We start from the raw sequence: 57,671 nt of genomic DNA, 5'->3' as shown, positions 1-57,671 counted from the left end.
GCGACCGCAGGGAGCGCCCTTTACTGCCGGCCCGGAGGCGCCACAATCCGCTAAAAACCGGGCGGCCCCGGCCACCATCCGGTGCGGGCAAGCCGAAGCCTCCCCGCCAGGCACTCAGCAGGGGTCCGTCGCCAGGCGCGCGTGCAGTTCCACGTCGTATCGGATGCCGTCGTACGTCAGCTTCTGGCGTTGCAGCCCTTCCACCGCGAAACCCGCCGCGCGGGCCACGCGGCACGATGCGAGGTTGTTCGTACGGTGGCCCAGTTCCAGGCGGAACAAGCCGAGTTCAGCGAACGCCCAGCCCGCCACAGCCCCGCACCCGTACGCCGCCACCCCCCTCCCCCGCGCGCCCGGAGTCGTCCAGTACGACACCCAGCCGATGCCGTGGACATGGTTCACCGCGCCCACCGAGGCATTGCCCAGCGCCGTGCCGTTCTCGTCCTCCACTGCGAAGGCGTACGCCGAACCGGCGTCGCGCTCGGCCGCCCGGCGCGCGACCCAACGGGCGGCCGCTCCAAGGGAGTCGACGGGCTCGTCCGCCTGCCACGCCATCTCCGGTTCGGAGAAGGCGGCCCGGACGGTGGCCGCGTCCTCTGCCTGCCAGGCGCGGAGGCGCAGGTCACCCACGGAGGGTGGGGGCGTCATCCGCCTTGAGGGTGCGGAGGAGTTCGTACAGGGCGCCAGGAGCCACCGTGGTGATCTCCGTGGGCCGATCACTCTCACGAAGGTGCACGTGGCCGGCGGCGCCGTTCGCCAACTCGACGCATTCGCCCTCGCCGCCGCCGCTGAACGAGGACTTCTGCCACTCAAGTTGGTTCATGGCGCTCCTTCTCAAAGGCTGTACATCACGTGCTGGATCAGACTCAACGAGTCACGTGCTTCGTGTGACTCCGGTGCCGCCTCCGGGTCGACCGGGTCCAGAGCCAGCACGGAGAGCCGTTCGAACATCTTGCCGTACTCATCGATGTGTTCTCCATCCCGCAAGAAGACGGAGTTCAGCGGGTGCTCCAGATAGACGGTGTCGAGTTCCGGGGCCGCGCCGCCGAAGATCGCGAATGAGCGGCTGTACGCGGAGTAGGCGCCCGCCTCGAACGGGAAGATCTGCAGCGTCACATGCGGCAGTCTGGCCACCTCCATCAGGCGCAGCAGTTGTTTCCGCATCGTCTGGGGACCACCGATCCGGGCGTGCAGTGCCGCTTCGTGGATGATCGCGCGATACGGCACCGGCCGGTCGGCGGCGAGGACACGCTGACGGGCCAGCCGGAACTCGCTGTACCGAGCGGCCCGCTCCTGATCGCTCTCCGTCTCGCTGAGGACCGCACGCGTGTACTCCTCGGTCTGGAGCAGTCCCGGGATGAAGAGCGGCTCATGCGTACGGAGATTCGCAGCTCGCCCTTCGAGCTCTGCGAGATTGCGTGCGGTCGGGCCGATGAGGCCCTGAAAGTCGTCCCACCAGCCTCGACCCGGCTCCTGTGCCATCTCCATGAGCCCGTCGAAGTATGGCCCCGGTGGGCAGCCGTACGCCCGCAGCACCTTGTACAACCGGTTGCGGGACACGTTGATACGGCCGGCCTCGATGTGACTGATCCGGGTGCGTTCACCATCGAGGAGCCGAGCAGCGTCGTCACTGGACATCCGCGCCCCTAGGCGCAACTTGCGCAGCTCCGCGCCAAGTCGTCGCTGCCGCTCGCTGGGCGTACTCCGTGGCGGCATCATCCCTCCCTCTGATCGTGCGCAGTGTGCCCCGATCTCACGAGCGGCGTCGCCGCGTTGACGCGTACGTCACCCACACGGGGCCAATCTGGCGTTCACGATTGAACTCACATCATGAATGAACCTACCTTCAGAGTCACCGCACAGTCCGCTGAAGCGAGGAAGTACCCCCGGCCACAACAGAGTTGGCGGGCATGGTCACCTCACTCCGCACGCCCATGGAGCCCCCCCATGAACGACCCACCCCCCACCACCGGCGTAACCCTCACCTTCCCGCCCGACCCCGTCTGGGTCCGCACCGCGCGGGAAACGGTGCGGACCCTCCTCGTCTCGACGGGACGTACGGAACTGGCCGACACCGCCGCCCTGCTGACCTCCGAAGCCGTCACGAACGCCATCAACGCCTGCGCCACCAAAGCCTGCACCGCTCCGGTGACCCTCTTCGCCGACTGGGCCGGCCAGGACCTCCGCGGCCGGCTCCGGGTTCTCATCCACGACGAAGCCCCCGGCCTGCCCGTCTGCCGGACCCCCGTCGAGGACGACGAAACCGGCCGCGGCATACAGCTCATCTCGTACGGCGCCGACGCCTGGGGCATCTGCAGAGACGGGCCGGGACCGGGCAAGGCCACCTGGTTCGAGCTCGACGGCTGAGGTCCATAAGGGGGGCCCACCGCCACGAACGCGACGGCGCCCGGGACTCTTCAGTCCCGGGCGCCGTCAGTCGCGCACTACGCGTCACTCATCGACGTCAGCCGACCAGTACCGCCTTCTCCTCCGCGAAGTGGCACGCCGACTCGTGGGCGGCCGGGGTGTCCGTTCCCACGAAACGCTCGGGGATCGCGAGCAGCGGAGTCTCCGTCGCGCACTTGTCCTCCGCCTTCCAGCAGCGGGTGCGGAAGCGGCAGCCCGAGGGCGGGTTCGCGGGGGACGGCACGTCACCGGTGAGGATGATGCGCTCGCGGCCCTCGCGGGCCTCCGGGTCCGGGACGGGGACCGCGGAGAGGAGTGCCTGCGTGTAGGGGTGCGTCGGGTGCTCGTAGATCTGCTCGTCCGAGCCGATCTCCGCCATCTTTCCGAGGTACATGACGCCCACGCGGTCCGAGATGTGCCGGACGATCGACAGGTCGTGCGCGATGAAGAGGTAGGACAGGTTGAACTCGTCCTGGAGCTTCTCCATCAGGTTGATGACCTGGGCCTGGACGGAGACGTCCAGGGCCGAGACCGGCTCGTCGCAGATGATGATCTCGGGGTTGAGGGCCAGACCGCGGGCGATGCCGATGCGCTGGCGCTGGCCGCCCGAGAACTGGTGCGGGTAGCGGTTGATGTACTCGGGGTTGAGGCCGACCACGTCCAGGAGCTCCTGGACCTTCTGGCGGCGCGAGCCCTTCGGGGCCACCTCGGGGTGGATCTCGAAGGGCTCCCCGATGATGTCGCCCACCGTCATACGGGGGTTCAGGGACGTGTAGGGGTCCTGGAACACCATCTGGATGTTGCGGCGGACCGCCTTCAGCGCACGCCCGGACAGCTTGGTGATGTCCTGGCCCTTGTAGAAGACCTCGCCGGCGGTGGCACGCTCCAGGGTCATCAGGAGCTTGGCGACCGTGGACTTGCCACAGCCGGACTCGCCCACGATGCCCAACGTCTCGCCCTGGTACAGGTCGAAGGAGATGCCGTCGACCGCCTTGACCGCGCCGACCTGCTTCTTGAGCAGGATTCCCTGGGTGAGAGGGAAGTGCTTGACGAGGTTGCGGACCTGGAGGATCGGCTCGCCGCGCTCCACCGGTGCCTCGATGGCCGCGACGGCCTCCTCGGGGGTGGCCGCGTCGACCGTTTCCACCTCGGAGACGTTCGGCGTCGCGACCTGCGGCTCGTCGGCCTTCGAAGCCTTCTTCGGCTCAGCCATGGATCGTCTCCTTCCAGAAGTGGCACGCGCTGCCGCGGCCCGGCAGCTCCGCGCCGTCCTGCTCGGTGACCGGCACGAGCGCCGGGATCTCCGTGCGGCAGATGTCCTGCGCCTTGGGGCAGCGCGGGTTGAACGCACAACCGCCGGGGATTTTGAGCAGGTTGGGCGGCAGGCCCTTGATCGCGTAGAGCTCCTGGCCCTTCTGGTCGAGCCGGGGGATCGAGTCCAGGAGGCCGCGGGTGTACGGGTGCGCCGGGCGCTTGTACAGCTCGTGCACCGGCGCCGTCTCGACGATCCGGCCCGCGTACATGACCGCGATCTTGTCCGCGACGTCGGCGACGACGCCGAGGTCGTGGGTGATCAGGATCAGGCCCATGTTGTACTCGCGCTGGAGCTCGGCCAGCAGGTCCATGACCTGCGCCTGGACCGTCACGTCGAGCGCCGTGGTGGGCTCGTCCGCGATGATCAGGTCCGGTTCCAGGGCGAGCGCCATCGCAATCATGATGCGCTGGCGCATACCGCCGGAGAACTGGTGCGGGTAGTCGTTCACCCGCTCCTTGGCGGCCGGGATCTTGACCTTGTCCATCAGTTCGATGGCCTTGGTCTTGGCCTCCTTGCGGCTCATGCCCTCGTGCACCCGGAACATCTCGCCGAGCTGGTAGCCCACCGAGAGGACGGGGTTGAGCGAGGACAGCGCGTCCTGGAAGATCATCGCGATCTTGCGGCCGCGGATCTTCCTGCGCTCCTCGTTGGACATCTTGAGCATGTCCTGGCCGCGGAAGAGGATCTCGCCCTGCGGGATCTTGCCGGGCGGCATGTCGAGGATGCCCATGATCGCCTGGGCGGTCACGGACTTGCCGGAGCCCGACTCGCCGAGGACGGCGAGCGTCTCGCCCGCGTCCACGCTGTAGTTGACGCCGTTGACGGCCTTGACCACCCCGTCGCGGGTGTGGAATTCGACGTGGAGGCCATTCACGTCCAGGAGCCGGCCACTCTTCTCCTCGCCCGAGCGGGGGGCGGGGATGGAATCGGCCTTGAGATCGATGCTGGTCATGTACGCCTCCCTCAGCGCAGCTTCGGGTCGAGGGCTTCGCGTACGGCGTCACCCATCATGATGAACGCCAACACCGTGATGCTCAGCATTCCTGCCGGGAAGAACAGCGTGTGCGGGTTGTTCCGGATGTCCTGCGTCGCAGTGGAGATGTCGCCGCCCCAGGAGATGGCGTCGTCGGCGAGGCCGAGACCCAGGTAGGAGAGCGTGGACTCCGCGACGATGTACGTGCCGAGCGAGATCGTCGCCACGACGATCACCGGGGCGATCGCGTTGGGCAGCACGTGCCGGAACAGGATTCGCTTGGTCCCCGCGCCGAGCGCGCGCGCCGCCACCACGTAGTCGGAGTGCTTGGTGGTGATGACCGCGCCACGCATCACACGGGCGATCTGCGTCCAGCCCAGGAAGGCCAGGGCGCCCATCACGACCCACACGCTGCGGTCGGTGAAGGAGTTCAGGACGACCATCGCGCCGAGCAGGAACGGGATGCCGAAGAACACGTCGATGAGACGCGAGATCACGCTGTCCCAGAAGCCGCCGAAGTAGCCGGCGAGCATTCCGCACAGGCCGCCGAACAGGGTGACCAGGAGGGTCACGCCCAGACCGACGATGATGGAGTTGCGCGCGCCGTGGACGACCCGGGCGTAGATGCTGCGGCCCGTCCTGTCGTATCCGAACCAGTCGGCCTGGAAGAAGTGGCCGAGCTCCGGCTTGCCCAGGAAGTGCTTCGCCTGGTCGCCCGTTCCCGGGTCCGTGCCGGTGAACATGCCGGGGAAGGCGGCCACCAGCAGCAGGAGCAGGATCAGGACCGCCGAGATCACGAAGAGCGGATTGCGCCGCAGTTCGCGCCAGGCGTCTCCCCAGAGGCTGCGGGGCTTGCCCGTCGAGACCGGGGCGGCGGAGACCGCGGAACCCGCCACGACTTCGTCCTGTGCCGCCGCGCTCTCGTCCGTGGTCGAGGTCTTGGTCAGGTCAGGCATAACGGATCCTCGGGTCCAGGACCGCGTAAAGCAGGTCGACGATCAGGCTGGCTGCGAGGTACACGAGCACCAGGACGGTGACGACACCGACGATGACCGCGCCCTCACGGCGGGCCAGCGCCTGGAAGAGCAGGTTGCCGACGCCCGTCACGTTGAAGATGCCCTCGGTGATGACCGCGCCGCCCATCAGGGCGCCGATGTCCGTACCGAGGTAGGTGACCACGGGGATCAGCGAGTTGCGCAGCAGGTGCCGGGTGACGATGCGCTGGCGCGGCAGGCCCTTGGCGACCGCGGTGCGCATGTAGTCCGCCTGGCGGTTCTCCGCGATCGAGGTGCGGGTCAGGCGGGCCACGTAGGCGAGGCCGACCATGCCGAGCACGAGGGCGGGCACGAGCAGCTGGCCCATGTTCTCGGAGTCCTGGACCGTCGGTGTGATCCAGCCCAGCTCGTTGCCGAAGAACAGCTGGCAGAGCAGGCCGACCACGAAGATCGGTACCGAGATCACCAGGAGGGTGAAGAGCGTGACCGCGTTGTCGACGAACCGTCCGCGCCGGATGCCCGCGAGGACACCGAGGGTGATGCCGACGATGAGCTCGAACGTCCAGGCCATCGAGGCCAGTCGCATCGAGACCGGGAACGCCTGGGTGATCTCGTCCAGGACCGGCCGGTTGCCGGCGATGGTCTTGCCGAAGTCCCCTTGCAGCAGCCCGCCCATGTAGTGCAGATACTGCTGCCACAGTGGCAGATCAAGACCACGGTCGTGCCGGATCTGCGCGACCTGCGCGGGGTCCGGCGGCTTGTCGCCCCACAGCGCCCGCACGGGGTCGCCGGGGAGGACATTGACCATGAGGAAGATCAGCAGGGTTGTCCCGATGAAGACCGGGATCATCTGGAGCAGTCGCCGTGCGACGTAGCGCCCCATTGGTGCCTCCGTCCAATCCGGAGCCGTCCGAAGCGACGCCCGGGATCACCGGGCGTCGCTTCGGGAACGGGCTTCCGTCAACTACTTCTCGAAGACCTGGACGTCCGTCAGGACCGGGTCACCGGCCTGGTCGAACTTCATGTTCTTCACGTTCGTCGAGTGGCCGGAGGTGATCTTGTTGTACCAGAGCGGGATGCCCGGGAAGCTGTTGACCAGCTCCTTCTCGGCCTTCTGGTACAGCGACGCGGACTCCTCGGTGGTCTTGGCCGCGTCGGCCTCCTTGGTCAGCTTGTCGAACTTCTTGTCCGAGAAGCCGCCCTTGTTGCCGTCGACGCCGGTGCCGTAGAGGTCGGCGAGGAAGTTGCCGTTGAACGGGTAGTCGAGCACCCAGCCCGACCGGTACATGGCCTTGACCTGCTTCTTGTCCCGCACCTCGGTGTCGGCCTGGAAGTCGGTCTTCGGGTCGCCGACGCACTTGACGCCGGTGTTCTTCTGGATGTCGTTGCAGACGGCCGTGACCCAGCCCTTGTGCGGCTGGTCGGCGTTGTACTGGATCGAGATCTTGTTGCCCGGAACGCCGCCGCCGTCCTTGACGAACTGCTTGGCTTTCTTCGGGTCGAACTTGCAGAACTCGCCACAGGCGTCCGCCTGGTAGCCCTTCACGCCCTTGGCGACCCAGCCGGTGGCCGGCTCACGGGTGCCCGAGAAGGTGGTCTTGACGATGGTGTCACGGTCGATCGCCATCGACAGGCCCTGGATGACCTTGACGTCGATGTCCTTGAACGTCTTGCTGTAGAACGCCGGGTTGACCGTGTTGATCGCCGAGTAGTCCGACGTGATGGCGCGGTCGCCGAAGTCCTGCTTGTAGTTGGCGAGCTCGCTGTCCGGGATCTGCGGCATCGTGTCGACGTTGTTCGACCGCAGGTCGTTGTAGGCGGCCTGCGGCGTCGTGTACGCCTTGAAGTTGATGCCGCCGTTCTTGGGCTTGTTGTCGCCCTTGTAGTCGCCCCAGGCGGTGACCTGGATCGACTTCTTGTGGTCCCAGCTCTTGAACTTGTAGGGACCGTTGCCGACCGGGGCCTCGCCGTACTTCTTCGGGTCCTTCAGCGCGGCCGAGGGCATCGGGTAGAAGGGCGTGTAGACGAGCTTGTACTCGTAGTACGGGATGCCGTGGTTCAGCGTGATGGTGAAGGTGTTGTCGTCGACGACCTTCAGGCCGGACATGGCCTTCTTCTTGGCCTTGCCCTTGGCCGGGTGCACGTCCTCGTAGCCGACGATGTCGCGGTACCAGGAGCTGTTCTGCTGTCCGTTGGCCGGGTCGGCCGCCCAGTTCCAGGCGTCCACGTACGACTTGGCCGTGACGGCCTCGCCGTTGTGGAACTTCCAGCCCTGCTTCAGCTTGACGGTCCACACCTTGTTCGCCTTGTCGGGGGTGACCGACTCGGCGTTCTCGTAGGTGATGTCGCCCTTGCTGTCGTAGTGGACCAGGCCCGTGAAGAGCGAGTCGATGACGACGCTGCCGTACGCCTCCATGGTGTTGGCCGGCTGCAGGGCGTTCTGCGGCTCACCGTTGGCGTAGCTGACGATCCCCTTGGGGTCGACCTTTCCGCTGCCACTGCTGTCACTGTCGCCGCCGCCACAAGCGGTGGCCGTCAGCGCCACAACACCGGCTATCGCGACCCACTTGGCGCTCTTGGCACCACGCATGGGGTTCCTCCTCATGAGTCCACTTGTTCACTACAAGAGGGGGTACGTGCAACCGCGCCGACACCCCTGACGGCGAAGATCGAGTACCCCAGTGTGCTCGTGAGTCGGCGCTCCCCACAGCGCGTGACCCATTGACCCGAGCTATACGCGGTCAACTATTAGCCATGCGGTACCGGTCGACCACACTCTTTTGGTCTCGGTTCAATCACACCTGGCACGTACAACTTCCAAAATCCGGACAAACCGATCCGAGATAGATGGTTGCGAAACGGACGTGTTACACATCTAACGGTCAGTGACGTCCGCATTCCGGACACTTGGCCGTGAAAAACCGGTTGCCGGGAACGCCTCGCGCGGCGGTGGCCACACCGTAGCGGTCAGGGGAAACGCAAGAGGCCGACTTCCGCCCGGCTCCCTCGGGAGCGGCGAAAATCGGCCTCATGAGCGGCTGTATGCCGCTAACCGCCTACATCAGCGGGTCAGTTGTGCTTGGCGTCAGCTGTGCCTGGCGCCAGCTGTGCCTGGCGTCAGCTGTGCCTGGCGTCAGCTGTGCTTGGCGCGGGACGCCGAGCGGCCGCGCTCCTTCTGGTCCAGGACGACCTTGCGGATACGCACGGCCTCCGGGGTCACCTCGACGCACTCGTCGTCGCGGCAGAACTCCAGCGACTGCTCGAGCGACAGCTTGCGCGGCGGGACGATCGCCTCGAAGGAGTCGGCGGAGGCGGAGCGCATGTTGGTGAGCTTCTTCTCCTTGGTGATGTTGACGTCCATGTCGTCGGCGCGGGAGTTCTCGCCGACGATCATGCCCTCGTACACCTCGGTGCCGGGCTCGGTGAAGAGCACACCGCGCTCCTGGAGGTTCGTCATCGCGAAGGCGGTGACGGCACCGGCACGGTCGGCGACCAGGGAGCCGTTGTTACGGGTCTTCAGCTCGCCGAACCACGGCTCGTGGCCCTCGTGGATCGAGTGGGCGATGCCCGTGCCGCGCGTCTGCGTCAGGAACTCCGTACGGAAGCCGATGAGGCCGCGGGACGGCACGACGAACTCAAGGCGGACCCAGCCGGAGCCGTGGTTCGACATGTTGTCCATGCGGCCCTTGCGGACGCCCATGAGCTGCGTGACGGCGCCCATGTGCTCCTCGGGCACGTCGATCGTCATGCGCTCGACCGGCTCGTGCGTCTTGCCGTCGATCTGCCGGGTGACCACCTGCGGCTTGCCGATGGTCATCTCGAAGCCCTCGCGGCGCATCTGCTCGACCAGGATGGCCAGCGCCAGCTCACCGCGGCCCTGCACCTCCCAGGCGTCGGGGCGCTCGGTGTCCAGGACGCGCAGCGAGACGTTACCGATCAGCTCGCGCTCGAGGCGGTCCTTGACCTGGCGGGCGGTGACCTTGCGGTCCTTGACCGCGGACTTGGCGTCCGCGCCCTTGCCCGTGCCACCGCGGCCGACCAGCGGCGAGGTGTTCGTGCCGATGGTCATGGAGATCGCCGGCTCGTCGACCGTGATCAGCGGCAGCGCGATCGGGTTCTCCGGGTCGGCGAGGGTCTCGCCGATCATGATGTCGGGGATACCGGCCACGGCGCAGATGTCGCCCGGGCCCGCCATCTCGGCGGGCTTGCGGGTGAGCGCCTCGGTCATCATCAGCTCGGTGATGCGGACGTTGGCGATCGTGCCGTCGCGCTTGATCCAGGCCACCGTCTGGCCCTTGCGCAGCTCGCCCTGCTCGACGCGGAGCAGCGCGATGCGGCCGAGGAAGTTGTCGGCGTCCAGGTTGGTGACGTGCGCCTGGAGCGGGGCGCTCTCGTCGTACGTCGGAGCCGGGACGTGCTCCAGGATCGTGGAGAAGAACGGCTGCAGGTTGGTGGAGTCCGCCGGGACCGTGCCGTCGTCCGGCTTGGTCAGCGAGGCGATGCCGTCACGGCCGCAGGCGTAGACGATCGGGAACTCGATCTGGTCCTCGTCCGCGTCCAGGTCGAGGAAGAGGTCGTACGTCTCGTTGACGACCTCGTCGATCCGCGAGTCGGGACGGTCCGTCTTGTTGATGCAGAGGATGACGGGCAGCCGCTGCTGGAGCGCCTTGCGCAGCACGAAGCGGGTCTGCGGGAGCGGGCCCTCGGAGGCGTCGACCAGCAGGACGACCGCGTCCACCATCGACAGACCGCGCTCGACCTCGCCACCGAAGTCGGCGTGGCCGGGGGTGTCGATGATGTTGATCGTGATCGGGTCCCCGCCGTCCTTGGGGTGATACTTCACCGCCGTGTTCTTGGCGAGGATCGTGATGCCCTTCTCACGCTCCAGGTCGTTCGAGTCCATCATGCGGTCGTCGAGGGACTCGGCGGCGTGCGCGGCGAAGGAACCGGCCTGCTTGAGCATGGCGTCGACGATGGTCGTCTTGCCATGGTCGACGTGAGCGACGATGGCGACGTTGCGGATATCGTGACGCGTCGAGGTCACAGGCATAGTGCGGCGTACTCCTGGAGTGAGTGGACGGTCGCGCGTAGGTCTGAGTTACGCGGACCCTGCCGGGCTGGACACGCCACGGCCTCACCCCAGTCTACGTGTCCCTCGCGGAGGCAGCCTCCGCGGGGGACGGCAGGGGTGGGGAAAGCATCGGGAACTCTGGGGAAACAGCAGGTCAATGGGTAGAACGAGCTTGCCCGCCGGGGTGGCCGGCGGGCAAGAGAGTTGAGCGTAATCTGAGCCGCTACTTGGCGGGCGGCTTCGCGGGGCCCTTCGCGCCGGGCTTCAGGAAGCCGATGTCCTCGTAGTGGGGGGCCTGGAATCCAAAGGCGCCGGCGTTCGCCAGGTTCGGCCGGGCGGCCATCAGCTGGGGGCGCTGATAGAGGGGAATGGAGCCGGCCTCGGCCCAGATGCGGGCATCCGCCTTCCTGACCAGGGCGCGCGCCTCGTCCTCGTCCAGCTCGCCGACCGCCTGCTCGAAGAGCTGGTCGATGTGGTCCGTGCCGACGCGCGTGTAGTTCTGCTCGACGTTGAGCGAGCCGTCCGCGGCGGGCACCGGCTTGGCGAAGATCGGGCGGGCGTCGGTGGCCGGGAAGGCCGACGCGGGCCACGAGTAGAGCGCCAGGTCGTACTGGCCGGACGCGACGTGGTCCTTGAAGTAGCTCTCGTCGGCGACCTTCGCCGTCTCCGTGCGGACGCCGATCTTCTGCAGCATCCGGGAGATCCGGTCGGCCACCGCGCGCAGCGACTCCGAACCCTCCCCCGAGGGCAGCACGAAGCGGAGGGTGAGGGGCTTGCCGTCCTTGGCCAGCGGTCCCGCGGCGGCCCTCTTGGGCGCGGCGGTGCCCTTCGGGGCGTACGCGCCGGGGGCGCCGCCCCTGGCGTGCTGCCTGGCGTGCTGTCCGGCGCGCTGCCCGGTGTTGTCGCCCGGCTCCTTCTTCTTCTCCTTGTCGGCCTCGCGCGCCAGGCCGAGGACGTCGGCCTGGTGGTTCAGGACGGCCCGCTGGTAGGCGGCCGCCGGGGCGGGGGCGAGCACGGAGGTGCCGTTCTCGCGGGGCTTGTTGTCGTCTTCGCCGACGATGTACGTGCCGTCGTCGTTCGAGGACTCCTCGCCGGAGTTCGAGGACTCCTCGCCGGAGTCCTTCTTCGTCTTCTTCTTCGCGACCTTCTCGTCGGCCTCGTCGGCCTCGCCGCCCGCCGCCTTCTCCCCGTTCTCCTCCTTCTCCGTCTCCTTCTCCGTCTTGTCCTTCTTGCCCTTCAGCAGGGCGCCCTGGGTCCAGCCCGCGTCGGCGAGCAGCGCCCGCGCCTCCGCGGTGTCCTGCTCGCCGAGGGCCCCGCTGTTGTCCGCGTACGCCTGCTGCCCGGCGAGGGCGAGGTGGCTGCCGACCGGTACGGCGGGCAGGCCGAGCGGCTTGAGGACGGCCTTCGCGAGCTCCTCGCGGTTCAGGGCGCGGGCCACCGCACGGCGCACCCGGTCGTCGGCGAGCGGGCCCTCGGCGCCGTTGAGGGCGAGCTGCGTGTAGGCCGGTTCCAGGGACTTGCGGACCACGTAGCCGCGCAGGCCCGCCTGTTCGGTCGCGTACTTCTTGACCGCCCTGCCGGTCTGGGCGCGGACCTCGGTCTCCTCCTCCGCGGCCTCCTCGTCGGAGCCGTGGGCGATCGCCCAGGAGCGCAACGCCTTGCCGGGCGTGAGCCCGGCGCCGGGGCCGTGGGTCAGCGGGCCCTCGGCCCCCTTGTCCCGGGCGGCCGTCGCGATCCGCCCGGCCTCCGACGAGCCGATCGCGGCGAGGTCGACCTTGCCCTTGGCGAGCGCCTCGGTCCGCTCGGCGCGCGACACCTCGCGCAGCACGATCTTGTCGAGCTTGGCCGGCCGGCCCCACCAGCGCGGACTGCGCTCCAGCGTCACGTCGCCCGCCTTGCGGTCGACGTCCGCGAGCGCGAAGGGCCCCGCCGACACCTTCAGCTTGCGGCGCGCCCCGTCGTTGAAGGAGTCGGGGGTGCCCATGATCTGCTTCGGGTACAGCGGCGAGAAGAGGGAGCGCCAGTCCGCGTACGGCTTGGCGAAGGTGACGCGCACCTCCAGGTTGTTCGCGCCGCGCTCGATCTTCGCGATCCGGTCGTAGCCGGCGTTCCGCGCCGTCCAGTACGCGGTGTCCTTTCCGGACAGGGCGCGCCACTGCGCCGCGAAGTCGTCGGCGCCGATCTCCCGGCCGTCGCTCCAGACCGCCTGCTGGTTGAGCTTGTACAGGACGACCTGCTGGGGCTCGCGTTCGACGACCTTCGCCGACTCCAGGAAGTCGGCGTTGCGCTGCGCCCTGCCCTGCGCGTCGATCCGGAACAGGGACGGCAGGACGGCGCCTGCGACCCGTGCGGTGGACTCGTCGGCGTCGGACTGGAAGGTGTTGAACGTTTCGGGCCGGGCGTCGACCGCCCAGTTCATGGTCCCGCCGTCGGCGACCAGGTCCCGGGCTGCGGGAGCGACGTCCTGGCCTGCGGTCGGCCGGCCGGCCTCGTCGTTCGAGCTGCATCCGGCGAGGGCGGGCAGAGCCAGCACCCCCGTCGCGAGGAACACGACAGATCTGACTCCGACGCGGTCGTGGGACATGGCTGGTACCTCCGGGGTCCGGGGCTCGCCCGGCCGCCCGCTGCCGGGACCGGGCCGGGTTTGATCACGTTTGGCGGTATATGGTGCTGATCACATCTATCGCCCCACTGAAGGGGACGGGATCGGGGCCAGGGCGGAGGCACGGCGCGGGGGCGCCCATATGCCACTCGTGCGGCCCAATGGGGGCGTGATCCGGCGCATTCACCGCCCTCGATCCGGCAATCGGTGCAGATCTCTTCACAAGCCGGGATGTGACGCGCGACACTCGCAGGCGCATGAGCGTTGCCACCGCACCCCCGAAGTGAGGGCAAGTAATGGCTCTGCACGATGAATTGACCGCTGTCCAACGATGCGTGGACGACCTCGTCCGTACTGTCGGCAGGCTGGAACAGCAGGCCGGCGCCGACATAGCGGGCGTCGACGTACGGCGGGTCCGCACGGACACCGACCACCTGCGGGAGAGCGTGGCCCTGCTGCGCGCCGCGGCCTCGCCGCCCTCGCCCCGCCCCGAACCGACCAGGCGCGACTTCGTGACCATCTCCGACACGCCGTACGACAGGTCGCTGTGGACGAACACCGGTGACGTCGACGACGAGGGCCTCGGCGGCCGCGACCGCCACGCGCCCTGATCCGCACGTCGCACGCACGCACGCACGCCACACACACGCACGCCGCACGCCACACACACGCACACACCCGCACGCACGCACGCACGCACGCACGCACCCGCAGAGCCTCTCCCCGATCCGAGGACGAAGGAGTGGAGCCTCGTTGGCCACCGGCACGGAACCCCAACCGAAGAGCGGACCGGCCCCCGGCGGCGGCGTGCGCGACGGTACGCGCGCCGCCATCACCGCTGCCCATCTGCGGACCGACCGCTGGTGGCTGGCGCCCGCGACGACCACCTTCGGTCTGCTCGTGTTCATCGTCTACTCGACGTGGCGGGCCTTCGCGAACACCGACTACTACGCGGCGCCCTACGTCTCGCCGTTCTACTCGCCGTGCCTGGCCGAGAACTGCGAGCCCATGCGCTCCGGCCCCAACTGGGAGATCTTCGGCAGCTGGTGGGGCCTGTCCCCCGCGGTGCTCGTCCTGATCTTCCCGCTCGGCTTCCGGCTGACCTGCTACTACTACCGCAAGGCCTACTACCGCGGATTCTGGGCGTCACCGCCCGCCTGCGCGGTCGCCGAGCCGCACAAGAAGTACACGGGTGAGACCCGCTTCCCGCTGATCCTGCAGAACATCCACCGGTACTTCTTCTACGCCGCCGTGCCGGTCGCGGGCGTCCTCACGTACGACACCGTCCTCGCCTTCCGCGACGAGCACTACGAGTGGGGCCACATGGGGCTCGGCACGCTCGTGCTGCTCGTGAACGTCGTACTGATCTGGATCTACACGCTCTCCTGCCACTCCTGCCGGCACGTCATCGGCGGCAAGCTCAAGCACTTCTCCAAACACCCGGTCCGGTACCGCATGTGGCAGTGGACGGGGAAACTGACGGATCGCCACATGCTGTTGGCCTGGACGTCGTTGGTGAGCGTGGCGCTCGCCGACCTCTACGTCTACCTGGTCGCCAGCGGCGCCTTCGACGATCCGCGCTTCTTCTAACGGACGGGACCATCTGATGTCACAAGTGGAGCGGCAGCAGTGGGACGTCGTCGTGGTGGGGGCCGGGGGCGCGGGCCTGCGGGCCGCGATCGAGGCGCGCGAGCAGGGCGCCCGTACCGCCGTGATCTGCAAGTCGCTGTTCGGCAAGGCCCATACGGTGATGGCCGAGGGCGGCATCGCCGCCTCCATGGGCAATGTGAACTCCGGCGACAACTGGCAGGTCCACTTCCGCGACACCCTGCGCGGCGGAAAGTTCCTCAACCAGTGGCGCATGGCCGAACTGCACGCCCGTGAGGCGCCGGACCGCGTGTGGGAGCTGGAGACCTGGGGCGCCCTGTTCGACCGCACACCGGACGGCCGGATCTCGCAGCGCAACTTCGGCGGCCACGAGTACCCACGGCTCGCACACGTCGGGGACCGCACCGGCCTGGAGCTGATCCGCACCCTCCAGCAGAAGATCGTGGCGCTGCAGCAGGAGGACTACAAGGAGTTCGGCGACTACGAGGCGCGTCTGAAGGTCTTCCAGGAATGCACGGTCACACGCGTGCTGAAGGAGGAGGGCGAGGGCTTCGGTGAGGCGGGCCGCGTCACCGGGACCTTCTGCTACGACCGTGAGTCGGGCCGCTTCTTCGTACTCGAGGCACCGAGCGTGATCCTCGCGACCGGCGGCATCGGCAAGTCCTTCAAGGTGACGTCGAACTCGTGGGAGTACACCGGCGACGGGCACGCGCTCGCGCTGCTCGCCGGCGCCCCCCTGCTCAACATGGAGTTCGTGCAGTTCCACCCGACGGGCATGGTCTGGCCCCCGTCGGTCAAGGGCATCCTCGTCACCGAGTCCGTACGCGGCGACGGCGGGGTCCTCAGGAACTCCGAGGGCAAACGGTTCATGTTCGACTACGTACCCGACGTCTTCAAGGAGAAGTACGCGCAGTCGGAGGAGGAGGGCGACCGCTGGTACGACGACCCGGACCACAACCGCCGTCCCCCCGAACTGCTGCCGCGCGACGAGGTCGCACGGGCCATCAACGCCGAGGTGAAGGCGGGCCGCGGGTCACCGCACGGCGGGGTCTTCCTCGATGTGTCGACGCGCATGCCCGCCGAGGTCATCAAGCGCCGACTGCCGTCCATGTACCACCAGTTCAAGGAGCTCGCGGACGTCGACATCACCGCCGAGGCGATGGAGGTCGGACCGACCTGTCACTACGTGATGGGCGGCATCGCGGTCGACTCCGACACCGCGGCCGCCCGCCGCGTCACGGGGCTCTATGCCGCGGGTGAGGTCGCGGGCGGCATGCACGGCTCCAACCGTCTCGGCGGCAACTCGCTGTCCGACCTGCTGGTGTTCGGCCGGCGCGCGGGGCTGCACGCGGCCCGGTACGCGGCGGGCCTCGCCGCCCGGCCCTCGGTGGACGAGGTGCAGGTCGACGCGGCTGCCGCCGAAGCGCTGCGCCCGTTCAGCGCCGAAGGGCCCGACTCCGGAGCAACGCCCGAGAACCCGTACACCCTCCACCAGGAACTGCAGCAGACCATGAACGACCTGGTCGGCATCATCCGCCGTGAGGCGGAGATGGAGCAGGCCCTGGAGAAGCTCGCCGAACTGCGGGTGCGGGCGCGGCGGGCAGGTGTCGAGGGCCACCGCCAGTTCAACCCGGGCTGGCACCTCGCCCTCGACCTGCGGAACATGCTGCTCGTCAGCGAGTGCGTCGCGCGGGCCGCCCTGGAGCGCACGGAGAGCCGCGGCGGCCACACCCGCGAGGACCACCCGGCGATGGACCGGGAATGGCGCCGCGCCAACCTGCTCTGCCAACTGACCGACCCCAGTGATGGTTTGGCGGCCACCGATCCCGTACGCGGCCAGATCGACCTCGTCCGCGTGTCCACCGAACCCGTCCGCCCGGACCTGCTCGCCCTCTTCGACAAAGAGGAGCTGGTCAAGTACCTGACTGAAGAGGAGCTGTACGAGTGAGTTCGTACGACGCGCGATTCAAGGTCTGGCGCGGGGATCTCGGCGGCGGCGACCTGGAGGACTTCAAGGTCGAGGTCAACGAGGGCGAGGTCGTCCTCGACATCATCCACCGCCTCCAGGCCACCCAGGCACCCGACCTCGCGGTGCGCTGGAACTGCAAGGCGGGCAAGTGCGGTTCGTGCTCCGCGGAGATCAACGGCAGGCCACGGCTGTTGTGCATGACGCGCATGTCGGTCTTCGGCCGTGACGAGGTCATCACGGTGACGCCGCTGCGCGCCTTCCCCGTGGTGCGCGACCTGGTGACGGACGTCGGCTTCAACTACACCAAGGCGCGCGAGGTCCCGGCCTTCGTGCCGCCCCCGGATCTGGGCCCCGGCGAGTACCGCATGCAGCAGACGGACGTGGACCGTCCGCAGGAGTTCCGCAAGTGCATCGAGTGCTTCCTGTGCCAGGACACGTGCCATGTGGTGCGCGACCACGAGGAGAACAAGGAGGCCTTCGCCGGCCCCCGGTTCCTCATGCGCGTCGCCGAACTGGACATGCACCCGCTCGACGCGGCGGCGGACTCCGGCCTCGACCGGAAACGGACCGCACAGGAGGAACACGGCCTCGGCTACTGCAACATCACCAAATGCTGCACGGAGGTGTGCCCCGAGGGCATCAAGATCACGGACAACGCGCTGATCCCCTTGAAGGAACGCGCCGTCGACCGCAAGTACGATCCGCTGGTCTGGCTGGGCAACAAGATCCGGCGGCGGACCGAGTAGCAAGTCTGCCGACCGTCACGGCAGTTGGGTCAGGGACGTGTGCGGGTCATCCCCGAGGCGGGATTTCCGGGTTGTCCCCCATGGTCACGAGGGGCCGACGGCGATCACCATGGAGGCATGACTTCTCGTGCTTCCCTGACCCGTCGTTCGCTCGTCGGGCTCGCGGCCGCGGGGCTCGTGGCGGCCGCGCTGTCCCTGCCCGCGTCGGCGGCCGCGGCCCCGGCCGCGGCCCCGCGGGCACATCCCGCCGGCGCCACGGCACACCTGCCCGCGCCCACGGGTCCGTACGAGATCGGTACGGCGTCGGCCCGCCTCGTCGACCGCTCACGCCACGACCCATGGGTGCCCTCGCGGCCGTACCGCGAGCTGATGATCAGCGTCTGGTACCCGGCCGCGCCCGGCGCGGCCGACGGCCACCGCCGCGCGCGTTACATGGCACCGGGCGCAGCCGAGCGCTGGGACGCCACGTCACCGCACGGGATTCCCCGCGGCGCGATCGACTTCGCCGCCCTGCGGACACATGCCCGGGAGGGAGCACCGGCCGACAAGCGCGAGGGACGCCGGCCCGTGCTGGTGTACGCGGCGGGCGCGGGCGACCCCCGCACCTGGGGCACCGCTCTGGTCGAGGAGATGGCGAGCCGCGGCTATGTCGTGGTGACCGTCGACCACACCTACGAGAACCCGGGGGTGCAGTTCCCCGACGGGTCGGTCAAGGACGACGGGCCGCTGCGGGAGGCGCTGGAGGAGGCGCAGAAGAACGGCACGATGACGCAGCTGCTCAAGAAGACACTCGACGTCCGCGTGGCCGACTCGAAGTTCGTTCTCGACAGTCTCGGTTCGCTGCCGAACGGCCTGTCCCGGGTCGTCGACCGGCGGCGGGTCGGCATGGTCGGCCACTCCGCGGGCGGGGTCGCCGCCGCCCAGACCATGTACGAGGACCGGCGGGTCAGGGCCGGGATCGACCTGGACGGCACGCTGGAGTTCAACCCCGAGCCGAACGGCACGAACCTGATGCCGGTCGCGGAGCACGGCCTCGACCGCCCCTTCCTGCTGATGGGCCGCGAGGGCAGCGACCGGACGACCGAGCCGTCGTGGCGCTCCTTCTGGGCCCACAGCACCGGCTGGAAGCGGAACCTCACCCTGCGGGGCTCCCTGCACCAGACGTACACCGACCTCCCCACGCTCCTCCCCCGGGCCGGAGTGGACCGGAAGGTGATCGAGGAGCACATAGGAACGGTCGACCCGGCGCGTGCGACGGCGGCTCAGCGGGCCTATGTGGCCTCGTTCTTCGACCGGTGGCTGAAGGGACGGGACGACGGCCTGCTCGACGCGCCGTCCGGGCGGTATCCGGAGGTGGGGTTCGCGGGGTGACCGGTGACCTTCCCGCTTCGGGGCTGCGCGGCGGACCGCTGTGCCACACTGCCGCGCATGCGCATACCCCGCCGCTCCCGTCCCCTCCTCGCCCTGCTGCTCGTGAGCGCGCTGAGCGTGGCCGCCGCCGGCTGCTCGCTGCCCGGTGACAGCGATGACGGGGGCGTCGGGACCGGGCTGGAGCGGGCCCTCGCCGCGGTCCCCGCTGCCGCGGCGGACCAGGGGGTGATGTACCGGGACGTGCGCACCGCGCGCCGACTCGTCGCCGAGAACCCGTCGCTCTACCGCGGCCTGGACGGCTTCGGCATTTTGGAAGTCGCCCAGATCGGCTACACGGGCGGCAGCGTCCGCGCGGACTGGGGGTTCGACGTGAAGGACGTACGGACGTCCGTCACGGTCGGCAACAGCTCGCTGCTCACCGGGAAGTTCGACACGGACGCGGTCGACCGGGCGATGAAGAAGCAGGGCTACCGCGCCACCCCCACCGACGACGGCACCCGCTACAAGAAGGGCGGCGACGCCGGGACGTACGAGATATCCGGCTCCGCCCGCGCCGCCAAGCGCTCCGACATCGCGCTCGGCCTCGCCGCACCCGACGAGTCCCTGCGTGACGACGAGGCGTACGAGGCGATCGCCGACTGCCTGGGTGATGTCTACGAGGCGTCGTACTACGCGAAGCGCGAGGACGCCGACGTCGAGCTCTTCGCGATCGGCGGGCGGCTCGGGAAGAACGGCTCGTCCTCGGAGACCCTCTGCGCGCGGACCGCGTCGAAGGAGGCGGCCGACGCCACGGCGGCCAAGCTCCGCGAGAAGACGGCCCGCGGACAGCGATACGAGGGATCGAAGGTGACCGTCGGCAAGGGCGCGACCCCGATCGTCGCCATGACGTGGAAGAACCGCCCCGAGTCAGGGCTGCGCCCGGCCGACAACGACAGAACGTCGGAGTTGCCGGGGGTATTGGTGTGGGGACGGAAGTGACGCGTTCGGCGATGGAGGGGTCGGGGGTGCTGGGGGTACCGGAGGTGTTGGGGGTACCGGAGGTGCTGGGGGAGCTGATCGGTTCGGGGCGGACCGCGGATGTCTTCGCGCTGGACGACGACTGGGTGCTGCGGCGGTACCGGGACGGGCTCGACGCCTCGCACGAGGCGGGCGTCATGGCGTATTTGTGGGAGCGCGGTTTCCCCGTGCCCCGGGTCCGGGCGGACGGGACCGGGGGCACGGATCTGGTGCTGCGGCGGGTGTCCGGCCCGACGCTGGCGGAGGCGGCGATGGCGGGCGCGTTGTCGCCCGAGGAGGCGGGGGTGCTGATCGGCACATTGCTGCGGCGGTTGCACGCCCAGCCTGCCCCTTCACCGGGCGCGCCCCCGGAGCACCGGGTGCTCCACCTCGACCTGCACCCGGAGAACGTCCTGCTCACACCGGACGGCCCCGTGGTGATCGACTGGGCCACCGTGGAGGAGGGTCCGCCGGGCCTGGACATCGCGATGTCCGCGCTGCTTCTCGCTGAGGTCGCCGTGGCGGGCGGCCCCGCGTCGGCGGGCTGCCGCGCCGCGCTCACCGCCCTGCTCACGGAGACAGGAGACGACCGGCTTCCCGGCCCGCCCACCACCGCGCCCGGCCACCTCGAGCCCATCGGCTACCTCGGGCACTCCGGCTCCGGCTACTTCGGGCACTCCGGCTACCTCGAGCGGGCGCGGGCCCGGCGGGCGGGGAACCCCACGCTCGGTGTCGCCGAGGTGGAGCGGCTGGACGCGGCGGTCGAACTGGTCCTGGAGTCGGGCCGGTAGGTCAGCTCTGGCGGGTCAGGGTCGTCGTGGTGCTGACTCCCAAGCCGTTGTCCGTCCTGGCCGTGAGGGTCTTGGGGGTCTGGCTGTTAGAGAGACAGTTCTTGGCGGCGAGCTTGAAGCCGTAGCGGAACTTGCCGACCGAGTCGAGCTTCTCGATGTGCTTGAGGTCGCCGTCCGCCATCTGCCAGGCCGTGTTGAGCTCGGGCTCGTGCATCTTGGCGTTGAACTCGACGCTGGGGGTGCCCGTCAGAGCGACGGTGTATCCACTCCTGTCCTTGACCTTGCCGTCCGTCGTGGTGTGCGCCCAGTAGTTGCCCTTCGGGTCCTTGGTGAACTTCACGGTCAGCGCGGCCTCGGTGTCGATCGTCGGCGCCAGCAGGTCCGAGCCGGGCAGCCGGAGCTTTCCGGTGGTCTTGGTGGTGCCGCTGTAGGTGCTGCCCACGTAGGCGTCGCGGGTGCCGCCGCAGGCCGAGGGCGCCTCGGCGGCCGCCGCTCCGGCGCCGGTGCCGGGCAGCACGGTCAGCAGCGGGGCGGCGAGGAACGCCGAGGCGGCAAGGGACACGGCGCGGAAGGTACGGACGGTCATCTCATCTCTCCTGGAGGACGTGGCTGGATGGGGCTTCCCACGCTCTCCGCCGCCCGCCGCCCCCCACGCGATGACCGGCGCCGTGTCGCCCGATGCGACCCGGACAGGGGCATGGCACATGACCCGGATGGTGCACACGTACTCCGCTGGACGGACCCCCGGCCCCGGGCCCGTGCATGCGTCGGGTAGGTCACCCGTGCATGCGTCGGGGAGGTCAGGGGCCGTCGGGCGTCTGCCGGGCCAACCGCTCCGCGCGGGTCAACCAGTGCGTGTACCACTGGGCGAACGTCACCCGGGCCGTGCTTCCCGCGAACTCGAACGGGACCACACCCTCGGCGGTGTCCCCGTACGTCGATCGCTGCGGCTCCGCCGACTGGTGCTCGTCCCACTCGGCCGTGCGCTCGGGGCGGAAGAGGGGAGCGGAGGTGGGAGCGGCGGGTTCAGACGGGGCGGTCATGGGTGTGACGGTCGTGGGTGTGGTGGCGGTCGTGGGTGTGACCGCGTGGTCGGCCGAGTTCACCGCTTCCACCGGATCCACCGGATCCACCGGGAACAGGCCGTAGTCCGGGCCCGCCCCGCCGGCGCCGACCTCCATCAGGAAGCTCCGGTACTCCGCGGGGAACGTCACCCCGCGCCGCCGCTCCACCGCGCCGACCTGCGCTCCTCCCCGTTGCGCTCGCCGCTGAGGCCGACCCGCGCAGGGCCCGGCCTTGCTCACGGTCACCGTACGCACCTAGTGTGAATGCGCTTTCAAAGCGGAGGGCACGCCGCACGGCACAGCAGATGGCACAGCAGAGAGAAACAGAGCAGAGAGAAACAGACAGGCGGTCGGGTGGGCACAACTCCCACGGTGTACGACGTGGCCGAGCGGTCGGGCGTTTCCATCGCGACGGTGTCGCGGGTCTACCGCAACCCGGACTCGGTCCGTGACAAGACCCGCGAGAGAGTCCTCGCCGCGGCCCGCGAACTCGGCTACGTGCCCAGCGGCAACGCCCGCGGGCTCGCCAGCCGCTCCACCGGAGTGCTCGGGCTCTGCTTCCCGGACTACTCGGCCCCGGACCCGGACACCGAGGCCGCCGCGGCCGACGCCGACGACGCCGACGACCACGCCTTCATGCTCCACTCCGACCAGATCATCCGCGGCATGGAACGCGCCGCCCGCAGGCACGGGTACGCGCTGCTCATCGCCGCCTCCCTCAAGGGCGGGCCGGAGAGCCTGGTCGCCAAGGTCGCCGGGCGCGTGGACGGCTTCGCCGTCCTTGCCGGAACCGTGCCGACCGAGGACCTCGACGTCATCTCGCGGCGGCTGCCCGTCGTGATGCTCGCCGGGCCCCGCGAGCCCGACCACCTGGACCACCTCGACCACATCGAGGTCGCCAACGAGGACGGCCAGCAGGAACTGACCCGGCATCTCATCGAGGACCACGGCCTGCGGCGGCTCGCCTTCGTCGGCGGCGAGGAGCGCTCGCCGGACGCGCAGGCGCGGTTCCGCGGGTATCAGGAGGCGTGCCGGGCGGCGGGACTTCCCGTACGCGAAGAGCCGGATCTGCGGGCCGGGATGATGACGCAGGCGGAGGGCTCACGGGCTGCCGACGCGCTGCTCGACCGGACGGGTCCGGGTGCCGGCAGTGTCGGCGGAGGGGGCGGCGGTGGGAGCGGTGGCGGGAGCGGTGGCGATGTGCGCGGCGGGGTATCGGCGCCGCCCGGGGCCATGCTTTTCGCCAACGACCAGATGGCCATCGGGGCGCTGCACGCGCTGGAACGGCGCGGGGTGCGTGTGCCGCAGGACGTCGCCGTCACCGGGTTCGACGGGATTCCGCTCAGCAGGCTGGTGCGGCCGGCGCTGACCACGGTGCGGCAGCCCATGCGGCAGCTGGGCGAGGAGGCGGTCGAACTGCTCGTACGCCGGCTCGGCGAGGAACGGGACCGTGCCCCCGTTGACCTGATGCTGCCGGTGAACGTGGTGCGGCGGGCCAGCTGCGGCTGCGGGTGAGCGACCCGCTCCCCGGACACCGCCTGGTCGAGGAGAAGTACGGCACTGGGGGTTCTCGCCCGCGCGCGGGGCCGCCATCGCCCGGTCTGCTACACGCCCCGTTCCGCGCGGGCGGCTTCGCCTCGCGCGTGCGTCCGCTGCTAGCCAGGGAGCGCTTCAGCATCTGATGAGGTGATGAAGTGATGAAGCGCTCCGGCGGCGACGGCTCCTGAGTGCGACGGCTCCGGCCGTCGCCTCGGGTCGCGACGCCCTGAATGCGGTCATACGCTCCACAATGTGACGCCGCCTGTGACGCCGCCTGTGACGCCGACTTCGCAGCCAGCCGCGCGGGCAGCAGCGGCCGTGCTGCCCGTGGTCGTGCTGTCCACGGCCGTGCTGCTCGCGGCCCTGCTGCTCGCCTGGTTCCCGCTGCCGGGTGCCTCGCCCGCGTTCGCCGACGATCCGGTCACGCTCTCCCGCACCGGCCAGATCACCGACAGGACGAACGCGCTCGAAGGCCGCGAGGACGCCGCCGAGCAGGCCCTGGACCGGCTCTACGACGACCGGGGGGTGCAGCTCTTCGTCGTCTACGTACGCGACTTCTCCGGCCGCTCCCCGCAGGACTGGGCCGACGCCACCGCCGAGCGCAACGGCCTCGGACTCGACGACGTACTGCTCGCCGTCGCCACGCACGACCGCCAGTTCGCCTACTCCGTGGACGACGGTTCACGGCTCACGGACGCCCAGCTCCAGGACGTGGCGACCACCGCGATCAGGCCCGCCCTGCGCGAGAACGACTGGGCCGGGGCCGCCGTCGGCGCGGCGAACGGCTACCGCGCGGTGCTCGCCGGCAGCCCCGTGCCCGCCCCGTCGGTCACCCCCGGCCCGGCCGACCCCGGCGCCGGCGACTCTGCCACAGGCGACCTGGTGCTCCCGGTGGCGGCGGCGTGCGCGGCCGGGGTCGCCGCGACGGTCGCGTACAAGCGACGCAGGAAGCGGGCCACGACCCGCACCACACCCGGCGGCGGCCGGTGGGGAGGGGCGGGCGGGAAGCAGGACGGGAATCAGGGCGGGAATCAGGGCGGGCCCCGGGGCCGGGACGTCATCCCGCTCCCCGAGCTCGACAAGAAGGCCCGCCTGCTGCTCGTGGAGACCGATGACGCGATCCGCACCAGCACCGAGGAGCTCGGTTTCGCCACCGCTCAGTTCGGCGAGGACGCGGTCAAGCCCTTCACCGAGGCGCTCGCGTACGCGCAGGCGGAGCTGACGGCGGCGTTCCGGCTGCGCCAGGAGCTCGACGACGCCCATCCGGAGGACGACCCCACCAGGCGCCGCATGCTGGACGAGATCGTCGCGCGGTGCACGGGTGCCGGCCGCCGGCTGGACGCCGAGACGGCGGGCTTCGACCAGTTGCGCGCCCTGGAGAAGAACGCTCCGCAGGCCCTGGACCACGCCGAGACGGCGTACCGGCAGGTCGCGGGGCGTACCGGTGCCGCAGAGGACACTCTCGCGGTCCTGCGCGGGACGTACGCGGCGACGGCCACCGACGCCGTGCTCGGCCACGTCGAACAGGCCAGGGACCGCCTCGTGTTCGCCGCCACCCACCTCGGCCGGGCCCGGCAGTGCGTCGACGCGGGCGAGAACGGCAAGGCCGCCGTCCACCTGCGGGCCGCCGAGGGCGCCGTCGACCAGGCCGCGACTTTCGTGGCCGCCGTCGACCGCCTGGCCGCCGAGCTCGCGTCGGCCGCCGAGAAGCTGCCGGACGCCCTCGCCGAGGCCGACGCCGACCTCGCCGACGCGCGCGGCCTCCTCGAAGGCACCGCGACAGGGGTCCCCACGGCCGATCTGCGGGGCCGTGTGGCGCGCGCGGAGTCGGTGCTCGCCCAGGTACGCGGCCGGACGTCGGCGGGGCCCTACGACCCCATCGACGCCCTGCGCCGCGTCGAGGAGGCCGACACCGCGCTCGACGAGGCCCTCACCGGAGCCCGCGAGCGCGAGGTCACCGACCGCCGCTCCCGGACCCTGCTCTCCCAGGCGCTGCTCACCGCGCGCAGCGCTGTCGGGGCGGCCACGGACCTCGTCACCACGCACCGCGGCGCCGTCGGCAGCGAGGCGAGGACCCGCCTGGCCGAGGCGGGGCGCCACCTCGCGCAGGCGGAGGCGGTCCAGGACGAGGACGCCACCGCCGCGCTCGCCGAGGCCCAGCGGGCCGACGCGCTGGCGCGGCAGGCGCAGCAGCTCGCCGAGCGTGACGTACGAGGCTTCGGCAACCCCTACGGAGGCGGGCTCGGGGGTGGTTTCGGAGGCGGGCTCGGCGGGGGTGGCGGCCGGGGCGGCGGGATGGGCGGCGCGGTCCTCGGCGGGATCATCCTGGGCGAGCTCTTCGGAGGCGGCGGCCGCCGGGGCGGCGGCTACGGAGGGGGCGGCTACGGAGGGGGCGGTTTCGGCGGTGGAGGCCCCGGCAGCTTCGGCGGTGGCGGCACGCGGGGGCGCAGAGGTGGAGGCGGCAGGTTCTGAGCCACGACCCGGGACATGAGCCCCCGTACAAGGAGAGACCCCGTACAAGGAGATCCAGCCATGACGAAGCAGACCATCCTCGGCCGTGTCGCTCAGCTCGCCAAGGCGAACATCAACGCGCTCCTCGACCAGGCCGAGGACCCGCAGAAGATGATCGACCAGCTGATCCGCGACTACTCGAACAACATCAGGGAGGCCGAGGAGGCCGTCGCGACCACCATCGGCAATCTGCGGATGCTGGAGCAGGACCGGAAGGACGACCAGGAGGCCGCCGCCGAGTGGGGCGGCAAGGCGCTCGCGGCGAGCAGGAAGGCGGACGAGCTGCGCGCGGACGGCAACGCCGAGGAGGCCGACACGTTCGACCGGCTCGCCAAGGTGGCGCTCGGGCGGCAGCTGCAGTCCGAGCGGGAGGCGAAGGACGCCGAGCCGACGATCGCCTCGCAGACCGAGATCGTGGACAGACTGAGGTCCGGACTCGACCGGATGAAGTCGAAACTGACCGAACTGGAGTCGCGGCGCGATCAGTTGGTGGCGCGCTCCAAGACCGCGCAGGCGCAGAACCAGATGCTGGACGCGGCCCGGAACATCGACGTCCTGGACCCGACGAGCGAGTTGAGCCGCTTCGAGGACAAGGTGCGGCGCGAGGAGGCGCGGGCGCTCGGCAAGCAGGAGCTGGCCGCTTCCTCGCTCGACGCGCAGTTCGAGGAGCTGGACAGCCTGGGGGACGAGGCGGAGATCACGGCCCGCCTCGCCGCCCTCAAAGCAACCACATGAGGTTCCCGGGTCCCTTGGCGGGTCCCGGGGTCAGAACAGGCTGAGGAGCGCCTCCGCCGGGTCCATCGGCTCCGTCTCCCCGTCGGGCAGCGCCAGTTCGAACCAGACCGTCTTGCCGCGCGGCGTCCTGCGCGAGCCCCACGCGGCGCTGAGCAGGCCGACCAGCTGGAGCCCGCGGCCGCCCTCGTCGGTGTCCCGCGCCCGGCGGCGGCGCGGCTGCACGAAGCCCGCGTCCCACACCTCGCACACCAGCGTGCGGTCGAGCAGGAGGCGCAGTCTGATGTCTCCCTCGCCGTACCGCAGGGCGTTGGTGACGAGCTCACTGACGAGCAGTTCCGCCGTGTCGCAGAGGCGTTCCAGGTCCCAGGCGCGCAACTGGTCGCAGGCCAGTTCGCGGGCGCGGCCGACCGACTTGAGGTCGCGCGGCAGCGTCCAGTCGCCGACGTGCTCGGCGGGCAGCCCCTGGACGCGTGCCATCAGGAGCGCGATGTCGTCCTCTCCGTGGTGGGTGTCCAGGGTGTTGAGGACGCGGTCGCAGACGTCCTCCAGGGCGGGCGCGGCGTCGTTCAGGGCGCGTACGAAGGCGTTCAGGCCCTCGTCCAGGGGGTGGTCGCGGGATTCGACGAGGCCGTCGGTGTAGAGCGCGAGCAGGGCGCCCTCGGGGAGCTCCACCTCGACGTCCTCGAAGGGCTCGCCGCCCACGCCGAGGGGCAGGCCCGGGGGCACGTCGAGCATCAGCGCGGTTTCGCCGGGTTCGACCAGGACGGGCGGCAGGTGCCCGGCGTTGGCGAAGGTGCAGCGGCGCGTGACGGCGTCGTAGACCGCGTACACGCAGGTGGCGAGGTAGACCTCGCTGAGGTCGGCGTCCGCCGCCTTGCGTGCGGCGCGGCTGGACTGCTGGGGCCCGGCGGGGTTGCCGAGGCCGCGGGCGATCTCGTCGAGGGCGGAGAGCACCTCGGCGGGCTCCAGGTCGAGGAGCGCCAGGGTACGCACGGCGGTGCGCAGCTCCCCCATGGCGACGGCGGCGCGCAGGCCGCGCCCCATGACGTCGCCGACGACCAGGGCGGTGCGGTGGCCGGGCAGTTCGATGACGTCGAACCAGTCGCCGCCGACCTCCGTGGCCGCGTTGCCCGGGAGGTAGCGGCAGGCGATGTCGAGGCCGGACGCCTCGGGGTCGCCGGGCGGGAGCAGGGACCGTTGCAGTATCAGCGCGCGTTCGTGCTCGCGGCGGTAGAGGCGGGCGTTGTCGATGCAGACGGCGGCGCGCGCGGCCAGTTCGACGGCGAGCGCGCGGTCGCGTTCGCCGAAGGGTTCGCTGCCCTTCGTACGGGAGAACTGGGCGAGGCCGACCACCGTGTCGTGGGCGACCATCGGCACGGCCAGCGTCGACTGGACGAGGCCGCGGGTGAGGCGGCTCGCGGACTCGTCGTCGTCCCCGGTGATCAGCCGGGGGCGGGCGGTGCGCAGGGCGTCGGCGCAGGGCGACGTGAACCCGAACCGGTGGACGGCACCGACGTCCATGGGTCCGGAGCCGTCCGGGAAGGGGGCGTCGGCGACGGCGCTCGCGAAGGCCACCCGGCGCAGTTCCGCGCTGCCGTCGGCGAGTCCCGGCGGGGCCTCGTCACCTTCCAGGAGGCCTTGGTACAGGTCTACGGAGGCGAGGTCGCAGAAGCCGGGGACGGCGACGTCGAGCAGTTCCCTGGCGGTGGTCTCCAGGTCGAGGGAGTTGCCGATGCGGGCCCCGGCCTCGTTCAGGAGTGCCAGATTGCGCCGGGCGTGGGCGGCCTCGCGGGCGGCGGCGTGCCGCCGGGTGACGTCGGTGCCGAGGCCCGCGACGCCGATGGGGTGGCCCGAACCGCTGTGGACGCGGTAGAGGTTGATCGACCAGTGCCTGCGGTCGCTGCTGCCGGGCGCGGGCCCCACGATCTGCATGTCCGTCACGGCGTCGCCGGTCTCCAGGACCCGCTTCAGGGCGGCCGCCATGCGGTCGGCCTCGTGGCGCGGCAGGTAGTCGTGGACGGTGCGGCCGCGGTGCTCCTCGACGCCGCCGCCGAAGACGGCGGCGAACCGGCGGTTGGCGCGCTGCACCTTCAGGTCCGTGCCGAACAGCAGGAACCCGAAGGGAGATTGTCCGAAAATGGCCTGCGAGGCGGCGAGGTCCGTCTCGATCCGCCGGAGCGCCCGGACGTCGACGACGATGCAGACCGCGGCCCGCTCGCCGTCGTCCGTCTCGGTCGGCATCACGTAGACCTCGGCGATGCCCTCCGTGCCGGGCGTGTCGTCGTCCTGTCCGGCGGGCACGCGGAAGGGGACGACGCCGGTCCACTCCCGTCCGTCGAGGATCTCCGCCATCTTGCGGTGACCGCCGGCGCGCAGCTCGGGCGGTACGAACGCCTCGATGGGATCCTTGCCGACGGCGTCCCGCGCGGCCACGCCGAACAGCCGCTCGGCGCGCGTACTCCACTGGTCGACAAGGCCGTCGGCGCCGATCGAGAACGAGGCGACCTTGATGTGGTCGTAGATCGAACCGGGTGGGTTGCTCCGCCACGTCTCGTCGACCGGGACGTCACCGGGCCCGTCGTCGCCCGGGGCCGCGTCGCCCGTCGCGTCATCCGTGGCCCCGCGGGCCCTCGCGTCGCCCGACGGCCCATCGAGCTCCGTCGCCTTCGCTGGTATCTCGCTCACGCGAACCGTCCCCTCCAGCTCACCGCGTCCGGCACCGGTCACCGCATACGGCTGCCCGCAGTATCCAGCACTACGGTGCAGCGCCACACGGCGTTCACGATCACAGCACGGACTCGACGCTTTTTGGCCCGTGCCGCCCTTGTGCAGGACGTCTGTCGCACACTGCCAGTCTTCTAACCCGGCAGGGCCAGCTCGAACCACACCGTCTTCCCCGTCCTGCCCGTGCGACCCGGACGTGTTCCCCAGCGCCGCGAGGCGCGGGACACCAGCTGGAGGCCCCGGCCGCCCTCGTCGTCGAGTGCGGCGACGCGCTCCAGGGGCGGGTCGGGGAGCGGGTCGGACACCTCGACGAGGAGGGCGCCCATGGGGTCGACGGGACGTACGAGACGTACGCCGATGGGCCCCGAGGCATGGCGCAGGGAGTTGGTCACCAGCTCACTCACGAGCAACACGGCGATGTCGCCGAGGGGGCCGAGGCCCCAGTCGGCGAGCTGCTTTCGGACGACAGCGCGTGCGGTGCGGACCGCGCCGGGGTCCGCGGGGAAGGCCCACTCGGCGCAGTCGCCTTCGGTGTCGATCACGCCGATCACTTCCAGACCAGTGGCGGAGCCCGTCCGGTTTCATGGCATTAATGGGCACATACCCGATATCCGGGTTCGTTTACCGCGCTCCGGGGCGCACTGGGGCACGAAGGGCTCGAACGGCGTACTCGGCGTCGGGAAGAGCCGGTCCGGTCAGGAGACGGCGCGCGAGCGCGCGAGTGCCACCGCCGTGACGGCGGGCACGTCCGCGGTCAGCCAGTCGACGGACCAGATCCGGTCGGGGGTGAGCCAGCGCAGCTCGTCGTGGTCCTCCAGGGGCCTGGGTTCGCCGGAGACGAGCCGGGCGGTCCACACCCGCAGGGCGTATCCCTTGGGGAGCGGCCACTGTCCCGGCACCCGGCCGGTCGGCTCGGCCTCGACGCCCAGTTCCTCGCGGAGCTCGCGCACCAGCGCGTCCTCGCACCGCTCGCCGGGCTCGACCTTGCCGCCTGGCAGCTCCCAGCCGCCCGCGAGTTCGGGGGGCGCGCTGCGCCGCGCGGCGAGCAGACGGCCCTCGTCGTCGTACAGGGCGGCGCCCACCACGATCCGTTCGTTCATGCGGCGGAGCCTACGGCCTGTGCCGGAAGCCCTGCCCGACCGGCGAAGTACGCCGGCGCCCGCTACCGTCCGCTGCCGTTCTGGCTCAGCTTCTCGACCGAGTAGAGCTGCTTGTGCCCGCGGTCGTCGAGGCGGTCCGCGATCCGCTGGGCCTCGGCCTTCGTCGCGTACCTGCCCACGCGGTAGCGGTTGCCGTTGTCGTCCTGCCGTATCACGAACCAGGGCAGCAGAACCGTCCCGTCATTCATCGCGCCCCTCCGTCCGCCACTCCCGGCGCGCCCCACGCCTCGATCAGTAAGGAAACCGCAATCCGCATATGCCCGAGCCTACGCCCGACCTTTACTCAGCGGATACGAGTTTGCACAAAGAGGTACGCGGGAGAAGCCGCAGGAAGGCCGCTATCGGCCAACGCGCGGGTAACACCGGGGGCGCGCCCGGAAGCGCTACAGGGGCGCAGTCACTTCACGGGCAGGTGGTAGGCGATCTGATAGCGGTCGGCGGGGACCACGATGTCGGCGGTCTCCACCGGGCGGCCCGACGCGTAATACGTGCGGTGGACGACGAGGACCACGTGGCCGGGGACGCCGCCGAGCGCCGTGAGCTCCTCGGCGAGGCCGGGGCGGGCGCCGACCTCCTCCGCGACGTTGTCCACGACGACGTCGATGGCCGCCATCCGGTCCACCACGCCGCAGCCGCCGAGCGGGCCCTCCTCGGGGAGCATGACGGGGGTGCGCCCGGTGATGGCGAGGGGCTCCCAGGAGGTGGAGAGCATCATGACCTCGCCGGCGTCCCGGAAGACGTACTTGGTGCACATCACGCGGTCGCCCGCGCGGATGGCGAGCCGCTCGGCGACCGCCGCCCCGGCCTCGGTCTGCTCGCTGCGGGACTCCCACGTGCCGCGCACGCCGTCGGCGGCCTGCTCCTGACGGAAGGGGGTCGAGCCGCCGTTCACCGCGCGGTAGCCGGTGCGGGCGATCTTGCGGGGGACGGGGCGCTCGCGCACGTACGTACCGGACCCGGAGCGTCCTTCGACCAGGCCCTCGGCCATCAGGACCTTGCGCGCCTCCAGGGCGACCGTGTCAGAGACCCCGTACTCCTCGCGGATTCTCGCCTGGGAAGGGAGGCGGGTGCGCGGCGGCAGCGAACCGTCGGCGATCTTCTTGCGGAGATCACCCGCAACCCGCAGATACGCCGGCTGTTCACCGAAAGTCACTGGCCACTCCCATCAGGTTGACAGACAGCAACAGCCTGGCAACCGTGGGTTGTTGCGTGCAACCCAAGGCCAAGGAATCACTCGAAGTGATGATTTCTTCCGGCGCAGGTCTTTACGCAGGCCCTTTCCCCGGATATGGCGAACGATCAACAGCGTTGAGGAAACGTTCGGTCGCCGCCCGTGCGATCTGGCTCCCCCATCCTCCCCAGTTCACGTCGAAACAGTGGTCGGCCCACGGGAGTTCGACGTACGTCGCCGGGGCCCCGGCCCCCTTCAGGCGCCGGGCCAGCTCGCGGGCCTGCGCCACCGGTACCGCGCGGTCCGCGCTCCCGTGCAGCAGCAGCGTCGGGGGCACGTCGCCCCGGACCAGGCGGGCGGGCGAGCCGAGACGGTAGCGGGCGGGGGCGGTGGCGGCCGAACCGCCCATCAGGACCGGGATCATCGGGTCGCGGCGCAGCGCGGTACCGGCGATCAACTGCCGCATGTCGGTGGGGCCGTAGAGCGACAGCACCGCTGACACGGAGCTGTCGCGGACCGCGCAGGACGCCGGGACCCTGCTGTCGTCCTCGGTGTAGGCCGCGGCGAGCGCGAGGTTGGCGCCGGCCGAACTGCCCGCGAGGAGAAGGCGGTCGGGGTCGATGCCGTACGCGCGCGCGTGCCGCCGCACCCAGCCGACCGCGCACTTCACGTCGCCGATCTGGTCGAGCTGGGTGGCCCGGGGCGCGAGGCGGTAGTCGATGTCGAAGACCGACCACCCGCGCGCGTTGAACCACCGGTTCCACTCGGGGGTCTGACTGCGGTGCCCCTTGTTCCAGCCGCCGCCGTGCACCCACACGACAGCGGGACGCCGCACCCGGGGCCGCTTGGGCAGCGTCCAGAGGTCCAGCCTCATCTTCTGCCCCTTCGTACGGTGCGCCCCGTGGCCGCGGCCCACGCGCGCGTACGTGAGCGTTCGCGCGCGGTCGGGCACCTCGGCGTAGTTGACGCCGTCGAAGTACCGTCCGGGGGCGAGCTGTTGACCCTGTCGCTCCGCTGCTCCGTAGGCGGCGGCGTAGGGCATCACTCCGTAGACGAGGGCCGCGAAGGAGGCGAGTGCGGCGAGCCCCGCGCACCAGGGGTGGCGCCGGCTCCCGAGCACGGCGCCCGCGAGCCCGAGCAGCCCCGGCGGCAGGAGCAGCAGGCCCCAGGAGGTGATGGCGGCGGCGACGAGCACCAGGAGCGGAACGCGGGGCAGCGGGGCGGCGACGAGGACGGCGAGCGCCGCGTTCAGGAGACCGGCGGCCAAGAGCAGGAGCCGGGTCACGGCGGGCGGCGGCACGACGGACGTCACGCCGAAGAACTATCACAGACGAGGACAAAAACCCCTTAGGGAGAGCGCTTCGAGGACCCCCGGAGGGTCACACCGCCGCGCCCCCGCCGTGGTCCTCGTCGAAGCCCGACTCCGGGCCGTCCTCCGGCGTCGCGTCGCGCGGTGAGACGGCCGCCAGGCCGAGGGACTTGCGTGCCGCGACGGCGCTCTTGTCGCCGATCCGCTGAAGGCCCATTACGTAGTGGGCGTCGAAGCTGTCGGCGTCGGAGGCCGAGGCCGCCTTCGCCCACTCCTCACGGCTCTTCCCGATCTCGGTGACGAGTGCGTCGATGCGGCCCTGCGTCCCCTTCGGCCAGTGGTGCGCGCGCAGCTGCCGCGCCTGTTCGGCGAGACCCCTGTCGACGCGCGCCGCCCACTTCTTGTGCCCTGCGAGGTCGTTCTCGGCCATCTCCTCCTCGGGCTCGGTCAGAAGCGCCCTGTCGAGGGCTTGACCCGCCTTGACATACGCGAGCTGGTCGGCGTCGAGCGTCGTCGCGTCGCTGCGCAGGGAGCCTTCGAGGGGGTGCTCCGGGTCCGCAGCGCCGAAGAGGCAGGTGACGTGCCGGTCGCCCTGGCGCCAGGTGGCCCGGTCGGGCACGAAGTAGTAGATCTCGGCGCCGTCGAAGTCCGTCCAACTGTCCATGACGTAGGCCCATTGGAGGTCGGTGCACCTGGTCTCGGCGAGCTCGGCGAGGGCGTCGTCGCCCGGGTAGCTCGCGTGGTTCAGGCGGAACGACGCGAACACCTCGCCGTCGTGGCGCCCCGCGCAGGGCACCTCGTCGACCTGGTGAGCGTACCGCATGGAGTCGAGCTTCCCGTCGGGCGCGTCGAAGCAGCCGCCCTTGTCGACCGGGAAGGCTCCGGCGTTCTGCCGGGACTCGCGCGCCGCCTCCCTGAACCCCTCGACGAAGTCGCGGGCGCCGCCCGTGGCGACGGCCAGGACGAGCAGCAGGACGCCGACCACGGAGAGGATGCTGCCCGCGATCGCGAGGCCCTTGCCGCGCTCGCCCTTCTTCTTGATCTGTGCGAACGCGATCAGGCCGAGGACCAGCCCGACGGCGGGCACGAAGCAGAGGATGCCGAGCACGAGCGACGCGATCGCGAAGCCGTTCACCGGCGGCCGGGAGTACGGCGAGTACGGGCCGGGCCACTGCTGGTACGGGGCGTGCGCGTACCCGTACGGCGGCCAGGCCGCCCCCGGTTGGCCCGGTTGGCCCGGTTGCCCCGGCTGACCCGGCTGACCCGGTTGCCCTGGCTGCTGCCCCGGCTGACCTGGAGGAGGGGCGTACGGGCCGGGCGGCGGCGGTATGTCCACGGGTAGCGTGCTCCTGGATTCTGGGCGGGCGGTGCGGAGAGCTTGGCGCATCGTAATCGGGCGCGGGGGCGAAAAGGTAATGCAGCGGCAAACCTCAACAACTCGGGCAGTCGTGCGGGCTGTCAACGGTCTGACCTCGCGGTGGGCGGCGACGGCGTCCGGCGACCGGGGCACCGTCTTCTCCGCGCCCGGCGTCTGGCCCCTCCTCGCCTTCCTCGCGGACGGCGCGGACGGCGAGGCCCGCACGGAGCTCGCGGACGCGGTGGGGTGCCGGGCGGACGAAGCGGCGGCGGCAGCGCGGGAGTTGCTGGCCGCGATGGACCGCGTACGGGGTCTGGACGCGGCCCTGGGCCTCTGGACCAGGCGCACCCTGACGCTGCGGGACGCGTGGCGCGACGGGGTGCCGGTGGACGCGCTGGGGGTGCTGACCGGCGACCCGGGGAAGGACGGGGCGGCGCTCGACGCGTGGGCGGCGGAGCGGACGGGTGGGCAGATCGAGCGGATGCCGGCGGGGCTGACGCCGGACACGGAACTCGTCCTGGCGAGCGCGCTCGCGCTGCACACGGACTGGGAGGTGCCGTTCGAGCGGCGCCGGACGGAGCCCGACGCGGGCCCGTGGCGGGGACTTCGGATCGCCGGGCTCCAACGGTCGACCCCCGGACCGGACGCCGTGCAGATCGGCCGGAGCCCTACCGGCCGTGTCACAGGGGTCGCCCTGCGAGGCACCGCCGAGGTGGACGTCCACCTGCTGCTCGGCGAGGCGCACATGGGCCCCGGCGAGGTGCTCACGACGGGTGTCGGGATGGTGGCGGGTGACGTCCCCGCGACACCGGGAACCGAGCTGCTGCTCCGCGGCGACTTGCCGCTCCACGCCGACTTGCCGCTCCATGGCGGCCTGCCGCGGAGCCCGGCCGGCCCGGGCGTAGTCCTCCGCGAGACCCGCACGGACGAGCCCGAAGAGGCGCCTCAGGTGACGCTGAGCACCGTGGAGTTCTCCCTCGGCGCGGAGCACGATCTGCGGGTGCCGCCCGGGCTCTTCGGCCTGGAGACCGCCTGCGCCTCGCCCCCCGGTTCCTTCCCGGGGATCTCCGACCGGGCCCTCGCGGTGGAGTCGGCCCGGCAGTCGGCGACCGCGACGTTCGGCGCGACGGGCTTCCGCTCCGCCGCGGCCACCGCGGTCGCCATGGACTGGATGGGGCTGCCCTCGCACGTGACGACCGAGCTGGCGGTCACGGTGGACCGCCCCTTCGGCTTCCTCGCCGTGCACCGCGCCTCGCGCCTCGTCCTCACGGCGGGCTGGGTCACCGACCCGGAGCCGTACCGCGAGGACGAGGATCACCACTGAACGCGTTCAGGCACCGCGTTCATTCACTGTGAGGGTCAGAACTGCAGGCTCCAGGAGTCGATCTTCCCGGTGTCCTGCGCCGCGTTGTCGCTGACCCGCAGCTTCCACGTGCCGTTGGCCGTCTCCGAAGAGGCGTTCACCGTGTACGTGGTGTTGATGTTGTCGCTGCTGCCGCCGGTGCCATAGCCCTTGAGGGTGTAGGCGGTGCCGTCGGGCGCGATCAGCTGGACCTGGAGGTCGCCGATGTACGTGTGCTGGATGGTCACCGGCACGCTCAGGGCGGCGGGCGCGTTGCCCGGGACCTCGGTCACGGTCACCGGGGACTCAGCCGTGGCGTTGTCCACGATCGGGTAGTCCGCGTCGTTCGTGAACTTCTTGCCCGGCGGGTTGGTCGTGCCCCCGGTGACGTTCAGAAGACGGTTCGGCGAGCCCGTGCCGGGGCTGGTGACGACGCCCGTCGAGGAGGCGCTGACCAGGCCCGCGGAGACCTGCGCCGGGGTCGACGTCGGGTTCTGGCCGAGGTAGATCGCGGCCGCGCCCGCCACGTGCGGGGAGGCCATCGACGTACCGGAGATGGTGTTCGTGGCGCTGTCACTGGAGTTCCACGTCGAGGTGATCGAGGAGCCCGGGGCGAACATGTCGAGGATGCTGCCGTAGTTGGAGTAGCTCGCCCTGGCGTCGGTGTTGGTCGTGGCACCGACGGTGATGGCCTCCGCCACGCGCGCGGGGGACTTGGTCGACGCGTCGGTCGACTCGTTGCCCGCCGCCACGGCGTACGTGATGCCGGAGGCGATGGAGTTGCGTACGGCCGTGTCGAGCGCGCTGTCGGCGCCGCCGCCGAGCGACATGTTGGCGACGGCGGGCTTGACCGCGTTCTTGGTCACCCAGTCGATGCCCGCGACGACCTGCGCCGTGGTGCCCGAGCCCTGGTTGTTCAGGACGCGGACGCCGACGATCTTGGCCTTCTTGGCGACGCCGTGCAGGGTGCCGCCTACGGTTCCGGCGACGTGCGTGCCGTGGCCGTGGCCGTCCTGCGCGGTGTTGTCGTTGTCGATGGCGTCGTAGCCGTAGGAGGCGCGGCCGCCGAAGTCGCTGTGGCTGATGCGGACGCCGGTGTCGATGACGTACGCGGTGACACCCTCGCCCGCGGAGTCCGGGTAGGTGTACTTCTGGTCCAGCGGCAGGTTCTTCTGGTCGATGCGGTCCAGACCCCAGGACGGCGGGTTGGTCTGGGTCGCGGAGGCAGTGAACGTACGGTTCTGGACGACCGCGTCGACCGCCGGGTCTGCGGCGAACTTCTTCGCCTCGGCCTCGGAGAGTTCGACCGCGTAGCCGTTGAGAGCCTTGTCGTAGATCCGCTCGATCTTCGCGCCGTACTCCTTGGCGAGGGCCTTGCCCTCGGCGGAGCGGGCCTTCGGAGCGTTCTTGTCGAGGCTCACGATGTAGCTGTTCTTGATCGTGCCGGGGACGCCGGCGTTCTCGATCGTGCCTTCCGCCCGGTCCGGCTGGGCGCTCGCCGGAAGGGCGGAGACGACGCCGAGGGCGAGGGCCGCGACCGCTGTCGCGCTGATCCCGGCCAGTCTTCGGCGGTTGTGACGCGTCACTGCCATCTGAGGGGTCCTCCTCAATAGGTGGTGCGCTGGTGGGGGATTGGTGCTGTGGTGCCCACACTCACGGGGACAAAAGGCAGGGGCATGTCAATACGACATGCCCGTACCTGCCTCCGTCGGGACGAAAGATTGGCGGATCCATAGGAATCCCACAAGGGCCAGGACCGGACGTAACACGACCGCCTGGCACCCGCCATGACGCGGCATCACCAACCCCCGCAGACCTCTCACGTCGCATCTTCAACAACCGCCACCACTAGCCTGCGCGCATGACAGACATCCCAGACGACACGACAGGCGATGGGGCAGACACTGACATGACAGACACGACCGCACTGCCCGACTCCACCTGCCCGGCCGACGGGACGCGCGTCCCCGCAGGCTCGCTCGCCTGGTCCTGCCCGGCCTGCCGCGGCCCTCTCGACCTGGACTTCTCCCCCGTTCCCGCGCCGCTCAAGTCCCTCACCGGGCGGGTCAACTCCCTCTGGCGGTACGCCGAATGCCTGCCGCTCCCCACCCCCTCCATCTCCCTCGGGGAGGGCCGCACTCCCCTTGTGGAGCTCGAGGGGCGGGTCTCGGCCAAACTGGATTTCCTGATGCCGACGCTCTCCTTCAAGGACCGGGGCGCGGTCATGCTCGCGGCCCTCGCCCGGCGTCTCGGCCCGGACCGGGTGATCGCGGACAGCAGCGGCAACGCGGGCACGGCCGTCGCCGCGTACTGCGCGCGTGCCGGGCTCGACTGCACCGTCTACGTCCCCGCCGGCACGTCACCGAAGAAGCTGGAGCAGATCCGCGCACACGGCGCACGCCTCCAAGTCGTCGACGGGGGCCGCGAGTCGACGGCCCTCGCCGCCCGCGCCGCCGCCGACGAGCCCGGCACGTTCTACGCCTCGCACGTCCACAACCCCTACTTCCTCCACGGCACCAAGACGTACGTCCACGAACTCTGGGAAGACCTCGGCGGCCGCCTCCCCGACACCCTCGTACTCCCCGTCGGCAACGGCACGCTGCTCCTCGGCGCGGCCCTCGCGGTCCGCGAGCTGCACGCGGCCGGACTCATCACCCGCCAACCCACCCTGTACGCCGTGCAGTCGGCGGCGGTCGCCCCGCTCGCCGCCGCGTGGCGGGCCGGCGCGGACGACCTGATCGGCGAGACCCCGACGGCGCCGACCCACGCGGAGGGCATCGCGATCCCGCGCCCGCTCCGCGCCCGGCAGATCCTGCGCGCGGTACGCCAGTCGGGCGGCGCCTTCCTCACGGTCTCGGAGCCCCAATTGGCGGACGCCCAAAGGGATCTGGCCGCACGCGGGCTCTATGTCGAGTCGACGGGGGTGGCGTGCTGGGCGGCCGTACGGGAGGGCGCGCTCGGGGAGCCCGGGGAGCGGACGGTGGTGGTGCCGCTGTGCGGGGCGGGGGCGAAGACCGGCTTGGCGGAGGGCGCCGTCTGACCGTGCGGGGGTCCATCTGACCGTGCGGGGGTTCATCTGACCGTGCGGGGGTTCATCTGACCGTGCGGGAGTCCGACTGGCCGTGCGGGGATCCATCTGACCGTGTGACTGGACGAGCCGGCCGAACGCCCGTCGGGTCCCGCGACAAGTAGGGGGTGAGACCGCCGTTCGGCGGTTGGAGAGGGAGGGACCGTGACATCGGATGAACGGGACGGCCCCGGGGTGACGGGCAAGGCACCGGACGGGGCGCCGGGCAAGGCACCGGACGGGGCGTCGGCCAAGGCGCCGGACGACGTGTCGGATGCGGTGTCGGACGAGGAGCTGCTGGTCCGTGCCGCGCGCGACGCCTCGGCCTTCGAGCCGCTGGTGCGGCGCCACGCCCCGGCGCTGCACGGCTACTTCACCCGGCGCGCGCCCGGTGCGGCGGACGATCTGCTGGCCGAGGCCTGGCTCCAGGCCTACACCGCACGGCAGGGCTTCGACGCGGGACGCGGGCCCGCGCGGGCCTGGCTGTTCGGCGTGGCCAGGAACGTGCTGTCCGCGCACTGGCGGCGCATCGAGCGGCAGCGCCCCGGCCCGGCCGGGGACGGCCGCGACGACCCGTGGGACGCGGTGGACGCGCGGCTCGACGCGGCCGCCGTGGCGCCACGACTGCGCTCGCTCCTCGCGGAGCTGCCGCCGGACGAGCGGGAGTTGCTGCTGCTCGTCGCATGGGAGCAGCTGACGCCCGGCGAGGCCGCCGCGGTGGTCGGCATCCCCGCGGGGACGGCCCGCTCACGGCTCCACCGCGCCCGGCACCGGCTCCGCGCCGACGCCCCCCTCAAGCTGACAGGAGACCTGGCATGACTGACCGCACTGAACGCACTGAACGCACTGAACGCACTGAACCCACCGAACGCGACGAGTACACCGAACTCACCCAGCACGCCCGGAACACCCGGAACACCCGGCACACCCAGCACACCGAACATGCCGACCCCACCGATCACGCCAACCACGCCAACCCCGCCGACTCCATCGGGCCCCTCGACTTCCCCGGGGCCGCGGAGCTCGTCGCGGCGGGCGAGGTGGCCCCGCCCTCCTCCGCGGCCGTGGACGCCGCATGGGCCGCCGTCTCCCGTTCGGCCCGGGGTGAAGCCGCCGTCGTACCCCTGCACACCCGTCGTCGCCTTCCGCGTCGACGCAGGCTGCTCGTCGCCGCTGCCGCCGTGGCCGCGATCGCCACGGGAGCCGTGGCCTATCCCGTCCTCGACATGGGCGGCGAGCCGGCGGCGACGGCCTCGGCGAGTCAGTTCCTGGACGGCGTGGCCGAGGTGGCCGCGGACGCTCCCGCGACGGACCCTCCGTACTGGAAGGTGCGGGTCGAGACCGTCAACCAGGACGACGGGAAGCGTACGGACACCACCTACTTCGACCGCGAGGGCCGCATCTGGTCGGTCGACGAGGACGGTACGGTCCACGAGCCGCCCGCGGGCGAGGAGGGCAAGGTCAAGAAGTGGCCGGTGGGCGAGAGGTGGCTCACCTGGCCCGCGCTGGAGAAGCTGCCGACCGACGAGAAGGCCCTCGCCGCCCTCTTCCCCGACGATCCCGACAGCCGGTTCGAGCAGGTCGCGATCCTGCTGGAGGACTCCCCCGCCGGTCCGGAGCTGCGCGCGGCGCTCTTCCGGATCCTCGCGGACACGCCCGGCGTGCGGCTGGTCGGTGACGTACGGGACAGCAAGGGCCGCGCGGGCGTCGCCGTCGAGATCACGCGGAATGCCTGGTACCGCCTGGGCACGGGCAAGAAGGTGACACAACGGACGAAGGACCGGTACGTCGTCGACCCCCGCACGGGCCTCCTCCTGGAGACGACGCACCGGATCATCGGCCAGGACACCCCGCCGGACCGCTACACCTGGCTCGAAGTGGGGCCGGCGGACCGAGTGGGCCAGAAGCCCCGTATGTAGAAGGGCCCCGGGACCGCTCCCGCTCAGGCGGCCGCCGCCCGGAACGCGTACCGCACGCCGGTCAGCTCCTCCGACACGTCCCACAGGCGGGAGCCGGTCGTGAGGTCGGTGGCCCTCGGCGCCGGCGTCACCCGCTTCGGTGCGCCACGGAGCTCGGCCATGCCGTCGGGGCCCATGAACTGTCCGCTCTCCGCGTCCGGGGCGGTCGCCGCGTACAGCTGGGGCAGCGCGCCCCGGTCCGGAGACTGGGCGAGCGGCAGGAGGAGGCGGCCGAACAGGAACTTCACCATGCCGACCGGCGAGCTCGTCTGCAGGTTGGTGGCCGTGTAGCCGGGGTGGGCGAGCACGCTCCGCACCCGGCTGCCGGCCGCGGTCAGCCGCCGGTGGAGCTCCATTCCGAAGACGGCGTTGGCCAGCTTCGACTGGTTGTAGTAGGCCATGGGCGCGTACGTGCGCTCTCCGGAGAGGTCGTCGAAGAAGAGGCTGGCCTGGCGGTGGTTGGGTGAACTCACCGTGACGACACGGGAGTCGGGGCCGGCCTCCAGCAAGTCGAGCAGTAGCCCGGTCAGCGCGAAGTGGCCGAGGTGATTGGCGGCGAACTGCACCTCGTGGCCCTGCGGGCTGAGCGTGCGGGGCGGCGCCATCACGCCCGCGTTGTTGATGAGCACGTCCAGGCGCGCGTGGTCGGCGCGTACCCCCGCGGCGAAGGCGCGGACCGATTCCAGGTCCGCCAGGTCGACTTGGCGGACGTCGAGCCGTGCGCCCGGGTGCGCGGCGGTGATCTCCGCGGCTGCGCGGCGCCCATTCCCCTCGTCGCGTACGGCGAGGATCACGTGGGCGCCCTTGCCCGCGAGTGCACGCGTCGTCGCCAGCCCGAGGCCGCTGTTGGCGCCGGTGACAAGGAAGACGCGGCCGGTCTGGTCGGGGATCTGCTCGGCGTTCCAGCTCCGCTCATTGCTCATACTCATGCGGCACAAGCTGCCTCACATGGCACTCAGTGTCAAGATGTGCCCGAGTGCCACACGGGGCGGGACCACCCCATTTCCGGGCCGTCCGGAACGCTCCGATGACAGCTTCGATACGTGACGGGGGCCTTCCGGCGAACTCCCACAGTCAGAGCCTCGGAGAATTGCCTGGTGGGGCGCCTTCCACAGCCGAGCGGGCCCCCAAAGGACATATGAGAAGCGCAACATGACGGACCGTGAGAAACGATCTCCACCTCGACTTGACCCGTGCTCGACCGCCTCGCGGCGGATGCAACATGAATGGCCATGTGGAGATCCAAGGGCCCGTCGACCAGAACCTGTTCGAGAAGGCGCTGCGGCAGGCCGTCGACGAGGCCGAGGCCCTCCACCTCACCTTCGGCGGGACGGGCGGCGTGCCGTGGCAGTCGGTGCGCGCCGAGCGCGGCTGGCCGCTGCCCTTCGTGGATATGTCGTCAGACGTCACACTGCTCGCGAACGAACATCGCGAGACGGTCGATTCCGACCGTGATTTCTTCGGGGGACAGATAGCTGAAGGAAAGGCGGATCTGGGGCCGCGGCTTTCCGTCGCCGTAGAAGTGGTGCATCGGCGTCCACAGGACCTTGTGGTGGCGTCCGGAGCGTTCGAGGAGCGCGTCGTCGACGGGAAACGGAACGGTGAGGACGACGAAGAATCCGCCGGCCGGGGTGTTCCAGGTCACGCGCGGCCGCGAGCCCTCGGGGAAATTGCGGGCCAGTTCGTCCAGTACATGCCGCAGGTTGCCCTGGTAGAGCTCCGCCTCCCGCGCATTGGCCGCGCGCAGGCTGTAGCCGTTGGCCACCAGCTTGCCGCCGATGACGGCCTGGGCGACCGGTGACGTATTCACCGTGAGCATGCTCTTGATCTTCGCGAACTCGTCGGCGAGGAGGACGACGCCGGCGCGGTCGCCGCTCCTGCGCACGTGCTGGTCCGCGACCACGAACCCGATGCGGGCGCCCGGCAGTCCGGTCTTGGCGAACGAGCCGAGGTAGACGACGCGGCGCCGGTCGCCGTCGAGCGACTTGAGCGTGGGCAGCGGCTCGCTGCCCGGGGCGGTGAACAGGCCGTACGGATTGTCCTCCAGGATGAGGAAGTCGTGCTCCTCGGCCAGCCGGATCAGCGCCTCGCGGGCGTCGGCCCCGAGGGTGGCGCCCGACGGATTGGCGAAGTCCGCCACCACGTAGCAGGCGCGCGGCCGCAGCTCCGCGGCCTTGGCCTCCTCGACGACCCGCACCAGATCGTCGAGGTCGATGCCGGCAGAGCTCTCCCTCACGGGGAGCACCCGCATGTCGGCCAGTTCGGCCGCGCCGGTCGCGCCCACGTAGCAGGGCATCGGGGCGAGCAGCACGTCCTTGTCGCTGCCGCGCAGGGCGCGCAGCGTGAGGAAGAGCGCCTCCTGGCAGCCGACGGTCACGACCACGCTCTCCGGGTCGACGTGGATGTTCTCGTCGACGGCGAGGTTCTTCGCGATCAGGTCGTGGATGATGCCCTTGGTCCGCCCGTACTGCAGCATCGTGCGGCGCACCCGGGCCTCGTCACCGCCGTACTCGGACCGCAGATGCTCCTCGAAGGTCCGCAGATGACGGTGTACGTCCTCGGTGTCGAGGAACCCCTCGTACGGCCGACCCGCAGCCATGGAAAGGGCATCCGGGAAACGGTGGGAGATCTCGTTGAGGAAGTTCATCGACTCGATCACAGGCGAATCGAGAGACCCGTGCAGGGACCCCGCATCAAGCTCCGCGCCCACACCCGTACTCGTGACGTCTTCTTCGCGCATAACCTGGCACTCGGCGACAGCGGCCGAATTTCCCCCTTTTAAGCGGATCGGGGCACAGGCTCATCACGTATCACGCAGAGAAAGTGAACCCGGGCCCCCGCTGACGGGTCCCCTGAAACACAGCATGCGGCGCCCGCCTATGGGCACCAGGCACATCTCGCTCGATTTTCGATCGAATCGAGATCGATTCAATCACGCTCCCTGACAGAGCGTCGACCACCGCCACGCACAACCCCACTCCCCCTCGCTCCCCTCACCACCCACCCAACTGCCCACAATGTGAGGGTCATTGCGGCATGGCACGCGGAGCCCCGGCTGCCGTCCCGGCGACCCCGGAGGCTAGGCTCATCCGCGGGTGCGGAGCACGCCCGGCCCGCAGTCCGAATCCTCCAAAGGGGTCGAGAAATGAATCTGGCCGCCAACGAGAACTTGGCGAATATCAGTAATGCGCTGATCTATTCGGCAATGGCCGTCTACACATTGTCCTTCCTCGCCCATATCGCCGAATGGATTCTCGGCAGCCGCAGCAAGGTCGGCCGTACGGCGGCCGCGCTCGTGGCCGAGGAGGCGAGCGGCGGCGCGGCCGGCGGGAAGACCCGGGCACAGGCGGCCGAAGGCGGCGGCACCGCCGTGCTGGAACGCCCCAAGGTCGTCGAGCGGTCGCGCTTCGAGACCCGCGACATCGCCGACGGCCCCGGCGCGCACGGCGACGACACGCAGGGCGACCTGTACGGCCGCATCGCCATCTCCCTGACGACGCTCGCCTGCCTCATCGCGGCGGGCGGCGTGGTGAGCCGCGCGCTGTCCGTGCAGCGGGCGCCGTGGGGCAACATGTACGAGTTCTCGACCACCTTCGCGACGGTGGCCGTCGCCGTGTACCTCGCCCTGCTCCTCGCCAAGAAGAACGTGCGCTGGATCGGCCTCCCGCTGGTCACCAGCGTCCTGCTCGACCTGGGCATCGCCGTCACCTGGCTCTACACCGACAGTGCCCCGCTCGTCCCCGCGCTCCACTCGTACTGGCTGTGGATACACGTCTCCACGGCGATCTTCTGCGGCGCGACGCTCTACATGGGCGCACTGTCCGCGCTGGTCTACCTCTTCCGCGACCGCTACGAGGTACGGCTCACCGACGGCCGCGTCGCCGCGTCCGAGCGCGGCCTGGCCCTCGCCCTGCGTGACAAGAAGGGCCCGGCCGGGGCCCGCCTGATGCTGTGGGCCCGCGTCGCGGGCAACGACATCATGTCCCGCCTGCCCTCCTCGGCCTCCCTGGACCGCCTCTCGTACCGCATCAACGCCGCGATCTTCCCGCTGTGGACGTTCACGATCGTGGCGGGCGCGATCTGGGCGGGCGACGCCTGGGGCCGCTACTGGGGCTGGGACCCCAAGGAGGTCTGGTCCTTCGTCACCTGGGTCGGCTACGCCTGCTACCTCCACGCCCGAGCCACCGCCGGCTGGAAGGGCCGCAAGGCCGCGTACATCGCCCTGGCCGCCTTCGCCGCGTACCTGTTCAACTACTACGGAGTGAACTTCCTCTTCGGCGGCAAGCACTCGTACGCGGGCGTCTGACCCCACCATGCGCGCCAAAGGAGCTGGGCCCTTCCCACAGGAAGGGCCCAGCTCGTTTTGAGTACTGCGGTCGACGCGGGGAGCCAACGGCTACACGTTGAAGCGGAACTCCACCACAAGGCTGTGAGCTGCGGAAATGCGGGCGCATCCCAGCACCATCCCAGCACGGGATGCGCGACAAAGTTGCAGAAGACCGAAGATCGCCAACGCTACCCGGAAGCGCCCGCACACGCCTGAAGTCTGCGGAACTTCTACGAGCGCCACATCAGCTCGTGCCACCGCACCGAACCTCGCAGAGCAGCACAGCGCTCGCGCTCACTCGCGGTCTCCCCGGACGCCAGCGGCCAGCTCCGACGCCTGGCCGCCGGCCAGAATGCACGTCCAGACCTCGGGGCTGGCGCGAGCGTCCGCAGATCCCGTATACCCCCGGTTTGGCGGGGCATAGTCAGAAGCATCCGCGCTGTCGCAGGTCAGCCTGCATAGCTCAGCGGGTGGAGCAGGCGCCTACGCGCTTGGCCGCAGGTTCGAGTCCTACCGGGGGCGCCCCAAACATGGCTGGTCAGGGCCCTCTCGGACCGCCAGCGGAGAAACGGTGCGCGCGGTACTGCGCCGTTCGTTCAGAGCGTTGGATTCCGTGCTCCCGAGAGGGGCAACGTGGATCACCTCGGCATTCAGCTGGCCGAAGTGAGACGCGCCAGGCCCCCCTTCTCCAGCTCGTGCACCACCAGCTCCTCCATCACGTGTCGCTCCCTGGTGGCGGCGTAGGCGAGGTCGTGCAGGGCAGCAGCACGCCTGGCGAAGTCCCGCCTCACCGCATCGGTCGGCCAGGGGATCTTGTAACGGGAAAAGTCCTTGCGCCTCATCGCGCGGGCCTGCTCGCCCTGCGTAACGGCCGTCAACTCTCGCCTCCGGTAACGCAGCGAGTGCAACAACCACATCCGATCAACCTCGGACTCCGTGTAAATCGCGAGCGTCCGCCGGCCTGGCACTACCGGGGTAGTGGTGAGCACGGTCCGCACCTCCCCGGGACGGGGCGCGATCAAGAGGCTGCCGGACGGGCATACAACCTCCGCTTGCGCCACGGTGCGTGAAGTCACTGCACCCAGATGTACTGGCCTGCAGTTCAGTACTTCGCGGGGGGACACCCACGGCATAGCCGACTGCTCGCTGTCCGGCAGAGACTGTGCCACACCAGCCGTAACCTGACACACTTCGCCCACTGCACGCTCGGCAGCCGAACCTGGCCCGCACGTCTGCAGCGCCTCCACGAAATGCGCATCCGCTAGTCCCGTCGCGCAAGACACAATTCGGGTGTTCAACGCATTCTTGCGCTCAGCAAGCGAGATCAGCGAAAGCAGCCTCTCCCGCACCGGCGCTGGAGGCACTGGCACGGGAAGTCGGTTGAGCGCCTGCAGAGGCAAGGTCATGTGCTCGGCGTTCGACGAGGACAGCGTTAGATAGCTGTGGCTCTGCGAGGTCTTCAGCCACCATCGAAGCCACAGATCCCATTGTTGGGCGCGGCCCTCTGGTGTCCAGCGGACGACCGCGAGCGACCTGGCGACATTCCATCCTGCGTGCTCCTCCCCTGCAACTGCTGCCTCCCCCACACGCCCCACGAGCACGACCAGGAGGTCCCCAGACCTCAGCGTGCTGCGTGGGTGACGTCTGGCCACGTCGGGAGGCACAAATGTGAACTCCTGGACGTGTACATCTCCTTCGACAATCTCTGTGGCGCGGAGCATAGGGATTCCATCGGATGCCTTCTGCTGTCGCGCAATTCCGTAGGCGGCGTACTCGACCCCTGGGAACTCACGCAACTCAACGACGGGCCACGGAGCGGGGAAATCATCCGGTTCTGTAGTCATGCCTGCTCTCCAGCGCATCACGGACTCGTTGCCTGGCTGCGGCGCTACAGTCCATGCACTCATACAGCTCAGCTTTCCGGTTCCGGTCTCCGTCTCTTGAATGCAGCTGCGCGGTGCTTCCGTTCCGTACGTAGCGTGCGGGAGTCAGGTCGAAGCCCGCATCAGCGATTTCCTCAAGACTCGCCGCACGGCACCATGGCGCGGATTCGGGAACGCCCTCGTCCTCACAGCGCCGGAGGCCCTGCCACTCACCGAAGATCTGCAGAAGGCGGTCGACCGAGTCCTGGTCGAAAATGCGCCGTGACCCGTCCCTCGCTGTCGGCAGTTTTCCTGCATCCGCAAACAGGACCCGATGGGTGTTCGGCCGCTCCCCTTTGGCGAGCAGCCACAGCGCCATGCTCGTGCTGGTGTGTGGAAAGAGCCATGCCGGCAGAGCCACGACGCCTACAACCAGACCGTTTTCGAGCAACCTGCGACGGATCAGTCCGTCGGTGCTATTGCTGCTGTGGGCTGCTCCGGGGGAGAGCAGGACAACGGCCCGCCCTTGCGGCGTCAGGTCGGCAAGAATGTGCTGGACCCAGGCGAAGTTCGCGTTGCCCGACCGTGGTACCTCCAGGGTCCACCGTCTGTCGTCCTTGAGTTCGCCATGCCCCCAATCTCGCAGGTTCACAGGAGGGTTGGCGACGATCACGTCGGCCGGTTCCGGCGACGTCCCAGCCCGAAGGCTGTCAGCTTCTCCCTTGCCGAGGTCGGCATGGAATCCGTGCAGGGCAAGGTTGACGGCCGCGGCATAGCGTGCCGTCGGATTGAGATCCGCTCCGGACAAACGCACCTCGCCGCCTTGGGTGCGAGCCCGGCAGGCGGCGGCTCGCAGTAGTCGCCCGCTTCCGCACACCGGATCCCGAACCACCTCGCCTCCTCGGGGAGCGGCCAGTCCTGCGAAGAGGTACGCCAGATCATTCGGCGTGAAGTAGTCATCGCCGCGCGAATAGCGCGTCGAGTACATGTCGAGCAACACATCGAAGAGCCCCACGTCGGGCTCCAGCCGCCGAACCTCCACGATCAGCTCGTGGAGAGCCGGATCGATGAGCTCGAAAGGACGGCTCACGCCTTCGTCGCGGCACGCGGGCAGGTTGTAGGTACGAGCGACGGGCGTACGCGGCCAGATCGCATTCAGCATCGCACCCGCGGACCCCGAGCCGGGTCGCCACGGGCGCCCCGCCTCCACTGCTGCTCCATGGCTGGACCAGCAGTGGAGGTAGACCACTTGAAAGGCGAGTCGGTACGTCGTCTCGGCATCAGTCGTGCTGCGCAGCTTCTCAACGGCCAGTAGCACTCGCCGGTACTTCAGGCGCCCCAGCTCGCTCCCTCGCTCCTTCGGGATCACGACGACATCAGCCACGTAACAGTGGCCAGTCCGATGAGCATGGCGCCTCCACAGGCACCACCGCCGTACTTGACAGCTGTGACCATCTTCCTGGCGCCCGCAAACTCGAGAATGCCGGCCACGAGCCCCACCACCACAGACGCCAGGACGACCACCATCAACTGCAGCGCTCTCTGCGACATGCCCTAACTCCCCCAGACTGCTCTACCGTTCTGCGGACCGTTCCGCGGACTCGAAAGTAGCGGCCGGGCGCTCTCCGCGTCGCGCAGCACTGGAATTTTCTTTTGAGTAAGGGGAGCGAACACGTCCGATGCCGGTCTCAATACGGGGCATCCGACCGGGCAGAGAACCGCCGCGCCAAGCAAGCGCTGTGCCGGGGCAAGGAGCCATACGGACAAGGGCTATGCGTCGGCGGTCGAGCCGTCCTGGGACCACCGGTCGGCGAAGTGCTCCATCTGACGGATCACCAGCTTGATCGCGTCCTCCGACTGCTCCGGCGGGTAGCCGTGGCGAGCCAGGAGGCGCTTGATAGTGGCCCGGAGCTTTGCGCGGACGGGTTCGCGGGCGATCCAGTCCTTCTTGAGATTTTTGCGGACCTGGACGACGAGGTCCCGGGCGATTCCAGAGAGGATCTCGTCGCCCATGAGGTCGCGAGCGCTGCCAAGGTCGGCGACCGCGTCATAGAAGGCGAGTTCGTCATTGCCCAGCGGCGGGGTGAACTTCTCGCCACGCCGGGCGTCCTCGGCGACTGTCCTGGCCAGTTCCACCAGCTGGGCGATGATCTCGGCGCTGGTGAGCTGCTGCCGCATGTAGCGGGTCATCAGATCCTGGAGGCGTTCCGAGAACGCGGTCTGGCGGACGACGTTGTGCCGGGTCTGCTCTCGCATCTTCTGCTCGACGAGGCGGCGCAGGGCTTCGGCGGCCAGGTGCGGGGTTTCGCTGTTCTGCAGGCGGCCGACGAGTGCGTCGTTGAGGTGGGTGAGGTCGGCCTTGTCCAGTCCGGCCTCGGAGAAGAGGTCGGTGACGCCGCCGGTCTCCACGACAGCTGAGGTGAGCTGCGAGAGGTAGAGGGCGACGTCGCGGGCGACGGGCAGGCCCTGGGCTTCGCGGTCCATGGCGTCGAGCTTCGCCATGTACGTACGGACCTCGACGAGGAACTGGATGTCGCGCTTCCAGTAGGGCTGGTCAGGGAATCGGGAACCGACGTCGGCGGAAGAGCCGGCGAGGGCGAAGAACCGTTCCAGGCGATAGCCGTGCTCACGGAAACGGCGGCTGAGAGTCTGATTCGGGTCGTCGAGCTGGTCGGGGTTGTTGCCCGGGGTGGCGGGGCTGCGCAGGTACTCGGCCGTGGTGTAGGCCGCCTTGATGAAGGACTTCGGGTCGGGACGGGAGAGGCGTTCGCGCCAGTTCCAGCCGAGGAGCATCTGGTCGAGGATGTCGTACTCGTTGCGGAGTTCGTCCAGGGCACGGTCGATGTCCTGGCCGAGGGTCTGGTCCGCCTGGTCGTCGGCGGAGTACTCGGCGATCGCCTTCTGGAGGTTCTCGGTGAGGGGGGCATAGCCAACGAGGAGGCCGTCTTCCTTGTTGCGGAAGCGGCGGTTGACGCGGGCCAGGGCCTGCATCAGGCCGGCGCCGCGCAGCGGCCGGTCCAGGTACATGGTGTGGATGGACGGCGCGTCGAAGCCGGTCAGGAGCATGTTGTTGACGATGAGGAGCTGGAGCTCGTCCTCGGGGTCCTTGGCGCGGTTGATGACGGCCTTGCGCTGGGAGTCGCGCAGGGCGTGGGCGCGTAGCTCCTTGTTGTCCTTGCGGGAGTCCGAGGAGTAGACGATCTTCATGGCGCCGGTGGTGGGGTCATCCGTGTGCCAGTCGGGGCGCAGTTCACGCAGAGCGTCGTAGACGCGGACGCAGATCTCGCGGGTGGCGCAGACGAGCATTGCCTTGCCGGGGGCTGCGCCGGGTGCGTCGTCGGCGTCCGCGACGAAGGGCAGCATCGCTGTGCGCCGCGCCTCCCAGTGTTCGACCAGGTCCTGGGTCAGGTCGCGTATCCGGGCCGGGGTGCCGTACATGGCGTTCATGGTGGCGACGGCCTGCTCGACGCGTGTGCGCTCGGTGTCGTCCAGGCCGTCGGTGATGCGGTCAGCCTCGGTATCGATGGTGGTGGGGTCCACGTCGCGGTCGAGGACGAGCTGGACGACGCGGCTTTCGTGGTAGACCTTCACGGTCGCGCCGTCGTCAGCGGCCCGCTTGAGGTCGTAGGTGTCGATGTAGTCGCCGAAGACCTCGCGGGTGTTGCGGTCGGCCTCGGAGATTGGAGTGCCGGTGAAGGCGAGCAACGTGGCGTGTGGGAGCGCGTCGCGCAGGTGGCGGGCGTAGCCGTCGAGATGGTCGTAGTGACTGCGGTGGGCCTCGTCGACCACGACGACGATGTTGCGCCGCTCGGAGAGGAGCGGGTGATCGGTCCCAGCCTCCTTCTCCTGCTTGGTGCGGCCGAACTTCTGCAGGGTGGTGAAGAGGATGCCGCCGGTGCGCTTAGCCACGAGTTCTTCGCGGAGTTCGGCGCGGTTGAGGAACTGGTGGGGCTGTTCCGGGAGGACCTCGCTCTCCTTGAACGTGTCGAAGAGCTGGTCGTCGAGGTCGGTGCGGTCGGTGACGACCACGACGGTGGGGTTGTGCAGGGCGGGGTCGCGCATGACGAGGTTGGTGGTCAGCACCATCTCCTCGGACTTGCCCGAGCCCTGGGTGTGCCAGACCACACCGGCCTTGCCGTCAGTCGCGGTGGCGCGGCGTACAGCGTCGGCGGCACGGGTGACCGCGAAGTACTGGTGCGGCTTCGCGATGCGCTTCATGCGCTTGGCCGGCACGAAGTTGATGAAGGACCGGACGAGGGAGAGGAAGCGCGGCTGGGTGAACAGGCCGTGCAGGGCAAGGTCCTGGCCGGTCGGGATGTCGTCGCCGTCCGCGCCCACGTTGGCGCTGAAGTCACCCAGGGCATCCACACGGGCGCCGAACTCGTCGGTGTTCCACGGGGCGAAGTGCTCGTACGGGGTGAAGGGCGTGCCGTACTTGGCGGTTATCCCGTCGGAGAGCAGCACGACCGCGTTGTAGCGGAAGGCGGTCGGGAACTCCTCGACGTAGTGCCGGATCTGGGTGTGTGCGGCAGCAAGGGTGGCGTTCGGGTCGCCCGCCCTCTTGAGCTCGATGACGGCGACCGGAAGTCCGTTGACATACAGGACGAGGTCGAAGCGGCGATTGCGCTCGCCGTTGATCACGGTCACCTGGCGGACTGCGCGGTACGTGTTCGCATCCGCGTTCTCCAGATCGACGATCCGGACGGTCGGGGTGTGCTCGGCGCCGAGCGCGTCGGTGTACGTGACGGAGTGGACGCCGTCGGTCAGATAGCCGTGCGCGGTCCGGTTCTCCTCGTACGTGTCCTGCGAGGTGGGCGTCGCGGCGGTCGCGAGGGCCTCGCGGACGGCATCCGGGGGGAGGGCGGGGTTGAGCCGCTCGATGGCCTCGCGAAGGTCGGAGTAGAGAATCAGGTCGTCCCAGGAACGGCGGTGGCCGGATCCGGGGACGAGCTCTTTGCCCTCGGCCTTGGGCCAGTCGAGCTCCAGGAGCTCTTCGAGGGCGAGGAGTTCCCAGTCGAGTTCGAGGGGGCGGAAGTTGTCGGGGGCGGGGGTGTCGCTAGTGCCGTTGTCGTTCCCGTGCGTGGTCATACGTGGTCCTCGACAATCTTCTCGGCGTCTTTGACGCGGAGGCGGCCGGACATGAGTTGAGGGAGGAGGGTATCGCGGAGGGTGGCGAGGGTTTGGTTCTCCATAAGTGAATGCGCGACACGAGCCAAGAGCGGCGATGCAATGGCGTGCCACTCAGTAAGCAGTGGGCGATCCGGCACAGCGCATTGGAGCTCAGTAATTACCCTCTTATTGATGTGCTGCTGCGCCCCTCCCGAGGCGTGCTTAATGAGATCAGCAACACGCGCCCGAATATCAAAGAATAGCCAGTCGCTCAGAGCAGGGTTCGACGACCAGACACCCGCGACATTCTGACTTCCTCCGGCGAGAATTTCCAGGCGGGAGATCTTTCCCATGGTGGCGCCCGTGATTCCGATCAAAGTTGCCCCCGGCGGCATCATCTTCACAGAGCTTCCCGCCAGCCCGCTCTCGGTAATCATCTCACTTGGTTCAACGACGCGAAATTCGTTAGCCTTGCCGGAATTGATCCAGTTGACCGTTCCTCGGGTCCAGTACTCCGACTTCGATCGGCTCGGTGTTCCGCCTACCACGACGGTAGCCAGCTGGCCAAGCGGAGCATCTCTACACAAGCCGCGCCCTGCTTGCCCGTAACGTGCTTTCGCTAGGGCATCCCCTGTGGCCGCGGCGCGCTCATTGACGGCGATCTTGTCGTCCAGCGCCCCGAGAACAGCCGCGATGGCACGCTGTTCATCAGGATCCGGAAGACTAATGGGAATCTGCGTGATGTAATTCCTGTTAAGCATTGGCTGGGCGGCGCCGGAATTGTATCCAGAAAAGTCGATCTCCCCCAGCAGGTGATAGACAAACCTAGGATCATTCCCCAGGAAGTCGGTCACGTAAAGCGAAGTATTGAGCGGCCAAAAATCTTCGGCGCAGTATGTGGCGTGCCCCATGGAGGCCCCAGCGCGACCAACAACGACGCCAGGGGCCTTCGCGATCGCCGTGTCATGAAATCCACTTGGCCCAGCCGCTCCGACCACCGGAACATTCCCCGGGTTCCGACTCGTCGTCGGAAGGTCGTGGCCACGACGCAGCTTCACGAGCTGGTCAAGCGTAGTGCGAGTCCATTCAGACATCGACCCTCCCCAGCTGCTCGCGCACCGTCTTGGCCAACTCGTCCGACTTGTCGAACAGCTCGTATAGCTCCCCCGTCAGCCGCGCGATCTTCTCCGCGACCGCCTCGGCGTCCTCTTCCTCCGCTTCAGTCGCACCGACATACCGTCCCGGCGTCAGCACATACCCGTGCTCCTGCACTGTCTTCAGGTCCGCGCTCGCGCAGAACCCCGGCACGTCCTCGTACGACTCCTCCGCGTCCTTCGCACTCGTCGTCCCGCGCCACGCGTGATAGGTCCCTGCGATCTTCGCGAGATCGTCCTCCGTCAGGTCCCGCTCGGTACGGTCGACCATCTCGCCCATCTCCCGGGCATCGATGAACAAAATCTCGCCCCGGCGATCCGCGGCAGCGACCTTCTGCCCCTTCACGCCCCCTGGCGACTTGTCCTTCGCCAGGAACCACAAACAAGCCGGAATAGCCGTCGTCCGGAACAGCTGAGCTGGCAGCGCGACCATGCAAGCCACCATGTCCCCATCCACCAACGCCTGCCGGATCTCCCCCTCCCCGCTCTGCTGGCTGCTCATCGAGCCATTAGCGAGGACGACGCCGGCCGTCCCCCGCTCCCCCAGCTTGCTGATCATGTGCTGCAGCCAGGCATAGTTGGCGTTGCCCTTCGGCGGGACGCCGTACTTCCACCGCGGATCCGACTCGTTCCGCGCCCAGTCCTTGATGTTGAAGGGCGGGTTGGCCATCACATAGTCGGCCTTGAGGTCCGGGTGCTTATCGTCGGCGAAGGTGTCGCCCCAGCGGGCGGCAAGGTTGCCGTCGATGCCGTGGATGGCGAGGTTCATCTTGGCCAGGCGCCAGGTGCGTTCGTTGAGTTCCTGGCCGTAGACGGAGATGTCGGCCTTGTGGCCGCGGCCACGGTGGGCCTCAATAAACTTGGCGGCCTGGACGAACATGCCTCCCGATCCGCAGGCCGGGTCGTACACCCGCCCCTCGTACGGCTCCAGGACCTCCACTAGCAGGCGGACGACGCTGCTCGGGGTATAGAACTCGCCGCCCCGCTTGCCCTCGGCGCGGGCGAAGTTGCCGAGGAAGTACTCGTAGACCTCGCCGAGGATGTCCTGGGCAGGCTTGTCGTCGTTGCCGCCGAAGCGGGCATCAGTGATGAGGTCGACGAGTTCGGCCAGGCGCTTCTTGTCGACGTTGTCCTTGTTGAAGATCTTGGGGAGGACGCCGAGCAACGACGGGTTGGCCTTCATGATGGCGTCCATGGCCTGGTCGAGGGCCTCACCGACGTTGCCGCTCTTGGCGTTGGCGGAGATCGAGGACCAGCGGGCGCTCTCGGGGACCCAAAAAACGTGGTGCCCGGTGTACTCGTCCTGGTCCTCCAAGAACTCCTCCATACGGTCCTCGGCGATGCCCTCCTCAGCGAGTTCCTTGGCGAGCTGTTCGCGGCGCTCTTCGAAGGCGTCGGAGACGTACTTGAGGAAGATCAGGCCGAGGACGAACTCCTTGTACTGGTTGGCGTCCATGGAACCGCGCAGCTTGTCGGCGGCCTTCCAGAGGATGGCCTGGATTTCCTTGGGCGTGGAGGCGGTGAACAGTTCCGCCTGGTCGGCGGGCTTCTTCTTCCGGGGCGGCATGGGCGTTCGGGTCTCCTTCAAGAGATTTCGGGAGTCAGGCGGAGGTCAGACGAGAGTGGTTCAGCGAGGGTCAGCGTGCCGTCGACTAGGCCGGCGGCGGTCAGGGAGGTCAGGTCGTCGAGGGCGGCCGCGTGCCGGCGCAGCAGAGCGGTACGGCGGGCGATGTCGGCCAGGAGGGCGTCGTATCGCTCGGCCTCGTCGCCGGGGAGGTCGGGGATGAGAAGGTCTTCTATGCGGCGGGCGGAGCGGACCGCGCCGCTCACTCGCCGGTGTTCGGCCGCCGCCGAGCGCAGGAGCGCTGCCAGGACACGGGGCCGTACGAGATGCTCGGCGTCGGCTCGTACGCGCAGGACGCGGGCGGGGAAGGCGACCACGGACAGGCCCTCGTCGTCGACGTACGCGCCGAAGCTCGGGGTGGCGGTGACGACGATGTCACCTGGTTCGGTGAAGTAGGCGTGCTCGTAAGCGGTGAGGAGCACGGCGCGGTCGATTCGGTGGCTGCCGACCGGTGCGGTGCCGGTGATCTCGGCCGGGGTGAGGACGGTGTAGTGGCCTGCGCCGCCGGTGGTGAGGTGTTCGTCGGCGATGCGGTGGCCGGGCAGGCGGCGCAGGCGACGGTCCTTGAGTAGGCGGGCCACGGTGGTGCGGCGGACCGGCCGGTCATCGGGGCGCAGGACGGCGTTGCTGCGGATCGTGGGTGCGTGGTCGAGTGCGCTGCGGGTGGCGTCGATCAGCTGCTGGAGCCGGAGTTCGGTTTCGGCGATGCGGGCCGGGCGTTCGACGACGGTGCGGGTGTAGCGGTCGGCGTGCGAACGGTGCTGCGGGGTGAACGCAGTGCCCGGTGCGCCGGTCAGTGTGGTGGCCGGGACGATGACGGCGTTGCGCGGTTCGTGACGGCCGTCCGACCGCCAGCCGGCGTCACGGAAGATGTCGATGTCCTCGGCCAGCGTGTCCAGGGCCTGCGCGGTAAGGGTGCGTGAGGAGAGGTCGGCGAGGAGGACCTGGCCGGTGCGCTGTGCTTCGGGGGTGCGGTGCAGGACCCAGACCGCGGTGCGGTGGGCCGGGCGGAAAGGGAGCACGCCTTCGGGGAGGCTGATCGCGGCCTTTAGGAGGTGCTGTTCCAGGAAGCCCCGGCGCAGGCGGTCTGCTTCCCCACGTGCGGGCAGGGGGCGGACGAGCGCATCGGCGGGGCCCAGGACGATGGCCGCGCAGTCCTCGGCGAGGAGGTCGGTGAGGTCCTGCAGGTTCTGCAGGACGGCGAGCGGGCTGCGGGTCTCGGCCGCCTCGTAGGGGAGGGCACAGACGACGACGTGCGGGTTTCCCCAGTCGTCCGTGGACAGTTCCGCGCCGTCCACGAGGTCCATCTCGTACTCCTGGACGCCTTGGGCCATGAGGCGGCGGCGGGCGAGCCGGACCAGGTCCGGCGTCGAGTCTGCGGAGAGGAGGAAGGGCGTGTCCTCGGCGTCGGAGACTGCTTCATGCAGGGCGACCAGCAGATCTCCGCTCCTGGGGTACAGGACAGCGGCCGTCGCCCCTTGCCCGCGCTCGTTCAGACGCGCGATGCCGCTCAGGTGGGCCATCGCCCGGCTCACCAGCGGAATCGGTTCGTCGGCGGCTAGGTCGTCGCAGCCCAGGCGGCGGCGCGCGTCCATGACCCGTTCGAGCGCGTCGGCCGGGGTGTAGGCGGCCTCGGTGAGCTGGTCGGCGAGCACGGCGAGCAGGGGGCCCTGCCGTTCGGCGTCCGGCAGGTCACGCAGTTCTTCGTGGAGGTAGGCGTCCTCGAAGTCGGTCACCGCGGCGCGCTCCAGGATCGTGCGCCAAGGCAGCTCGGAGAGCGGTTCGTCAAGGAGCTGGCGAAGGCAGAGCAGCGCGGTCACGGTGTCGACCAGCGTGCGGGCGGGGATCGCGCGCCGCCAGGCGGACAGGGTGTGCAGCACCAGCTCCGCCCGGATCTGGTCGGCGTCAGCGTTGCCGCGGCCGGTGGACAGAAGCCATTCGGCGACTTCGCCGCCATCGAAGAGCGGGCTTGCTCCCTCGTATGCGACGGGCTCGGGGAAGTCCGCGTGCCGGCGCGCCCAGGTGGTGACGACGGGCCGTTGCACCTGGGCCAAAGTCCCGATTTCGGCGTAACTGATCCGCCAGGAGGTCTCCTCCGGCAGGATGGGAACGGCTGCTTCACGCGTGCTGGCCATGGCGGTTCCGCTCCCTTCGTGACGACTGCCTCTTGCTCTCGGTCGAGAACGCTTCTTCCAGTGCGCCTCACACGCTACAGCCGGTCGAGCTCTCAGCCCCGCCAAGGGTTGATAACCAGGGTTATCAGGTTCTCGAACAGGCTTATCTCCCGCCTTCTGGCACCTTGGTCACCCTCACCCCAGCACCACCCGCCGGGACCCCGGCCCATGCGAGCCCGACCCCACCGGCGTCCTCATCACCGCACCTCTGCTCCCTTGCCGGGCACTCACCCCCGTCCGCCTCGACACCACCCGTCCCGTAAGGCCGCTCGTGTTACCAAACCGCACCGCAACCTCGCCCCAGGAGACCTCTGTGTCCAGCACCGCGTCGAAGCGCACCCTGTACCGCCTGACCCACGTCAAGGCGACCCCTGAGTCGATGCTCGAAGCCCTCGACGTCGACGCCCTCGACACCCTGGACGCGGTCGTGCGCGACGTCAGCGATCACATGGGAGTTCCCGCCCTCGCGGTGTCCTTCGCCGTAGCGAAGGAGGAAGCCGCCTGGGGCAAGGACATCCTCCGGCTCGCCGACGAATCGGATCTGCTGCAGAGCGAGCAGCGCACCGGCGCACTGCTCATGCTCGCCGTCGACGGCGCGGTGTACGCGATCGGCTTCGACCAGGGGTACCGGCTTCTCCCCACCC

At 69.7% G+C, this 57,671-nt stretch carries 46 protein-coding genes (1 of these 46 cut by a window edge); 17 read left to right on the top strand and 29 right to left on the bottom strand.

The features are described from left to right. Nucleotides 1-114 precede the first annotated feature (114 nt). The 3 genes from AB0N81_RS33805 to AB0N81_RS33795 are packed head-to-tail and all read right to left on the bottom strand — an operon-like array spanning nt 115 to nt 1,713. On the bottom strand, nt 115-645 hold the full coding sequence (locus AB0N81_RS33805; RefSeq protein ID WP_365365180.1) for a GNAT family protein: 531 nt from the start codon (nt 643-645) through the stop codon (nt 115-117). Beyond that, nucleotides 620-820, bottom strand: a complete 201-nt coding sequence (locus AB0N81_RS33800) for a DUF397 domain-containing protein (RefSeq protein WP_365365178.1) — start codon at nt 818-820, stop codon at nt 620-622. The genes AB0N81_RS33805 and AB0N81_RS33800 overlap by 26 nt, the downstream gene beginning before the upstream one ends. A gap of 11 nt (nt 821-831) precedes the next feature. Continuing rightward, on the bottom strand, nt 832-1,713 hold the full coding sequence (locus tag AB0N81_RS33795) for a helix-turn-helix transcriptional regulator (RefSeq protein ID WP_365365194.1): 882 nt from the start codon (nt 1,711-1,713) through the stop codon (nt 832-834). A gap of 231 nt (nt 1,714-1,944) precedes the next feature. Here AB0N81_RS33795 and AB0N81_RS33790 point away from each other — a divergent pair, with 231 nt between their 5' ends. Beyond that, nucleotides 1,945-2,364: an ATP-binding protein gene (locus tag AB0N81_RS33790; protein ID WP_365365176.1), complete on the top strand. Its 420-nt coding sequence runs from the start codon at nt 1,945-1,947 to the stop codon at nt 2,362-2,364. A 97-nt stretch (nt 2,365-2,461) separates the two neighbouring features. On the opposite strand, the gene AB0N81_RS33785 is transcribed toward AB0N81_RS33790, so the two are convergent. From AB0N81_RS33785 to AB0N81_RS33755, 7 genes are all read right to left on the bottom strand, one after another. Then, nucleotides 2,462-3,616 carry a dipeptide ABC transporter ATP-binding protein gene (locus tag AB0N81_RS33785; protein ID WP_365365174.1) on the bottom strand — a complete coding sequence of 385 codons (1,155 nt, stop codon included), beginning with the start codon at nt 3,614-3,616 and terminating at the stop codon, nt 2,462-2,464. Next, nucleotides 3,609-4,670 carry an ABC transporter ATP-binding protein gene (locus AB0N81_RS33780; RefSeq protein WP_365365172.1) on the bottom strand — a complete coding sequence of 354 codons (1,062 nt, stop codon included), beginning with the start codon at nt 4,668-4,670 and terminating at the stop codon, nt 3,609-3,611. Before AB0N81_RS33780 ends, AB0N81_RS33785 begins: the two co-directional genes overlap by 8 nt. A gap of 11 nt (nt 4,671-4,681) precedes the next feature. Continuing rightward, entirely contained in the window at nt 4,682-5,647 is a 966-nt protein-coding gene (locus tag AB0N81_RS33775) for an ABC transporter permease (protein ID WP_365365170.1), read from the bottom strand. Beyond that, on the bottom strand, nt 5,640-6,569 hold the full coding sequence (locus AB0N81_RS33770; protein WP_365365168.1) for an ABC transporter permease: 930 nt from the start codon (nt 6,567-6,569) through the stop codon (nt 5,640-5,642). Before AB0N81_RS33770 ends, AB0N81_RS33775 begins: the two co-directional genes overlap by 8 nt. Nucleotides 6,570-6,650: 81 nt before the next feature. Beyond that, nucleotides 6,651-8,276 (bottom strand): ABC transporter substrate-binding protein, encoded by a 1,626-nt coding sequence (locus tag AB0N81_RS33765; RefSeq protein WP_365365166.1) that lies wholly within the window; start codon nt 8,274-8,276, stop codon nt 6,651-6,653. Between the two features lie 543 nt (nt 8,277-8,819). Beyond that, entirely contained in the window at nt 8,820-10,736 is a 1,917-nt protein-coding gene (typA, locus tag AB0N81_RS33760; protein WP_365365164.1) for a translational GTPase TypA, read from the bottom strand. 244 nt (nt 10,737-10,980) lie between these two features. After that, a complete protein-coding gene (locus tag AB0N81_RS33755) occupies nt 10,981-13,341 on the bottom strand; it encodes an ABC transporter family substrate-binding protein (RefSeq protein ID WP_365365162.1) in 2,361 nt (786 codons plus the stop codon). 314 nt (nt 13,342-13,655) lie between these two features. Between AB0N81_RS33755 and AB0N81_RS33750 the strand changes: the two genes are divergently transcribed. The 7 genes from AB0N81_RS33750 (at nt 13,656) to AB0N81_RS33720 (ending at nt 20,840) form a co-directional block, all read left to right on the top strand. Continuing rightward, nucleotides 13,656-13,970: a hypothetical protein gene (locus AB0N81_RS33750; protein ID WP_365365160.1), complete on the top strand. Its 315-nt coding sequence runs from the start codon at nt 13,656-13,658 to the stop codon at nt 13,968-13,970. Between the two features lie 142 nt (nt 13,971-14,112). Then, entirely contained in the window at nt 14,113-14,949 is an 837-nt protein-coding gene (locus tag AB0N81_RS33745; protein ID WP_365365158.1) for a hypothetical protein, read from the top strand. Between the two features lie 16 nt (nt 14,950-14,965). Then, nucleotides 14,966-16,915, top strand: coding sequence for a fumarate reductase/succinate dehydrogenase flavoprotein subunit (locus AB0N81_RS33740; RefSeq protein ID WP_365365156.1), 1,950 nt, complete (start codon nt 14,966-14,968; stop codon nt 16,913-16,915). Beyond that, nucleotides 16,912-17,682: a succinate dehydrogenase/fumarate reductase iron-sulfur subunit gene (locus tag AB0N81_RS33735; RefSeq protein ID WP_365365154.1), complete on the top strand. Its 771-nt coding sequence runs from the start codon at nt 16,912-16,914 to the stop codon at nt 17,680-17,682. Before AB0N81_RS33740 ends, AB0N81_RS33735 begins: the two co-directional genes overlap by 4 nt. A gap of 117 nt (nt 17,683-17,799) precedes the next feature. Next, on the top strand, nt 17,800-19,053 hold the full coding sequence (locus AB0N81_RS33730; RefSeq protein WP_365365152.1) for a hypothetical protein: 1,254 nt from the start codon (nt 17,800-17,802) through the stop codon (nt 19,051-19,053). 57 nt (nt 19,054-19,110) lie between these two features. After that, nucleotides 19,111-20,031 carry a hypothetical protein gene (locus AB0N81_RS33725; protein WP_365365150.1) on the top strand — a complete coding sequence of 307 codons (921 nt, stop codon included), beginning with the start codon at nt 19,111-19,113 and terminating at the stop codon, nt 20,029-20,031. A 26-nt stretch (nt 20,032-20,057) separates the two neighbouring features. Next, nucleotides 20,058-20,840, top strand: coding sequence for a phosphotransferase (locus tag AB0N81_RS33720; RefSeq protein WP_365365148.1), 783 nt, complete (start codon nt 20,058-20,060; stop codon nt 20,838-20,840). A gap of 1 nt (nt 20,841) precedes the next feature. Here the strand turns inward: AB0N81_RS33720 and AB0N81_RS33715 are convergent, their stop codons facing one another. After that, nucleotides 20,842-21,426: a hypothetical protein gene (locus AB0N81_RS33715; RefSeq protein ID WP_365365146.1), complete on the bottom strand. Its 585-nt coding sequence runs from the start codon at nt 21,424-21,426 to the stop codon at nt 20,842-20,844. A 214-nt stretch (nt 21,427-21,640) separates the two neighbouring features. After that, a complete protein-coding gene (locus AB0N81_RS33710; protein WP_365365144.1) occupies nt 21,641-22,054 on the bottom strand; it encodes a hypothetical protein in 414 nt (137 codons plus the stop codon). Nucleotides 22,055-22,258: 204 nt separating this feature from the next. Here AB0N81_RS33710 and AB0N81_RS33705 point away from each other — a divergent pair, with 204 nt between their 5' ends. The 3 genes from AB0N81_RS33705 to AB0N81_RS33695 all read left to right on the top strand — a co-directional run bounded on the left by AB0N81_RS33705 (nt 22,259) and on the right by AB0N81_RS33695 (nt 26,689). Continuing rightward, nucleotides 22,259-23,419 carry a LacI family DNA-binding transcriptional regulator gene (locus tag AB0N81_RS33705; protein WP_365365142.1) on the top strand — a complete coding sequence of 387 codons (1,161 nt, stop codon included), beginning with the start codon at nt 22,259-22,261 and terminating at the stop codon, nt 23,417-23,419. A 351-nt stretch (nt 23,420-23,770) separates the two neighbouring features. Further along, nucleotides 23,771-25,915 carry a TPM domain-containing protein gene (locus tag AB0N81_RS33700; RefSeq protein WP_365365192.1) on the top strand — a complete coding sequence of 715 codons (2,145 nt, stop codon included), beginning with the start codon at nt 23,771-23,773 and terminating at the stop codon, nt 25,913-25,915. 60 nt (nt 25,916-25,975) lie between these two features. Further along, the gene (locus tag AB0N81_RS33695) at nt 25,976-26,689 is read left to right on the top strand and encodes a PspA/IM30 family protein (RefSeq protein WP_365365141.1); all 714 of its coding nucleotides are present in this window, start codon (nt 25,976-25,978) and stop codon (nt 26,687-26,689) included. A gap of 30 nt (nt 26,690-26,719) precedes the next feature. Here the strand turns inward: AB0N81_RS33695 and AB0N81_RS33690 are convergent, their stop codons facing one another. The 7 genes from AB0N81_RS33690 to AB0N81_RS33660 form a co-directional block, all read right to left on the bottom strand. Further along, nucleotides 26,720-29,374, bottom strand: coding sequence for a SpoIIE family protein phosphatase (locus tag AB0N81_RS33690; protein ID WP_365365139.1), 2,655 nt, complete (start codon nt 29,372-29,374; stop codon nt 26,720-26,722). Between the two features lie 173 nt (nt 29,375-29,547). Then, nucleotides 29,548-29,964 carry an ATP-binding protein gene (locus tag AB0N81_RS33685; RefSeq protein WP_365365137.1) on the bottom strand — a complete coding sequence of 139 codons (417 nt, stop codon included), beginning with the start codon at nt 29,962-29,964 and terminating at the stop codon, nt 29,548-29,550. Nucleotides 29,965-30,108: 144 nt separating this feature from the next. After that, nucleotides 30,109-30,513, bottom strand: coding sequence for a (deoxy)nucleoside triphosphate pyrophosphohydrolase (locus AB0N81_RS33680; RefSeq protein ID WP_365365135.1), 405 nt, complete (start codon nt 30,511-30,513; stop codon nt 30,109-30,111). A gap of 62 nt (nt 30,514-30,575) precedes the next feature. After that, on the bottom strand, nt 30,576-30,761 hold the full coding sequence (locus tag AB0N81_RS33675) for an SPOR domain-containing protein (protein WP_365365133.1): 186 nt from the start codon (nt 30,759-30,761) through the stop codon (nt 30,576-30,578). A 209-nt stretch (nt 30,762-30,970) separates the two neighbouring features. Further along, entirely contained in the window at nt 30,971-31,726 is a 756-nt protein-coding gene (locus AB0N81_RS33670) for a GntR family transcriptional regulator (protein WP_365365131.1), read from the bottom strand. A 112-nt stretch (nt 31,727-31,838) separates the two neighbouring features. Then, the gene (locus AB0N81_RS33665; protein ID WP_365365129.1) at nt 31,839-33,056 is read right to left on the bottom strand and encodes an alpha/beta hydrolase; all 1,218 of its coding nucleotides are present in this window, start codon (nt 33,054-33,056) and stop codon (nt 31,839-31,841) included. A gap of 67 nt (nt 33,057-33,123) precedes the next feature. Next, a complete protein-coding gene (locus AB0N81_RS33660) occupies nt 33,124-34,188 on the bottom strand; it encodes a DUF4190 domain-containing protein (protein WP_365365127.1) in 1,065 nt (354 codons plus the stop codon). A gap of 313 nt (nt 34,189-34,501) precedes the next feature. On the opposite strand from AB0N81_RS33660, the gene AB0N81_RS33655 reads away from it, so the two are divergent. Next, entirely contained in the window at nt 34,502-35,734 is a 1,233-nt protein-coding gene (locus AB0N81_RS33655) for a serpin family protein (RefSeq protein WP_365365125.1), read from the top strand. Nucleotides 35,735-35,769: 35 nt separating this feature from the next. On the opposite strand, the gene AB0N81_RS33650 is transcribed toward AB0N81_RS33655, so the two are convergent. Further along, nucleotides 35,770-37,344 carry a S8 family peptidase gene (locus tag AB0N81_RS33650; RefSeq protein ID WP_365365123.1) on the bottom strand — a complete coding sequence of 525 codons (1,575 nt, stop codon included), beginning with the start codon at nt 37,342-37,344 and terminating at the stop codon, nt 35,770-35,772. Between the two features lie 317 nt (nt 37,345-37,661). On the opposite strand from AB0N81_RS33650, the gene AB0N81_RS33645 reads away from it, so the two are divergent. The 3 genes from AB0N81_RS33645 to AB0N81_RS33635 all read left to right on the top strand — a co-directional run bounded on the left by AB0N81_RS33645 (nt 37,662) and on the right by AB0N81_RS33635 (nt 40,738). Next, nucleotides 37,662-38,792, top strand: coding sequence for a threonine synthase (locus tag AB0N81_RS33645; protein WP_365365120.1), 1,131 nt, complete (start codon nt 37,662-37,664; stop codon nt 38,790-38,792). A gap of 192 nt (nt 38,793-38,984) precedes the next feature. After that, nucleotides 38,985-39,638 (top strand): RNA polymerase sigma factor, encoded by a 654-nt coding sequence (locus AB0N81_RS33640; RefSeq protein ID WP_365365118.1) that lies wholly within the window; start codon nt 38,985-38,987, stop codon nt 39,636-39,638. Beyond that, a complete protein-coding gene (locus AB0N81_RS33635; protein ID WP_365365115.1) occupies nt 39,635-40,738 on the top strand; it encodes a CU044_5270 family protein in 1,104 nt (367 codons plus the stop codon). Before AB0N81_RS33640 ends, AB0N81_RS33635 begins: the two co-directional genes overlap by 4 nt. Nucleotides 40,739-40,761: 23 nt before the next feature. On the opposite strand, the gene AB0N81_RS33630 is transcribed toward AB0N81_RS33635, so the two are convergent. Then, complete coding sequence (locus AB0N81_RS33630; RefSeq protein ID WP_365365190.1) at nt 40,762-41,700, bottom strand: oxidoreductase; 939 nt, start codon at nt 41,698-41,700, stop codon at nt 40,762-40,764. Nucleotides 41,701-42,176: 476 nt separating this feature from the next. After that, nucleotides 42,177-43,424: a PLP-dependent aminotransferase family protein gene (locus tag AB0N81_RS33625; RefSeq protein WP_365365113.1), complete on the bottom strand. Its 1,248-nt coding sequence runs from the start codon at nt 43,422-43,424 to the stop codon at nt 42,177-42,179. A gap of 498 nt (nt 43,425-43,922) precedes the next feature. On the opposite strand from AB0N81_RS33625, the gene ccsB reads away from it, so the two are divergent. Further along, complete coding sequence (ccsB, locus tag AB0N81_RS33620; RefSeq protein ID WP_365365111.1) at nt 43,923-45,083, top strand: c-type cytochrome biogenesis protein CcsB; 1,161 nt, start codon at nt 43,923-43,925, stop codon at nt 45,081-45,083. A 671-nt stretch (nt 45,084-45,754) separates the two neighbouring features. Here the strand turns inward: ccsB and AB0N81_RS33615 are convergent. From AB0N81_RS33615 to AB0N81_RS33585, 7 genes are all read right to left on the bottom strand, one after another. Continuing rightward, nucleotides 45,755-46,093, bottom strand: a complete 339-nt coding sequence (locus AB0N81_RS33615) for a hypothetical protein (RefSeq protein ID WP_365365109.1) — start codon at nt 46,091-46,093, stop codon at nt 45,755-45,757. 835 nt (nt 46,094-46,928) lie between these two features. After that, on the bottom strand, nt 46,929-48,350 hold the full coding sequence (locus AB0N81_RS33610; protein ID WP_365365107.1) for an N-6 DNA methylase: 1,422 nt from the start codon (nt 48,348-48,350) through the stop codon (nt 46,929-46,931). Beyond that, nucleotides 48,332-48,517 (bottom strand): hypothetical protein, encoded by a 186-nt coding sequence (locus AB0N81_RS33605; protein ID WP_365365105.1) that lies wholly within the window; start codon nt 48,515-48,517, stop codon nt 48,332-48,334. The genes AB0N81_RS33610 and AB0N81_RS33605 overlap by 19 nt, the downstream gene beginning before the upstream one ends. Nucleotides 48,518-48,736: 219 nt before the next feature. Next, entirely contained in the window at nt 48,737-52,054 is a 3,318-nt protein-coding gene (locus AB0N81_RS33600) for a type I restriction endonuclease subunit R (protein WP_365365103.1), read from the bottom strand. Further along, entirely contained in the window at nt 52,051-53,169 is a 1,119-nt protein-coding gene (locus tag AB0N81_RS33595; RefSeq protein WP_365365101.1) for a restriction endonuclease subunit S, read from the bottom strand. The genes AB0N81_RS33600 and AB0N81_RS33595 overlap by 4 nt, the downstream gene beginning before the upstream one ends. Next, on the bottom strand, nt 53,162-54,796 hold the full coding sequence (locus AB0N81_RS33590; RefSeq protein WP_365365099.1) for a class I SAM-dependent DNA methyltransferase: 1,635 nt from the start codon (nt 54,794-54,796) through the stop codon (nt 53,162-53,164). The genes AB0N81_RS33595 and AB0N81_RS33590 overlap by 8 nt, the downstream gene beginning before the upstream one ends. A gap of 17 nt (nt 54,797-54,813) precedes the next feature. Next, nucleotides 54,814-56,988 (bottom strand): hypothetical protein, encoded by a 2,175-nt coding sequence (locus AB0N81_RS33585; RefSeq protein WP_365365097.1) that lies wholly within the window; start codon nt 56,986-56,988, stop codon nt 54,814-54,816. Nucleotides 56,989-57,340: 352 nt separating this feature from the next. On the opposite strand from AB0N81_RS33585, the gene AB0N81_RS33580 reads away from it, so the two are divergent. Next, nucleotides 57,341-57,671 carry the 5' portion of a DUF6119 family protein gene (locus AB0N81_RS33580; protein WP_365365095.1) on the top strand. Its footprint extends 1,418 nt past the window's final position, so 331 of the gene's 1,749 nt are visible here — the first part of the coding sequence; its start codon is at nt 57,341-57,343; its stop codon lies off the right edge, out of view.

The sequence above is a fragment of the Streptomyces sp. NPDC093510 genome (genome assembly GCF_040683555.1).
GTDB lineage: Bacteria > Actinomycetota > Actinomycetes > Streptomycetales > Streptomycetaceae > Streptomyces.
The sequence above is the reverse complement of the archived record's forward strand: the minus strand, read 5'-3'. Positions and strand labels throughout refer to the sequence as shown.

Coding starts and splice junctions, on each gene's coding strand:
- AB0N81_RS33585 (WP_365365097.1), bottom strand. CDS start 56,988: ATGGCCAGCACGCGTGAAGCAGCCGTTCCCATCCTGCCGGAGGAGACC.
- AB0N81_RS33780 (WP_365365172.1), bottom strand. CDS start 4,670: ATGACCAGCATCGATCTCAAGGCCGATTCCATCCCCGCCCCCCGCTCG.
- AB0N81_RS33645 (WP_365365120.1), top strand. CDS start 37,662: ATGACAGACACGACCGCACTGCCCGACTCCACCTGCCCGGCCGACGGG.
- AB0N81_RS33805 (WP_365365180.1), bottom strand. CDS start 645: ATGACGCCCCCACCCTCCGTGGGTGACCTGCGCCTCCGCGCCTGGCAG.
- AB0N81_RS33730 (WP_365365152.1), top strand. CDS start 17,800: ATGACTTCTCGTGCTTCCCTGACCCGTCGTTCGCTCGTCGGGCTCGCG.
- AB0N81_RS33765 (WP_365365166.1), bottom strand. CDS start 8,276: ATGCGTGGTGCCAAGAGCGCCAAGTGGGTCGCGATAGCCGGTGTTGTG.
- AB0N81_RS33625 (WP_365365113.1), bottom strand. CDS start 43,424: ATGAACTTCCTCAACGAGATCTCCCACCGTTTCCCGGATGCCCTTTCC.
- AB0N81_RS33725 (WP_365365150.1), top strand. CDS start 19,111: ATGCGCATACCCCGCCGCTCCCGTCCCCTCCTCGCCCTGCTGCTCGTG.
- AB0N81_RS33605 (WP_365365105.1), bottom strand. CDS start 48,517: ATGTCGCAGAGAGCGCTGCAGTTGATGGTGGTCGTCCTGGCGTCTGTG.
- AB0N81_RS33630 (WP_365365190.1), bottom strand. CDS start 41,700: ATGAGCAATGAGCGGAGCTGGAACGCCGAGCAGATCCCCGACCAGACC.
- AB0N81_RS33770 (WP_365365168.1), bottom strand. CDS start 6,569: ATGGGGCGCTACGTCGCACGGCGACTGCTCCAGATGATCCCGGTCTTC.
- AB0N81_RS33795 (WP_365365194.1), bottom strand. CDS start 1,713: ATGCCGCCACGGAGTACGCCCAGCGAGCGGCAGCGACGACTTGGCGCG.
- typA (WP_365365164.1), bottom strand. CDS start 10,736: ATGCCTGTGACCTCGACGCGTCACGATATCCGCAACGTCGCCATCGTC.
- AB0N81_RS33650 (WP_365365123.1), bottom strand. CDS start 37,344: ATGGCAGTGACGCGTCACAACCGCCGAAGACTGGCCGGGATCAGCGCG.
- AB0N81_RS33755 (WP_365365162.1), bottom strand. CDS start 13,341: ATGTCCCACGACCGCGTCGGAGTCAGATCTGTCGTGTTCCTCGCGACG.
- AB0N81_RS33750 (WP_365365160.1), top strand. CDS start 13,656: ATGGCTCTGCACGATGAATTGACCGCTGTCCAACGATGCGTGGACGAC.
- AB0N81_RS33775 (WP_365365170.1), bottom strand. CDS start 5,647: ATGCCTGACCTGACCAAGACCTCGACCACGGACGAGAGCGCGGCGGCA.
- AB0N81_RS33590 (WP_365365099.1), bottom strand. CDS start 54,796: ATGCCGCCCCGGAAGAAGAAGCCCGCCGACCAGGCGGAACTGTTCACC.
- AB0N81_RS33715 (WP_365365146.1), bottom strand. CDS start 21,426: ATGACCGTCCGTACCTTCCGCGCCGTGTCCCTTGCCGCCTCGGCGTTC.
- AB0N81_RS33600 (WP_365365103.1), bottom strand. CDS start 52,054: ATGACCACGCACGGGAACGACAACGGCACTAGCGACACCCCCGCCCCC.
- AB0N81_RS33790 (WP_365365176.1), top strand. CDS start 1,945: ATGAACGACCCACCCCCCACCACCGGCGTAACCCTCACCTTCCCGCCC.
- AB0N81_RS33695 (WP_365365141.1), top strand. CDS start 25,976: ATGACGAAGCAGACCATCCTCGGCCGTGTCGCTCAGCTCGCCAAGGCG.
- AB0N81_RS33740 (WP_365365156.1), top strand. CDS start 14,966: ATGTCACAAGTGGAGCGGCAGCAGTGGGACGTCGTCGTGGTGGGGGCC.
- AB0N81_RS33680 (WP_365365135.1), bottom strand. CDS start 30,513: ATGAACGAACGGATCGTGGTGGGCGCCGCCCTGTACGACGACGAGGGC.
- AB0N81_RS33635 (WP_365365115.1), top strand. CDS start 39,635: ATGACTGACCGCACTGAACGCACTGAACGCACTGAACGCACTGAACCC.
- AB0N81_RS33595 (WP_365365101.1), bottom strand. CDS start 53,169: ATGTCTGAATGGACTCGCACTACGCTTGACCAGCTCGTGAAGCTGCGT.
- AB0N81_RS33785 (WP_365365174.1), bottom strand. CDS start 3,616: ATGGCTGAGCCGAAGAAGGCTTCGAAGGCCGACGAGCCGCAGGTCGCG.
- AB0N81_RS33800 (WP_365365178.1), bottom strand. CDS start 820: ATGAACCAACTTGAGTGGCAGAAGTCCTCGTTCAGCGGCGGCGGCGAG.
- AB0N81_RS33675 (WP_365365133.1), bottom strand. CDS start 30,761: ATGAATGACGGGACGGTTCTGCTGCCCTGGTTCGTGATACGGCAGGAC.
- ccsB (WP_365365111.1), top strand. CDS start 43,923: ATGAATCTGGCCGCCAACGAGAACTTGGCGAATATCAGTAATGCGCTG.